Origin of the sequence: Micromonospora noduli (genome assembly GCF_003264475.1) — a bacterium.
Classification (GTDB): Bacteria; Actinomycetota; Actinomycetes; order Mycobacteriales; family Micromonosporaceae; genus Micromonospora; species Micromonospora noduli.
The window spans coordinates 455,555-512,291 of record NZ_PYAC01000042.1; the positions used below are offsets into that span (position 1 = coordinate 455,555).

Annotated in this window: 53 protein-coding genes (2 of these 53 cut by a window edge); 28 read left to right on the forward strand and 25 right to left on the reverse strand. The window is 70.7% G+C overall.

Features of this window, described 5'->3' with window-relative positions:
- Positions 1–281, forward strand: partial view of a VOC family protein gene (locus tag MED15_RS31110; RefSeq protein WP_112737641.1) — the 3' portion only. It extends 94 nt beyond the left edge of the window; 281 of the gene's 375 nt are visible here — the last part of the coding sequence; the start codon falls outside the window, past its left edge; its stop codon occupies positions 279–281.
- Between the two features lie 59 nt (positions 282–340).
- The gene (locus MED15_RS31115; RefSeq protein WP_112737643.1) at positions 341–1,147 is read left to right on the forward strand and encodes a nucleotidyltransferase family protein; all 807 of its coding nucleotides are present in this window, start codon (positions 341–343) and stop codon (positions 1,145–1,147) included.
- Between the two features lies 1 nt (position 1,148).
- Here the strand turns inward: MED15_RS31115 and MED15_RS31120 are convergent, their stop codons facing one another.
- Positions 1,149–1,469, reverse strand: coding sequence for an HflX-like GTP-binding protein (locus MED15_RS31120; RefSeq protein ID WP_208646753.1), 321 nt, complete (start codon positions 1,467–1,469; stop codon positions 1,149–1,151).
- A gap of 74 nt (positions 1,470–1,543) precedes the next feature.
- A complete protein-coding gene (locus MED15_RS31125; protein ID WP_112737680.1) occupies positions 1,544–2,314 on the reverse strand; it encodes a class I SAM-dependent methyltransferase in 771 nt (256 codons plus the stop codon).
- Between the two features lie 40 nt (positions 2,315–2,354).
- Here MED15_RS31125 and MED15_RS31130 point away from each other — a divergent pair, with 40 nt between their 5' ends.
- Together MED15_RS31130 and MED15_RS31135 are read left to right on the forward strand one after the other, a co-directional pair.
- Complete coding sequence (locus MED15_RS31130) at positions 2,355–2,927, forward strand: DUF3592 domain-containing protein (protein ID WP_112583747.1); 573 nt, start codon at positions 2,355–2,357, stop codon at positions 2,925–2,927.
- 20 nt (positions 2,928–2,947) lie between these two features.
- Positions 2,948–3,307 carry a hypothetical protein gene (locus MED15_RS31135; protein WP_112583748.1) on the forward strand — a complete coding sequence of 120 codons (360 nt, stop codon included), beginning with the start codon at positions 2,948–2,950 and terminating at the stop codon, positions 3,305–3,307.
- Positions 3,308–3,559: 252 nt separating this feature from the next.
- Here MED15_RS31135 and MED15_RS33705 read toward each other — a convergent pair whose 3' ends face one another.
- The 3 genes from MED15_RS33705 to ychF all read right to left on the reverse strand — a co-directional run bounded on the left by MED15_RS33705 (position 3,560) and on the right by ychF (position 6,283).
- On the reverse strand, positions 3,560–3,889 hold the full coding sequence (locus tag MED15_RS33705; protein WP_167457768.1) for a hypothetical protein: 330 nt from the start codon (positions 3,887–3,889) through the stop codon (positions 3,560–3,562).
- Positions 3,890–4,390: 501 nt separating this feature from the next.
- Complete coding sequence (locus tag MED15_RS31150) at positions 4,391–4,918, reverse strand: DUF6928 family protein (protein WP_244220638.1); 528 nt, start codon at positions 4,916–4,918, stop codon at positions 4,391–4,393.
- Between the two features lie 279 nt (positions 4,919–5,197).
- Complete coding sequence (gene ychF / locus MED15_RS31155; RefSeq protein ID WP_091406282.1) at positions 5,198–6,283, reverse strand: redox-regulated ATPase YchF; 1,086 nt, start codon at positions 6,281–6,283, stop codon at positions 5,198–5,200.
- Positions 6,284–6,426: 143 nt separating this feature from the next.
- On the opposite strand from ychF, the gene MED15_RS31160 reads away from it, so the two are divergent.
- On the forward strand, positions 6,427–6,996 hold the full coding sequence (locus MED15_RS31160) for an exonuclease (RefSeq protein ID WP_112583750.1): 570 nt from the start codon (positions 6,427–6,429) through the stop codon (positions 6,994–6,996).
- A gap of 3 nt (positions 6,997–6,999) precedes the next feature.
- Here MED15_RS31160 and MED15_RS31165 read toward each other — a convergent pair whose 3' ends face one another.
- Both MED15_RS31165 and MED15_RS31170 read right to left on the reverse strand, forming a co-directional pair.
- Positions 7,000–7,734 carry a Type 1 glutamine amidotransferase-like domain-containing protein gene (locus MED15_RS31165; RefSeq protein WP_112583751.1) on the reverse strand — a complete coding sequence of 245 codons (735 nt, stop codon included), beginning with the start codon at positions 7,732–7,734 and terminating at the stop codon, positions 7,000–7,002.
- Between the two features lie 121 nt (positions 7,735–7,855).
- Entirely contained in the window at positions 7,856–8,359 is a 504-nt protein-coding gene (locus tag MED15_RS31170) for a hypothetical protein (protein ID WP_225855414.1), read from the reverse strand.
- Between the two features lie 139 nt (positions 8,360–8,498).
- Here MED15_RS31170 and MED15_RS31175 point away from each other — a divergent pair, with 139 nt between their 5' ends.
- The 8 genes from MED15_RS31175 to valS all read left to right on the forward strand — a co-directional run bounded on the left by MED15_RS31175 (position 8,499) and on the right by valS (position 19,698).
- Positions 8,499–9,008, forward strand: a complete 510-nt coding sequence (locus MED15_RS31175) for a SigE family RNA polymerase sigma factor (protein ID WP_112583752.1) — start codon at positions 8,499–8,501, stop codon at positions 9,006–9,008.
- A complete protein-coding gene (locus MED15_RS31180) occupies positions 9,005–9,514 on the forward strand; it encodes a hypothetical protein (protein WP_112583753.1) in 510 nt (169 codons plus the stop codon). The genes MED15_RS31175 and MED15_RS31180 overlap by 4 nt, the downstream gene beginning before the upstream one ends.
- A gap of 218 nt (positions 9,515–9,732) precedes the next feature.
- A complete protein-coding gene (locus MED15_RS31185) occupies positions 9,733–11,157 on the forward strand; it encodes an FAD-binding oxidoreductase (protein WP_112605016.1) in 1,425 nt (474 codons plus the stop codon).
- A 75-nt stretch (positions 11,158–11,232) separates the two neighbouring features.
- Positions 11,233–12,711: a DNA-3-methyladenine glycosylase 2 family protein gene (locus MED15_RS31190; RefSeq protein WP_112698514.1), complete on the forward strand. Its 1,479-nt coding sequence runs from the start codon at positions 11,233–11,235 to the stop codon at positions 12,709–12,711.
- On the forward strand, positions 12,708–13,217 hold the full coding sequence (locus MED15_RS31195) for a methylated-DNA--[protein]-cysteine S-methyltransferase (RefSeq protein ID WP_112583756.1): 510 nt from the start codon (positions 12,708–12,710) through the stop codon (positions 13,215–13,217). The genes MED15_RS31190 and MED15_RS31195 overlap by 4 nt, the downstream gene beginning before the upstream one ends.
- A gap of 37 nt (positions 13,218–13,254) precedes the next feature.
- Positions 13,255–15,111 (forward strand): ABC transporter ATP-binding protein, encoded by a 1,857-nt coding sequence (locus MED15_RS31200; RefSeq protein WP_112583757.1) that lies wholly within the window; start codon positions 13,255–13,257, stop codon positions 15,109–15,111.
- A complete protein-coding gene (locus MED15_RS31205; RefSeq protein WP_112605040.1) occupies positions 15,108–16,988 on the forward strand; it encodes an ABC transporter ATP-binding protein in 1,881 nt (626 codons plus the stop codon). Before MED15_RS31200 ends, MED15_RS31205 begins: the two co-directional genes overlap by 4 nt.
- Before the next feature lie 91 nt (positions 16,989–17,079).
- Positions 17,080–19,698 (forward strand): valine--tRNA ligase, encoded by a 2,619-nt coding sequence (valS, locus tag MED15_RS31210; RefSeq protein ID WP_112737682.1) that lies wholly within the window; start codon positions 17,080–17,082, stop codon positions 19,696–19,698.
- A 44-nt stretch (positions 19,699–19,742) separates the two neighbouring features.
- Here valS and MED15_RS31215 read toward each other — a convergent pair whose 3' ends face one another.
- From MED15_RS31215 to MED15_RS31235, 5 genes are all read right to left on the reverse strand, one after another.
- Positions 19,743–20,387 carry a hypothetical protein gene (locus MED15_RS31215; RefSeq protein ID WP_112583808.1) on the reverse strand — a complete coding sequence of 215 codons (645 nt, stop codon included), beginning with the start codon at positions 20,385–20,387 and terminating at the stop codon, positions 19,743–19,745.
- A 93-nt stretch (positions 20,388–20,480) separates the two neighbouring features.
- The gene (locus MED15_RS31220) at positions 20,481–21,191 is read right to left on the reverse strand and encodes an ABC transporter permease subunit (RefSeq protein WP_112583758.1); all 711 of its coding nucleotides are present in this window, start codon (positions 21,189–21,191) and stop codon (positions 20,481–20,483) included.
- A gap of 1 nt (position 21,192) precedes the next feature.
- Entirely contained in the window at positions 21,193–22,104 is a 912-nt protein-coding gene (locus MED15_RS31225; RefSeq protein WP_091406310.1) for an ABC transporter ATP-binding protein, read from the reverse strand.
- A complete protein-coding gene (locus MED15_RS31230; RefSeq protein WP_112583759.1) occupies positions 22,104–23,009 on the reverse strand; it encodes an ABC transporter permease in 906 nt (301 codons plus the stop codon). The genes MED15_RS31225 and MED15_RS31230 overlap by 1 nt, the downstream gene beginning before the upstream one ends.
- Positions 23,002–23,916, reverse strand: coding sequence for an ABC transporter ATP-binding protein (locus tag MED15_RS31235; RefSeq protein WP_112737647.1), 915 nt, complete (start codon positions 23,914–23,916; stop codon positions 23,002–23,004). The genes MED15_RS31230 and MED15_RS31235 overlap by 8 nt, the downstream gene beginning before the upstream one ends.
- A 240-nt stretch (positions 23,917–24,156) precedes the next feature.
- On the opposite strand from MED15_RS31235, the gene MED15_RS31240 reads away from it, so the two are divergent.
- From MED15_RS31240 to galT, 4 genes are all read left to right on the forward strand, one after another.
- Entirely contained in the window at positions 24,157–25,671 is a 1,515-nt protein-coding gene (locus tag MED15_RS31240; RefSeq protein ID WP_112737649.1) for a glycosyltransferase family 2 protein, read from the forward strand.
- An 88-nt stretch (positions 25,672–25,759) separates the two neighbouring features.
- On the forward strand, positions 25,760–27,289 hold the full coding sequence (gene cysC / locus MED15_RS31245; protein ID WP_112583809.1) for an adenylyl-sulfate kinase: 1,530 nt from the start codon (positions 25,760–25,762) through the stop codon (positions 27,287–27,289).
- A 111-nt stretch (positions 27,290–27,400) separates the two neighbouring features.
- Positions 27,401–28,207 carry a DeoR/GlpR family DNA-binding transcription regulator gene (locus MED15_RS31250; protein WP_112583761.1) on the forward strand — a complete coding sequence of 269 codons (807 nt, stop codon included), beginning with the start codon at positions 27,401–27,403 and terminating at the stop codon, positions 28,205–28,207.
- A 12-nt stretch (positions 28,208–28,219) separates the two neighbouring features.
- Positions 28,220–29,296, forward strand: coding sequence for a galactose-1-phosphate uridylyltransferase (gene galT / locus MED15_RS31255; RefSeq protein ID WP_112605027.1), 1,077 nt, complete (start codon positions 28,220–28,222; stop codon positions 29,294–29,296).
- A 324-nt stretch (positions 29,297–29,620) separates the two neighbouring features.
- On the opposite strand, the gene MED15_RS31260 is transcribed toward galT, so the two are convergent.
- The gene (locus MED15_RS31260) at positions 29,621–30,838 is read right to left on the reverse strand and encodes an NADP-dependent isocitrate dehydrogenase (RefSeq protein ID WP_091406326.1); all 1,218 of its coding nucleotides are present in this window, start codon (positions 30,836–30,838) and stop codon (positions 29,621–29,623) included.
- 137 nt (positions 30,839–30,975) lie between these two features.
- Between MED15_RS31260 and MED15_RS31265 the strand changes: the two genes are divergently transcribed.
- Positions 30,976–31,788 carry an MBL fold metallo-hydrolase gene (locus MED15_RS31265; RefSeq protein WP_112698513.1) on the forward strand — a complete coding sequence of 271 codons (813 nt, stop codon included), beginning with the start codon at positions 30,976–30,978 and terminating at the stop codon, positions 31,786–31,788.
- Between the two features lie 312 nt (positions 31,789–32,100).
- On the opposite strand, the gene MED15_RS31275 is transcribed toward MED15_RS31265, so the two are convergent.
- Positions 32,101–33,051, reverse strand: a complete 951-nt coding sequence (locus MED15_RS31275; protein ID WP_112583765.1) for a malate dehydrogenase — start codon at positions 33,049–33,051, stop codon at positions 32,101–32,103.
- A gap of 139 nt (positions 33,052–33,190) precedes the next feature.
- The gene (locus MED15_RS31280; RefSeq protein WP_088950132.1) at positions 33,191–34,051 is read right to left on the reverse strand and encodes a bifunctional methylenetetrahydrofolate dehydrogenase/methenyltetrahydrofolate cyclohydrolase; all 861 of its coding nucleotides are present in this window, start codon (positions 34,049–34,051) and stop codon (positions 33,191–33,193) included.
- 484 nt (positions 34,052–34,535) lie between these two features.
- Between MED15_RS31280 and MED15_RS31285 the strand changes: the two genes are divergently transcribed.
- The 5 genes from MED15_RS31285 (at position 34,536) to MED15_RS31305 (ending at position 40,276) form a co-directional block, all read left to right on the forward strand.
- Entirely contained in the window at positions 34,536–36,137 is a 1,602-nt protein-coding gene (locus MED15_RS31285; RefSeq protein WP_112737653.1) for a peptide ABC transporter substrate-binding protein, read from the forward strand.
- 197 nt (positions 36,138–36,334) lie between these two features.
- On the forward strand, positions 36,335–37,273 hold the full coding sequence (locus tag MED15_RS31290) for an ABC transporter permease (RefSeq protein ID WP_112583767.1): 939 nt from the start codon (positions 36,335–36,337) through the stop codon (positions 37,271–37,273).
- Positions 37,266–38,222: an ABC transporter permease gene (locus MED15_RS31295; protein WP_091406338.1), complete on the forward strand. Its 957-nt coding sequence runs from the start codon at positions 37,266–37,268 to the stop codon at positions 38,220–38,222. The genes MED15_RS31290 and MED15_RS31295 overlap by 8 nt, the downstream gene beginning before the upstream one ends.
- Positions 38,223–38,229: 7 nt before the next feature.
- Positions 38,230–39,261, forward strand: a complete 1,032-nt coding sequence (locus MED15_RS31300) for an ABC transporter ATP-binding protein (RefSeq protein ID WP_112583768.1) — start codon at positions 38,230–38,232, stop codon at positions 39,259–39,261.
- A complete protein-coding gene (locus MED15_RS31305) occupies positions 39,242–40,276 on the forward strand; it encodes an ABC transporter ATP-binding protein (protein WP_112583769.1) in 1,035 nt (344 codons plus the stop codon). The genes MED15_RS31300 and MED15_RS31305 overlap by 20 nt, the downstream gene beginning before the upstream one ends.
- Positions 40,277–40,369: 93 nt before the next feature.
- Here the strand turns inward: MED15_RS31305 and purH are convergent, their stop codons facing one another.
- Together purH and purN are read right to left on the reverse strand one after the other, a co-directional pair.
- A complete protein-coding gene (purH, locus tag MED15_RS31310; protein WP_112583770.1) occupies positions 40,370–41,941 on the reverse strand; it encodes a bifunctional phosphoribosylaminoimidazolecarboxamide formyltransferase/IMP cyclohydrolase in 1,572 nt (523 codons plus the stop codon).
- A complete protein-coding gene (gene purN / locus MED15_RS31315) occupies positions 41,938–42,558 on the reverse strand; it encodes a phosphoribosylglycinamide formyltransferase (RefSeq protein ID WP_112583771.1) in 621 nt (206 codons plus the stop codon). Before purN ends, purH begins: the two co-directional genes overlap by 4 nt.
- Before the next feature lie 289 nt (positions 42,559–42,847).
- On the opposite strand from purN, the gene MED15_RS31320 reads away from it, so the two are divergent.
- Positions 42,848–43,402, forward strand: a complete 555-nt coding sequence (locus MED15_RS31320) for a DUF4190 domain-containing protein (RefSeq protein ID WP_112583772.1) — start codon at positions 42,848–42,850, stop codon at positions 43,400–43,402.
- Between the two features lie 97 nt (positions 43,403–43,499).
- Here MED15_RS31320 and MED15_RS31325 read toward each other — a convergent pair whose 3' ends face one another.
- Entirely contained in the window at positions 43,500–44,789 is a 1,290-nt protein-coding gene (locus tag MED15_RS31325; protein ID WP_112737655.1) for a cell division protein PerM, read from the reverse strand.
- Between the two features lie 199 nt (positions 44,790–44,988).
- Between MED15_RS31325 and MED15_RS31330 the strand changes: the two genes are divergently transcribed.
- Positions 44,989–45,255 (forward strand): DUF4190 domain-containing protein, encoded by a 267-nt coding sequence (locus MED15_RS31330; RefSeq protein WP_112583774.1) that lies wholly within the window; start codon positions 44,989–44,991, stop codon positions 45,253–45,255.
- A 72-nt stretch (positions 45,256–45,327) separates the two neighbouring features.
- On the opposite strand, the gene sucD is transcribed toward MED15_RS31330, so the two are convergent.
- The 3 genes from sucD to icmB all read right to left on the reverse strand — a co-directional run bounded on the left by sucD (position 45,328) and on the right by icmB (position 48,232).
- Positions 45,328–46,215 carry a succinate--CoA ligase subunit alpha gene (gene sucD / locus MED15_RS31335; protein WP_030337831.1) on the reverse strand — a complete coding sequence of 296 codons (888 nt, stop codon included), beginning with the start codon at positions 46,213–46,215 and terminating at the stop codon, positions 45,328–45,330.
- 2 nt (positions 46,216–46,217) lie between these two features.
- Positions 46,218–47,396 (reverse strand): ADP-forming succinate--CoA ligase subunit beta, encoded by a 1,179-nt coding sequence (sucC, locus tag MED15_RS31340; protein ID WP_112583775.1) that lies wholly within the window; start codon positions 47,394–47,396, stop codon positions 46,218–46,220.
- Positions 47,397–47,827: 431 nt separating this feature from the next.
- On the reverse strand, positions 47,828–48,232 hold the full coding sequence (gene icmB, locus MED15_RS31345) for a coenzyme B12-dependent isobutyryl CoA mutase small subunit (RefSeq protein ID WP_030491849.1): 405 nt from the start codon (positions 48,230–48,232) through the stop codon (positions 47,828–47,830).
- A 486-nt stretch (positions 48,233–48,718) separates the two neighbouring features.
- Here icmB and MED15_RS31350 point away from each other — a divergent pair, with 486 nt between their 5' ends.
- Together MED15_RS31350 and MED15_RS31355 are read left to right on the forward strand one after the other, a co-directional pair.
- Positions 48,719–49,426, forward strand: coding sequence for a M23 family metallopeptidase (locus MED15_RS31350; protein WP_112583776.1), 708 nt, complete (start codon positions 48,719–48,721; stop codon positions 49,424–49,426).
- Positions 49,427–49,699: 273 nt separating this feature from the next.
- Positions 49,700–50,470, forward strand: a complete 771-nt coding sequence (locus tag MED15_RS31355) for a M23 family metallopeptidase (RefSeq protein ID WP_112737657.1) — start codon at positions 49,700–49,702, stop codon at positions 50,468–50,470.
- A gap of 95 nt (positions 50,471–50,565) precedes the next feature.
- Here MED15_RS31355 and pcrA read toward each other — a convergent pair whose 3' ends face one another.
- A complete protein-coding gene (gene pcrA / locus MED15_RS31360; RefSeq protein ID WP_112737659.1) occupies positions 50,566–52,971 on the reverse strand; it encodes a DNA helicase PcrA in 2,406 nt (801 codons plus the stop codon).
- A gap of 299 nt (positions 52,972–53,270) precedes the next feature.
- Here pcrA and MED15_RS31365 point away from each other — a divergent pair, with 299 nt between their 5' ends.
- Entirely contained in the window at positions 53,271–53,660 is a 390-nt protein-coding gene (locus MED15_RS31365) for a chorismate mutase (RefSeq protein WP_112583779.1), read from the forward strand.
- 149 nt (positions 53,661–53,809) lie between these two features.
- Here the strand turns inward: MED15_RS31365 and MED15_RS31370 are convergent, their stop codons facing one another.
- The 3 genes in view from MED15_RS31370 to MED15_RS31380 are tightly spaced (at most 26 nt apart) and all read right to left on the reverse strand, a layout consistent with a single transcriptional unit that may run on beyond the window.
- Positions 53,810–54,823, reverse strand: coding sequence for an ABC transporter ATP-binding protein (locus MED15_RS31370; RefSeq protein ID WP_112583780.1), 1,014 nt, complete (start codon positions 54,821–54,823; stop codon positions 53,810–53,812).
- Positions 54,816–55,844 (reverse strand): ABC transporter ATP-binding protein, encoded by a 1,029-nt coding sequence (locus MED15_RS31375; RefSeq protein ID WP_091406372.1) that lies wholly within the window; start codon positions 55,842–55,844, stop codon positions 54,816–54,818. Before MED15_RS31375 ends, MED15_RS31370 begins: the two co-directional genes overlap by 8 nt.
- Positions 55,845–55,870: 26 nt before the next feature.
- On the reverse strand, positions 55,871–56,737 hold the 3' portion of the coding sequence (locus MED15_RS31380; RefSeq protein ID WP_091406374.1) for an ABC transporter permease. It continues 102 nt past the right edge of the window; 867 of the gene's 969 nt are visible here — the last part of the coding sequence; its start codon lies beyond the right edge, outside the window; its stop codon occupies positions 55,871–55,873.

Sequence of the window (56,737 nt, forward strand, 5' to 3'; positions counted from 1 at the left end):
CTTTCGGTTGGCAGTTCAACGACTACGGGCCGGAGTACGCCGGCATCCGCAGCCCACACGGCGACGCCGCGCCCGAGGTCGGCGGTCTCCGTCTGGACAGTGAGGTTCGGGCGGGCGGCCCGCTCGTGCTGCTCTACTCCACCGACCTGGACCGGTCCGTGCAGGCCGTCAAGGAGGCCGGCGGCCAGGTGGTTAACGGGCCGTACGAGTTTCCCGGTGGCCGGCGGTTCCACTTCACCGACCCCAGCGGCAACGAGTTGGGCGCCTGGGCCGAGCAGTAGGGCGCCGACGTCGCACGGCCGGGGCTGAGCGTCCTCGCCAGCTCCGGCAGAGTGTCGCCATGGCCGGAACAGGACTGGACGCCGAGGGCTGGATTGCGCGCGAGGGTGCACTGAGTCGGGTCCCGGCCGCGTTCGCCGGTGTAGTCGACGCGGCACGCGCTCGGATAGCCGAATCGTTCGACGGTGGTCTGCTGCACAGCGCCTACATCTACGGCAGCATCCCGCGTGGCACCGCCATCCTCGGCGTCTCCGATCTCGACCTGCTCCTCGCCCTGCACACCGAACCAACCGAGGCCGACCGGGCGGCTGCCACCAGGATCGAGCAAGACCTCGACCGGTCCTTTTCGCAGATCGACGGCGTGGGCATCCTGTTGTTCAGTGCGCGTACGCTGCTCAGCGAGCTTGAGCGGCACGACCTCGGCTTCTTCGTCGCCTGCCTGTGCACCCCCCTGCTGGGCGACGACCTCGCCGACCAACTCCCCCGCTACCGGCCCACTCCCCTGCTCGCCCGCGAGACGAACGGCGACCTGTCCCTTGCCCTTCCGGGATGGCGCCGCCAGGCAGCCGAAGCGAACAACGACCAGCAACGGAAGGCACTCAGCCGGGTCGTCGCTCGGCGCATCGTCAGGACGGGGTTCACACTGATCATGCCGCGCTGGGGAGGCTGGACGAGCGACCTCACCGAGTCCGCCGAGGCGTTCGGGCTCCACTATCCGGAACGTGCCGGGCAGATGCGTAGAGCTGCCGCTATCGGCCGCACGCCCTCGCCGGTTCCGGGTGTGCTCCGCGAACTCATCGACGACCTCGGGCCCTGGCTCGCCGCCGAGTACGCAGTCGTCCATGGCGAGAAGGCCCTCCGTCCCTGAACTATCGGAGGTCCTCGCCAGTCAGGACGGGACAGCCGAACATGTCCGTGAGGACGGCCCTCTGGTGGTCGGTCAAGGGGTTCGCGAACACCGCGACGGCGACCCCGCGCTGCCGGCAGGCCTCGGCGACTTCGCGGGCCCTACCGGGGCTGAGCAACGTCCGCCGCGAGAACGGGTCACCCATCTTGTCCGCTCCGCCGGAAGAGACTCCCCGCCGCTGCACGTGCCGGCTCACGACCTGACCGCCGTGGGCGTCCACCAAGCTGGCCAGCAGATTGAGCTTGCTGTCGAACTCCTTGTCCTTCGCCGAGAACAGGCCCACCAGCGCCACCTCGGCGCCTGCCAGCACAGCGTTCAACGCCCCGGAGCGATGCCGATTCAACGGGCCTCCGACCGTCAGCTCCGGCGGGCGCGCAGCACGCCGGTCAGCATCGGCAGCGTGAACTCGCCGTGGGCGGTTTCGGGTCGGCTCCCGAGGAAGGAGCGGATCCGGCCGAGGGTGGCCTCTCGCTGCTCGTCCGGCATGACCAGCATCCCGGCCCGCGTCGCGAGCGTCGCGACGAGCGAGTCGGCGGTACGGCGCTGCCCGTGCGGGAACTCGACCTGCTCCGCCGACCCGAACAGGGCGATCAGGCCGGCGCTCGGAACGAGCATGTCCGCCGTCGCGGCGCGCCAACTGCTCAACGTGTCACGCGGGCCGATGGCCGCACTCCCGCTGACCCGTTCGAGCCCGGCAACCCAGTCGATCCGGTCGTCCATGATGTTCCACAGACCGGCCAGGACACCGCCGGGTGCGAGGACCCGGGCGATCTCCGCCCCCGCGACAGTCATGTCGAACCAGTGCAGGGCGTTGCCGGCGAGCACGGCATCGACGGACCCGTCCGGCAACGGGATGGCCTCGGCGCTACCCGGCAGGGCACTGACGGTCGGCAGTGCACGGCGTAGCTCGGCGAGCATCGCCGGGTCGGGTTCGACCGCCACGACGTCTGCGCCGACCGCGACCAGCGTCGCGGACAGCTTGCCAGTGCCGGCGCCCAGGTCGAGCACGCGCAGGCCGGGCGCGGGCTCCAGCGCCCACCGCACCGCGGCCTGCGCGTAATCCGGGCGGTGCTCGGCGTACGCGGTCGCCGCCGCGCCGAACGACGATCGGAGCAGCTGTTCCGTCATCCGGTCAACGTACCGCCGCTTGTCGACATCGGCTGCGACCATGGCCACCGTGCAGATCTTGCGAAGCTGGTGGCGGGTCCGCTACCCGGTCTACATACTCGGCCTCGCGGTCGGGATGGTCATGATGTGGCTGCCCATCAAGACCTCCCAGGACAACGACGCGTGGGAGAGTCGACTGCGCGTCGACGGCGTGCCAGCCCAGGCAGTCATCGATGAATTCGTGCACAAGCGGCGGAACAGCAACACGATGCACCTGCGCTACGAGCTTGCCGGGGCCCAGCGTCAGGCCGAGGTTGGCTGTTGGGAGGTCTGCCTACCGGCTGGCAGTGCGGTACGGGTCTGGGTCAACCCCAACGACCCGGATGATTTCGTGACTGAGTTCGGGACGTTGAGCGGGAATCGGGGTCGGCTGCAAGGGGTGGTCGGGGCGGCAGGCCTCATGCTGTTCGGGGTAATGGTGTTAGCCGTGATCGCCCGGCTTTACCAGCGACGACGCGACCGCCGGCGAAACGACTGGCAGCGGCAGCAACGCGAACAGCGCCAACGACAGTTCGCAAACGCCAGGGCCGGAAGAAAACGCAAGCCGAGCCGGCGACGGCCGAACCAGGACTGACGACGCGCAACACTAGCCACATGCTCACCTACGTCCGTTGGTACTGGCCGGATGAGGACCGCTGGAACTACGACGAGCTGGACGCCGACCGGTCGGCGCTGCGCCACATCGAGCTACGCGGCTCGGACGGGGTCTTCATGGCGGCGGCGGCGCTCGCGGATGTGCTCACCGCCCGAGACTCGGGGACCCAGGGCGCGGCGACCCAGTACGAACAGCGGTACGGAATTGTGCCGGAGGCCCCGTTCCCGCTACCCGACTCGGCGTTGGAACCCACTCTGGAAAGCCTGCCCTCGGAGGAGTTCGAGCGCCTGTGGCGGGACGCTCGTCGGCAGCTGGAACAGCAGGCCGCACCTGACTCGTCGGTCCGGGACGAACAATGACAGCTCCTGCGGTTCGACGACCACAGGTGAGGGTGGGACCAGCTGACCCCACCGGCCTGATCGGTCACGCCGGCCGACAACACCCCGTCGGCTACCACTTCGCCGGCAGACGCGTGATCGTTCGGCTCGACCGCGGCCTCGTGCGGATCACCGCCCGACGGGTCCTACTGTGCAGCCTGCCCAGCCCGCTCAGCGCTACGAAGATCGCCCGTATCCACGACGCCCACCGCCGGACCACGGCCCACCCCAAGTTCAGAACCGGTACGGGTTGAACGCCGCGCCAGCTGCCAGGGATCCCTGGTCATCGCCGGCCAACGTATCCATGTTGGCCTCGTCCACTTCGGAGCAACGCTCACCGTCGAAGCCGCCGACATCACCTTCCGCGTCCACGACGGCGACCAACTCGTCACCGAGGTAGCCCGCACCAGTGTCAAACCGATCGCCCGGTTCAAGGCTCGCAAACCCGAACGCACACGAGCTGTGCACCAGCCGGCGAGCAATTGACCAGTGGATTGGTAGCCTGCCTGCTCCGAGCACGAAGGGGCCAATCATGAGCCAGCGCAAGGCGGCCGGGATCATCATTGGTTGCGTCCTAGCCGGCTCTTCGGTGGTAGGGCTCCTGTGCTGCCTTGGCGCACTTGTGCTGCTCCCGGACGGCCCAAAGCATGCGCACCGGTATCTGGATCAGGTGCAGATGGATCCCGCGTACCGGCAAGTGGGTCAGGGCGGTCAGGGCAACTGCAACTGCAACCTGGAGTACTTCTACATCGGCCCCGGCCACACGGATCCAGCACGGGTCTTTTCAGGCCCTGCGCTTACCCTTCAACCCACGGATGGATCCGTCGCAGTTTGGGACCGACTCCTTGAGGGTGAAGGAGCCAGCAAGGCGAGCGGTAACTGCCGGGTGGTGGTGTACCGGTACCAACGTGACCGCGAACCGTTTGATAACTGGAAGCTGTCCACCGACGAGCGAGCTCTCGTGGCATCCGGCCGTCTAGCGGTTCTCTCTCTGTACGCATCGTGCGAACGAGACTACGGCTAGCACTTGATGGGTGACACTCTGCCGGCCGAGGGACAGGCGAATCAGGAGCTTTCGAGGCTGACCTCGTGCATCGCCCCGTCCGGTCCCAACCGGAACCTCCGCGGCGAACTCATGGCCCGCCGTGCCTGCGCGTATGCGGCTTCACGCGCGGCCTGTTCCTCGCCGGACGGGTCGGTCACGCGGAAGCCGTGCAGGTGAACAGCTTCGGCGTCGATGTCGTCCGACTCGGGGTGCCCCTCGACGACGAAGCCGAACAGCGCGCGCAATGCCTGCTCGCCCAGCGCGAGGGGATGGAACGGCAATGGGTACGGTGCTTGGTTGGGCCACCCCGGTACGGGCTCAACAGGATGCTCGCCTGCCCAGTAGGGCAGCTCGAAGTCGTACGGCTTGCCGATGTTCTCCCGGATGCCGCCGTCGGGCGACAGGCTCAGCGACCTGATGAGCAGGCCGTCTTCCCAGACCGCGAAACTGAGCCAGTCCACGACCGAGTGCATCCCGTGCATGATGATCCGCCTGCCCGCCCCCGCTTCGCGCAGGTGCTCCGGCAGCTCCGACGGACGGTCGAGCACCAGTCGCCGGTCGCAGTACAGCTCGGCCCCGGATGGATCTGACGTACCAGCGTTTCGGTCTCGGACAGCTCCGATCGCGTCGCGCCGTACAACGCGGGACGCAGATCTCCATCGGCGAATGCCAGCAGGGCTGTCTTCGCGCCCACGTCGCTCCTCCAGGTCTTCGGCCGCGCACAAACGCACGCACCCTACCTGCCGGCGAACGTCCGAGTCGGTCGGCCTCGCGCGACCGACTCGCCGATCTCCCCCAACCGCCTGACCCGCGACTACAGGAGAGGTTCAGACGTTGAAGCGGAACTCCACCACGTCGCCGTCCTGCATGACGTACTCCTTGCCCTCGATGCGGACCTTGCCCGCAGCCTTGGCCGCCGCCATCGAACCGTGCTCGACCAGGTCGTGGTACGAGACCACCTCGGCCTTGATGAAGCCGCGCTGGAAGTCACTGTGGATGACACCCGCGGCCTCCGGCGCGGTGGCGCCGACCGGGACGGTCCAGGCGCGCGCTTCCTTGGGGCCGGCCGTAAGGTACGTCTGGAGGCCGAGGGTGCGGAAGCCGACCCGGACGAGCTGGTTGAGGCCGGGCTCGTTCTGCCCGATCGACTCCAGCAGCTCGCGGGCCTCCTCCTCGGGCAGGTCCACCAGCTCAGACTCAATCTTGGCGTCCATGAAGATGGCCTCGGCGGGGGCGACCAGGGCGCGCAGCTCGTCGAGGAACGTCTCGTTGGCCAGTTCGGCCTCGTCGACGTTGAAGACGTACAGGAAGGGCTTGGTGGTGAGCAGGTGCAGCTCGCGCAGGTGCTCCAGCTCGATCTTGGCGGCGGCGGCCCCGGAGTAGAGGGTGGTGCCACCGTCGAGCACCTCGATCGCGGCCTTCGCGGCGGCGACGGCGGCGGCCCGGTCCTTGCGGAGCTTGGCCTCCTTCTCCAACCGGGGCAGCGCCTTGTCCAGGGTCTGCAGGTCAGCGAGGATCAGCTCGGTGTTGATCGTCTCGATGTCGTCGGCCGGGGAGATCTTGCCGTCGACGTGCACCACGTTCGGGTCGGAGAAGGCCCGGACGACCTGGCAGATCGCCGAGGCGTCCCGGATGTTGGCCAGGAAGGCGTTGCCCCGGCCCTGCCCCTTTGACGCGCCGCGGACCAGGCCGGCGATGTCGACGAACGACACCGGGGCCGGCAGCACCTTCTGCGAGGAGAAGATCTCGGCCAGCTTGCCCAGCCGCTCGTCGGGCAGCCCGACCACGCCGACGTTGGGCTCGATGGTGGCGAACGGGTAGTTCGCCGCCAGCACGTCGTTCTTGGTCAACGCGTTGAAAAGCGTGCTCTTGCCGACGTTGGGCAGGCCGACGATGCCGATGGTGAGACTCACGACGGGCCAGCTTACGCCGGTCCCGGCCGGGCCGGTCCAGGCGGCTCCGATTCGGCACTGCGCAGGTGGTCGATCGTCGCTCCCCCCGCACGGCGGCAGGCGTTGCTAATCTCCCGGTTCGATGTTCCGCTGCTGGAGGTGAGATGACCTCGACATTGCCTGAGCTGTACATCGCCGTCGATGTGGAGGCGGACGGGCCGATCCCCGGGCCGTACAGCATGATCTCGCTGGGCATGGCCGTGGCCGGCCGCCCGGACCTCACCTTCTACACCGAGCTGCGTCCCATCTCCGACGAGTTCGTCCCGGCGGCGCTGGCCGTCTCGGGCCTGGACCGGGACCGGCTGCTGCGGGAGGCGCCCACCGCGCAGGAGGCGATGTCCGCCGCGGCGGCCTGGGTCAACGGGCTGCGCCGGGTCGGCCGTCCGGTCTTCCTCGCCGCCCCGGCCGTCTGGGACGGCATGTTCGTGCACTGGTACTTCGTCCGCTTCGTCGGGCACAGCCCGTTCGGTGCGACCGGCTCCGGTGTTGATCTCCGCAGCTACTGGATGGGGTTGACCGGCAGCGAGTGGGTCCGGACCCGCAAGGGCACCATCAAGCAGGAGCTGGGCCTGCACGACCTGCCGCACACGCACCACGCCGGGGAGGACGCCGCCGAGCTGGCGCAGGTCTTCGACGCGGTGCTCCGCCGCCGACAGGCCGTCGACGAGGCGTGACGCTCAGCCGAGCAGGCGGGGGGCGATGACAGCCTCCCGGACGCTGCCGTCCGCGCCGCGGCTGACCTCGTACGCCGAGACGCCCTCGCGGTCTGCGATCGCCTCGACCAGCCGGGTGCCCCGGTAGACCAGGCCGACGCCGTCGTCGGTGCAGTGGCTGGTGGGGAGCGTGCCGTCACCGACCAGCTCGTGCATGAGCGGGCGGCGCTGGCCCTCGCTGTCGTAGTGCACCCCGTTGCCGTACGGCAGCCAGGCCAGGCCCTCGGTGAAGCCGCGCAGCCGGGGGCCGAAGCTGTCGGTGGCACCGCCGACATGCCAGCAGATCGAGCCGGCGGAGACGCCGGCCAGCACCACGCCGGCCTGCCAGCACTCGTGCAGGATCTCGTCGAGCCCGTGCACCCGCCACACCGCGACCAGGTTGGCCACGCTGCCGCCGCCGACCCAGATCACGTCCTGGGCGAGCAGGTGGGCGCGGACGTCCTCGACGTTCGGCATCGGGAACAGGGCGAGGTGTGACAGCCGGAACCGGGTGTCGGCGAACGCGCCGTAGACGGCGGTCAGCGAGGTGGGCTGGTCGCCGACGGCCTGCCCGAGGTAGCAGACCCGCGGCTGCGGACCGGCCTCGGCCAACTCGGCGGCCAGCTCGAAGACCGGGCTGGGGCGCAGGTCGTAGGGCCCGCGGTCGCCCCGGAAGAAGCCCATGCTGGTGGCGATGATGGTCGGTTCGCTGGCGGGCATCGAAGCGTCCTTCCGTCGGGGGCGGTGCGGCGTCCATCCTGCCGTAGCCGGTCTCCGGTTTGCTCGGTGCGGGGCCCGACCGCCACGCGCAGGTGGTGGTCGGGCCGCGCCAGCCTCATGATCAACCAGCCTGGTCGGGCCGCCGTTGGCGGGGCACCTCGACCTCGGGCCAACGGCCCAGGGCTCGACGGTCGGCCGGCGTCAGTTGCCCGGCGGCGGCGCGGGGCAGGGTGAACCGGTCGGCGGCGGCCGGGCCGGCCGAGACCGACTCGCGCAGCATCCAGCGCACCTCGTCGGCCGTCCAACCCAGCCCCGGCCGCGCGGCGATCTCGCGGATCAACCGCCGGCCGACCCTCGTGTCGTCGTCGTAGAAGCGCATGCACCAGTGGTGCGTCCACATCCCGAGCGCCCGCAGGCCCGCGTCGTCAAGGGAGCCGGCCAACCGGCCGCAGGCCGTGTCGGGGAAGCTCTGCTCGGGGTCGCCCGCCCGGTCCCGTTCGATGGCGCCCACGGCGGCCGGCGCGACAGCCCGCATCCGGCGGTAGAAGGACTGCGCCACCGCGCGGGGCAGCGGCGGGAACGCACCCGCTGTCGACGCCGCCGCCCAACCCGCCACGCTCGTCATCCGCCGCACCCCTTCTTCAGTTGGTGGCCGGACGCTACCCGGCACGACCGACACTTTCGGGCCGAAAAACCCCACCGATCGTGGATAGCGACGATGACCTGGGACGTCTGTATCTGTGACAACGAAACGGGGGTGGTGGGTGGACGAGGACGAGCGCGCGCGGCTGGCCGAGTTCGTCGGCAGCCGGACTCCGGCGCTGATGCGGGTCGCGTACCTGTTGACCGGGGACCGCAACGCCGCCGAGGACCTGTTCCAGTCGGCGTTGGCGCGGACCATCCCGAAGTGGGGCACCATCCGGCACGCCGATCCCGAGGGCTACCTGCGGGTGGTGATGTACCGCGAGCAGATCAGCTGGTGGCGGCGACTTCGCCGGTGGCGGGAGACACCGCTCAACCCGGCGGACGAACCGGTCGGCGGCGACCCGAGCGGCGGCTCCGACGTGCGGTTGGCGATGCGGGCCGCGCTGCGCCACCTGCCACCGACGCAGCGGGCGGTGGTGGTCCTCCGCTACTACGAGGACCTGCCCGAAGCCCGGGTGGCCGAGTTGCTGGGCTGCTCGGTGGGCACCGTGCGCAGCCGTACCCATCGAGCGGTGAAGCGACTACGCGACCTGCTGCCGGACGTCGACATGCTGGAGGTACGGCGATGACCGAACCCTTCGAGCACCTCATCCGCTCCACCCTCACCGACCTGGCCGAGGAGGCACCGATCGTGCATGACCAGTTGAGCCGAGCGGAACGGCGGGTGCGCAACAGACGTCGCGCCACGGTGGCGGTGGGGGCGGTGAGCACCCTGGCGGCGATCCTGATCGCCACCCCGCTCGCCCTGGCCGCGACCGGCTCGGACGGACCTCCCCCGGCCGTGCCCAGCCCGGCCGGTCCGGCGGCAGTGCCCAGCCCACCCGAACCCACCCCGTCCGCGCCCACCGCGGTGCCGACGGTCGAGCCGAGCCCCGGAGGCGCGCCCGGGGACCCGTCGATCACGCCGGGCCCGCCCGGCGTCCCGGGCCGGCCGACTGTCACGCCGAGCCCGGCGACTCCGCCGGGCCCGCCCGGTGTACCGGGCCGACCGACTGTCTCACCAACCCCGACGACTCCGCTGGGCCCGCCCGGTGTGCCGGGACGGCCGATTGTCACGCCGAGCCCGTCACGTTGAGCATCACCGGTCAGGTCGGTGGTTCTTCCGCCCCGGCCTGACCGGTCAACCCAGGAGATTCCGGTCACCTTCGCGCGACGCTCCCCGTACCGGCGAGCGTCGCGCGCTGCGGCGACCGGCGGGCATTGGTCCACCGAATTTGTCGAGGCCGGCATGCCCGCTCATTCTTGGGCCATGACCGATCCCGGACACCCGCGGTGCGAGCTGCGGGGGCAACGATGAGCACCGCCATGGCCCGGGTGCCCGACTCCCTCCGGGGGCAGATCGTCACGCCCGGCGACCGCCGGTACGCGAACCTGCGCTCGACGTACACCAGGTCGGCGTCGCCGGCTGCCGTGCTGCTGCCGAAGACCACCGCGCAGGTGGTCGACGCGCTCCGCTACGCGCGGGAGCAGCGGCTGCCCATCGCGGTCCGCAGCGGCGGGCACGGCTTCTCCGGGGCCTCCTCCAACAACGGTGGGGTGGTCATCGACCTCTCCATGCTCAACCGGGTTCAGGTGATCGACGAGCGGGCCGGGCTGGTCCGGGTCGAGGCCGGGGCCCGCTGGGCGAACGTCGCGAAGGCGCTGGCCCCGTACGGCCTGGTGATCAGCTCGGGTGACTACGGCGGTGTCGGCGTCGGCGGCCTGGCCACCGGCGGTGGTGTCGGCTGGCTGGTCCGCGCCCACGGCCTCACCATCGACAGGGTCCGCGCCGTCGAGGTGGTGCTGGCGGACGGGACGCTGGTACGCGCTGACGCCGACCACGAGCCGGAGCTGTTCTGGCTGATCCGCGGGGCCGGGGCCGGGGCGGGGATCGTGGTGGCCTTCGAGATCGAGGCTGCCGAGCAGCGCAACGTCGGTGTCGCGCAGTTGGTCGTCGAGGCGCATCCGGACGGTCGCACCGTCCGGGAGTGGACGAGCTACCTCGCGCAGGCCCCACGGGAGCTGTCAGCGGCCGCCGTGGTGTACGCCGAGGGTCGGTCGGTCCTCATGTCCATCACCGCCGTGGTGGCCGCCGAGAGCCTGCGCCGGGCCCGGCCGGCGGTGGAGCCGCTGCTCGCCATCGGCAAGGTGCTCGAACACCGGACCGACCTGCTGCCCTACCCGACGCTGGTGCCGACCGCGCACCTCAACCCCAACGTCGGGCAGCAGCGTGGCACGACCACCAACGGTCTGTTCACCGCGCTGGACGACGCCGGGGCGCGGGCCGTGACGCGAGCGGTGACCGGGCCGGGGCGGGCGGTGATCCAGCTCCGCTCGTTGGGTGGGGCGGTCAACGACGTCGCTTCCGACGCGACCGCGTACCCGCATCGTCACCAGGACACGCTGATCGTGGCCTCGGTGTTTCCGCCGCAGGCCGACGCCGCGCTGAACGCCGCCTGGCGGGCCGCCGGGGCACGCGCCGACGGCGCGTACGTCAACTTCGAGAGCCGGCCGGACCCGGCCGCGTTCGCCCGGATCTACCCGGGCGAGACCGGGGCCCGGGTCCGGCGGCTGTGGAAGCGGTACGACCCGGACGGCGTGTTCCGATCGGCCCTGCTGACCGGCCAGGCCAACCGCGCCGGCCAGGGCAACCGGTCGGGCCGCGCCGGCCAGGCCGACCGAACCAGTCAGGGCTCCCGCGCCGGCCGGTCCGGTCAGCCGCACCGACGCCGCCGCTGACCGCAGGCTCGGCGCGCACACCCAGGTCCGATTCCCGCCAGCCGATGACCGGTCGAGCGGGGCATCATCGGTGACATGGAGATGGACTTCGAGCGGTGTTACCGGGCTGTGGACAGCCGTGACCAGCGGTTCGACGGCTGGTTCTACACCGGTGTGACGTCCACCGGGATCTACTGCCGGCCGTCCTGCCCGGCGATCACACCGAAGCGGCAGAACGTCCGATTCTTCCCGTCCGCCGCCGCCGCGCAGGGCGCCGGGCTGCGCGCCTGCCGTCGCTGCCGGCCGGACGCCGCGCCCGGCTCCCCGCTCTGGGACGTCCGCGCGGACGTGGTCGGTCGGGCGATGCGGCTCATCGCCGACGGGGTTGTCGACCGGGACGGCGTACCGGGGTTGGCCTCCCGGCTGGGCTACACCGAGCGGCACCTGCACCGGATGCTGAGCGCCGAGATGGGCGCCGGGCCGCTCGCGCTGGCCCGCGCCCAGCGCGCCCAGACCGCCCGGATCCTGATCGAGACGACCGACCTGGCGATGGCCGAGATCGCGTTCGCCGCCGGCTTCGGCAGCGTGCGGCAGTTCAACGACACGCTTCGCGAGGTGTACGCGAGCGCCCCGTCGGACCTGCGCACGGCCCGTGGCCGCCAGCAGGCGCCGGCCGGGGCGGGGACCATCGCGCTCCGGCTGGCGTACCGCCCGCCGCTGCACGCCCGGGCGCTGCTGGACTTCCTCGCGGTGCGGGCGTTGCCCGGTGTGGAGGCCGTCCGCGACGGGGCGTACCACCGGGGTCTGCGGTTGCCGCACGGCACCGGCCAGGTGGCGCTGACCCCGGCGGACGGGCACGTGGCGGCGACGTTGCGGCTCGCCGACCTGCGCGACCTGGCGCCTGCGGTGGCCCGCTGCCGCCGGTTGCTCGACCTGGACGCGGACCCGGCGGCCATCGACGCAACGCTGGCCGCCGACCCGGCGCTGGCCCCGGTGGTCGCCGCCGAACCCGGCATCCGCGTCCCCCGCGCCGTCGACGGTTTCGAGCAGGCCGTCCGCGCCATCATCGGCCAACAGGTCTCGGTGACCTCCGCAAGAACAACCCTCACCCGCCTCCTCTCCCACCGCGTCGATCATGAGGTTGACCCGGCCGATGAAGATCGAACCCCAGGTCAACCTCATGATCAACGGGGTGAGCTGCGGGGGTTTTTGAGCGCGGAGGACCTTTTGGGCCTGCCGGACTCGGGGTTCGGGATGCCTGTGGGGCGGCGGGAGGCATTGCGGGGGTTGGCTCGGGCCGTGGTGGACGGGTCTGTCGACCTCGCCGCTGGAACGGACCGGGGGGAGGTCGTTCGGGGGCTGCTCGCGCTCCCCGGCATCGGCCCGTGGACCGCCAACTACCTGGCCATGCGCGCCTTCGGCGACCCGGACGTCCTCCTCAGCTCCGACCTCGCGGTCCGGCGCGGCGCCGCCGCACTCGGCCTGCCCGACACCCAACCAACCCTCGACAGGTACGCCGAGCGTTGGCGTCCCTGGCGGTCCTACGCCACGATCAGACTCTGGAGAGCGGCATGAACATCGACAGCACCGTACTGAGCACACCGGCCGGCCCACTGAGCATCCTCGCCGGCCCCGACGGTGACGTACGGGCCGCCGGCTTCACCCCGGACCCGGCGGCGCTGCTGCCCCTGGTCCACCCGGCCCTGCGGGCACCGCTACGCGAGCGGGCCGACCTCGGCCCGGTCAGTGCGGCGGTCCACTCCTACCTGGACGGTGACCTCGCCGCCATCGACGCGGTGCCGGTGCGTCAACGCACCGGTGGAGAGTTCATGGCGCATGCCTGGCAGGTGCTGCGCGAGGTGCCGCCGGGCACCCCGGTCACCTACACCGGGTACGCCGCGCTGGCCGGTCGACCACCGGCGGTGCGGGCCGCCGCGGCCGCCTGCGCCCGGAACGCGGCAGCCCTCTTCGTGCCCTGCCACCGGGTACTTCGCACCGACGGCACGCTCGGTGGCTACCGCTGGGGGCTGGACGTGAAGAAGTGGCTTCTCGGTCATGAGCGACGCTTGACAACAAGCTGACAGGAGCATCGACACTCATTGACGCTACCGTCGGGTAGTGCCTGTGGAGAGCGACGGCGACCCGGCCGCCCGGGCCGCCGCGGGCACCCACCCCGTGCACAACCTCTGGCGGCTGCGCCCCTACCTGCGCCCGTACGCCGCCGAGTTCGCCTGGCTGCTCGTCGCGGGCCTCGCCGGCACCGCGGCCGGGATCGCCGTACCACTGGTCGTGCAGCGGGTCGTGGACGGGCCGGTGGCCCGACACGAACCGGCCGGGCTGCTCCAGCTCGGCGGTCTGGCGCTGCTGCTCGGCGTCGTCGAGGCGGTGCTCATCTTCATCCGCCGGTGGGTGCAGTCGTCCTCGGCGGTGGGCATGGAGGCGGCGCTGCGCGCCGACGTCTACGCCCACCTGCAACGGCTGCCGACCAGCTTCCACGACCGCTGGCAGTCCGGCCAGTTGCTCTCCCGGATCACCAGCGACCTGTCGGTGATCCGCCGGTTTCTCTCCTTCGGCGTCTTCTTCCTGGTGCTCAACCTGACCACGTACGTGGTCGTGGTGGTGCTGCTGATCAACCTGCACCCGGCGCTCGGGGTGCTGGTCGCGGCCAGCGCGGTGCCACTGCTGCTGATCAGTCGCCGGTTCGGCCGGCACTACCACGCCGCGTCCCGCCGGATGCAGGATCAGCAGGGCGACGTGGCGACGCTGGTCGAGGAGACCGCGCAGGGCCTGCGCACCATGAAGGCTTACGGGCGGGGGCCCGAACTGGCCGCTCGCTTCGCCGGTGCGGCCCGCCGCCTGCACGACACGGGCGTCGGCAAGGGGCGGCTGCTGGCGAACACCTCGGCGCTGCTCGACCTGGTACCCAACGTGACCCTTGGCGTGGTGCTGGCGGCCGGGGCGGCCGCCGCCGCGCAGGGCGCGCTCACCATCGGCGAGCTGGTCGCGTTCGTCAGTCTCCAACTGATGCTCATCTGGCCGGTGCAGTCGCTGGGTTGGATCATCGCCAACGGTCAGGAGGCGGCCACCGCCGCCGACCGGATCCAGGAGGTGCTGGACACTCCACCGGAGATCGTGGATTCTGCCGGCGCTGTCGCGTTGCCGCGCAACGCGGTGCACGGTCGGCTGCGCTTCGAGCGGGTCGCGTTCAGCTATCCGGGTGCCACCACGGGGGTGCTGCGCGAGATCGACCTGACCATCGAGCCGGGCGAGACGCTGGCCCTGGTCGGCGCCACCGGCTCCGGCAAGAGCACCCTGCTCTCCCTGGTGCCCCGGCTGCACGACGTGACCAGCGGCCGGATCACCCTGGACGGGCACGATCTGCGCGAGCTGCGGCTGGCCTCGCTGCGCCGGCTGGTCGGCGTGGCGTTCGAGGAGCCCACCCTCTTCTCCATGTCGGTGCGGGAGAACCTCACCCTGGGTCGCCCGGACGCCGGTGACGACGAGATCCATGCGGCCCTCGCGCTGGCCCAGGCCGACTTCGCGTACGACCTGCCCTGGGGGTTGGCGACCCGGGTGGGCGAGCAGGGGTTGTCCCTCTCCGGCGGGCAACGGCAACGGCTCGCGTTGGCACGGGCCGTGCTCGGCCGACCGGCGGTGCTGGTGCTGGACGATCCGCTCTCCGCCCTCGACGTGCACACCGAGGCCCTGGTCGAGGCGGCGCTACGGCGGGTCCTGCGCGACAGCACCGCGCTGCTGGTGGTGCACCGGCCGTCGACGATCGCGCTGGCCGACCGGGTCGCCCTGCTGGAGGACGGGCGGATCACAGCGACCGGTCGGCACTCCGACCTGCTGGCCACCGTTCCGGCGTACCGGGCACTGCTCGCCGCCGAGCCGCCCGCGGGGCGCCCACCGCCGGCTGGGGCCAGTGGCCCGAGTTCGTCCCCTTCGGACGGGTGGGGGCTGGTGCGTTCGTGAGCGTGCCGGAGCAGGCCGACCCACCTCCCGAGGAGGAGCCCGAGCTCACCCGCTGGCGCGGAACCGCCACCGACCCTGAGGCTGACCGCAGTCGAGCCGAGGACACCAGCCCCGAGGCCGTGGCCCGGCTGCGCCGGCTCAGCCGCACCCTGCTGGGCGGTCTGCTCCGGCCGCATCGGAGGCGTCTCGCCGCGGCGGTCGCGCTGCTGCTGGCCCAGAACGCCGCCGCGATGGCCGGCCCGTACCTGGTCATGATCGGCATCGACCGGGCCATCCCGCCGTTGCGCGCCGGCGACGCCGGCCCGCTGGTCACCGTTGCCGGGGCGTTCGCGGTGGCCGCGGTGACCGAGTACGCGGCCCGCCGCGGCTTCCTCACCCTCTCCGCCCGGATCGGCCAGGCCGTCCTGCTCGACCTGCGGCAGCGGGTGTTCGGGCACTTCCTGCGGCTCTCGGTGGGCTTCCACGAGCGGTACACGTCCGGCCGGATGGTCTCCCGGCTCACCAGTGACCTGGACTCGATCGCCGAGCTGGTCGACGGTGGGATCGACAGCCTGGTGCTGGCCGGGCTCTCGATCCTGTCGGTGGCCGCCATCCTGCTCTGGCTGGACCTGCCGCTGGCGGCCGTGACGCTGTTCGCCTTCCCTTTCCTGTTCTGGCTCTCCCGCTGGTTCGCCCGGTCGTCGGCCAGCGCGTACCGACGGACCCGGGACGCGGTCGCGCTGGTCATCGTGCACTTCGTCGAGTCGATGCGGGGCATCCGGGCGGTGCAGGCGTTCCGCCGGGAGCCTCGCAACCAACGGATCTTCGTGGCGCTCGGCGACGACTACCGGCGGAGCAGCCTGCACGCGTTCCGGCTGATCGCCACGTATTCGCCCGCGATCAAGCTGATCGGCAACGTAACCGTGGCGGTGGTGCTCTGCTACGGCGGTTGGCGGGTGCTCGGCGGGCAGACCGAGATCGGTGTGCTCGCGGCGTTCCTGCTCTACCTGCGCCGCTTCTTCGAGCCGATGCAGGAGCTGAGCCAGTTCTACAACTCGTTGCAGTCGGCCACCGCCGCGCTGGAGAAGCTGGCCGGGGTGCTCGACGAACGACCGGCCGTCGCCGAACCGGCCCGGCCCACACCGCTGCCGACCGGTCCCGGCCGCGGTGAGTTGATCTTCCGTTCGGTCGGCTTCGGCTACCGGGCCGACACCCCGATTCTCTGCCGGCTGGAGTTGACAGTGCCGGCCGGGCAGACCGTGGCGCTGATCGGCCCCACCGGGGCGGGCAAGTCGACGATCGCGAAGCTTGTCGCCCGGTTCCACGACCCCGACACCGGCACGGTCCGGCTGGACGGGGTCGACCTGCGCGACGTACGCGACGCCGACCTGCGCCGCGCTGTGGTGCTGGTGACGCAGGAGAACCACCTCTTCAGCGGAACCGTCGCGGAGAACATCCGGTTCGGTCGCCCGGGGGCCGACGACGACGCCGTCCAGGCCGCCGCGCGGGCGATCGGCGCGCACGACTTCATCGCCGCACTACCCGAGGGGTACGCCACTCAGGTGCACCGGCGCGGCGGCCGGCTCTCCGCCGGGCAGCGGCAGCTGGTGGCGTTCGCCCGCGCGTTCCTGGCCGACCCGACAGTGCTCATCCTGGACGAGGCGACGTCGTCGCTGGACGTGCCGACGGAACGTCTGGTGCAGCGGGCACTCGGAACCATCCTGCGCGACCGCACCGCACTGGTGATCGCACATCGCCTCTCCACAGTGGAGACTGCCGACCGGGTGCTCGTCCTCGACGGCGGAAGGGTCGTCGAGGACGGCCCACCCGCCGTGCTCGCCGAGGCCGACGGCCGGTACGCCGCCCTGCACCGCCAGTGGCGTGACTCGCTGATCTAGCCGGGCCGGCCGGTCGCGGCCACAACCGCCAGCCGGTGTGTTCGGCCGCAACTACGTCGCCCCGCACCCGCTACGTGCCTACGATCGCAGGATGACCGATACGGCGAGGACGGCCCGCGCCGGCGTTCCCGAGCGTCCGACCCTGGACGGGCTCGAGGAGAGCTGGGCACGCCGCTGGCAGGAGGAAGGCACGTACGCGTTCGACCGCTCGAAGCAGCGGAGCGACGTGTTCTCGATCGACACCCCGCCGCCGACCGTATCGGGCGAGTTGCATATGGGGCACGTCTTCTCGTACACCCACACCGACACCACGGCGCGGTACCAGCGGATGCGTGGCAAGGCCGTCTTCTACCCGATGGGCTGGGACGACAACGGGCTGCCCACCGAGCGTCGGGCGCAGAACGTGTACGGGGTGCGCTGTGATCCAGCACTGCCGTACGACCCGGTGTGGCGGCCACCGGCGGGTCCGGTCGACGACGCGGCCCGCCGCAACCCCACCCCGATCTCCCGGCGAAACTTCATCGAGCTGTGCGAACGGCTGACGGTCACCGACGAGCAGGCCTTCGAGGCGCTGTGGCGGCGGCTCGGGCTCTCGGTGGACTGGTCCCTGACGTACACGACCATCGGCCGGATCGCCCGGACCACCAGCCAACGGGCGTTCGTCCGCAACCTGCGCCGCGGCGAGGCGTACCAGTCGGAGGCGCCGACCCTCTGGGATGTCGGCTTCGCCACCGCTGTCGCCCAGGCGGAGTTGGAGGACCGGGAGCGCCCCGGCGCGTACCACCGTCTGCGGTTCACCGCGGCCGACGGGCGTGAGGTGCTCATCGACACCACCCGGCCAGAGCTGCTACCGGCCTGTGTGGCGCTGGTCTGCCACCCCGACGACGAGCGGTACGCCGACCTGGTGGGCGGCACCGTGCGCAGCCCGCTGTTCGACGTCGAGGTGCCCGTGTACGCCCATCCCCTCGCCGAGCCCGGCAAGGGCACCGGCGTCGCGATGGTCTGCACCTTCGGTGACCTGACCGACGTGACCTGGTGGCGTGAGCTGGGACTGGACACCCGAGTGGTGATCGGCCGGGACGGTCGGTTGCTCCCCGAGCCGCCGCACGGGGTGCCGGCCCAGCCGTACGCGGCGCTGGCCGGGCAGACCGTCAACGGCGCCCGCCGGGAGATCGTCGGGATGCTGGCCGACGCCGGTGACCTGATCGGCGAGCCGCGCCCGATCACCCACCCGGTCAAGTTCTACGAACGCGGCGACCGGCCACTGGAGATCGTCTCGACTCGACAGTGGTATCTGCGCAACGGCGGCCGGGACGAGGCTCTGCGAGCCACGCTGCTGGGCAGGGGCGAGCAGCTGCACTGGGTGCCGGCGCACATGAAACACCGCTACGACAACTGGGTCGGCGGCCTCAACGGGGACTGGCTGGTCAGCCGCCAACGCTTCTTCGGGGTGCCGGTGCCGGTGTGGTACCGGCTCGACGACACTGGCGAGCCGGACTGGTCCCACCCTCTCACGCCGGACGAGTCCGCGCTGCCGGTCGATCCATCCAGCGATCCGGCGCCCGGTTACGACGAGTCGCAACGCGGGCGACCGGGCGGCTTCATCGGCGACCCGGACGTGCTGGACACCTGGGCCACGTCCTCGGTGACCCCGCAGATCGTCGGTGGCTGGGAGACCGACCCGGACCTGTTCGCCCGGGTCTTCCCGATGGACCTCCGCCCGCAGGGGCAGGAGATCATCCGAACCTGGCTCTTCGACAGCGTGGTCCGCTCGCACTTCGAGCACGGGGTGCTGCCCTGGCGGGACACAGTGCTCTCGGGCTGGATCCTCGACCCGGACCACAAGAAGATGGCCAAGTCCAAGGGGAACGTGGTCACCCCGCTGGCCCTGTTGGAGCAGCACGGCTCGGACGCGGTGCGCTACTGGGCGGCCAGCGGTAAGCCCGGCATGGACCTGGCCTTCGACCCGGCGCAGATCAAGGTCGGCCGGCGACTGGCCACCAAACTGCTCAACGCGTCCAAGTTCGCGCTCGGGCTGGGCGCTGCGGACGCGTTGCGCGCCCCGTACGACAACTCCAGCTCGGCGCGTCTGACGCCACGCCGCGACCTGGAGCTGTCGGCCACCACCCCACTGGACCGGGCCATGCTCGCCGAGCTGGCCACCGTGGTCACCGCCGCGGGCGCCGCCTTCGACTCGTACGACCACACGGCGGCCCTGCAGGTCACCGAGGCGTTCTTCTGGCGGTTCTGCGACGACTACATCGAGCTGGTCAAGGAGCGGGCCTACGGCACCGGCGCGGCGGCCGACTCCGCGCGGGCGGCGCTGGCCTCGGCGCTGTCGGTGCAGCTGCGGTTGTTCGCCCCGGTGCTGCCGTACGTGACCGAGGAGGTCTGGTCGTGGTGGCGGTACGGCTCGGTGCACCAGGCGCCGTGGCCCACCACCCACGAGGTGGCCCGGACGATCGAGGGCTCGGGTGACCCGGCGCTGCTGCGGCTCGCCGGTGACGCGTTGAGCCAGGTGCGACGGGCCAAGTCGGAGCGGAAGCTGTCGATGAAGGCGGAGGTGCCGTTGGCGGAGGCGCTCGGCCCGGCGGCGCTGCTGGAGCAGCTCACGCTGGTCGCCGACGACCTACGGGCGGCGGGCCGGATCGGCAAACTCGACCTGCTCCCGGACCGTACCCCGGAATTGGTCATCGCCTGCGCCTTCTGACAGGGGTCCGCCGCCGCCCGCTCGGGCGGCGGCGGACCGGCGGGTCACCAGCCGCGCAGGAAGCGCAGCCCGAGCAGGAACGCGATCACGGCGGGCCCGACCAGCAGGGTGATCGCCTGGAGGCGGTACGGCATCCGGTGCCGGGTCAACTCCCCCGCGTTGCCCAGCACGATGGCCCCGGCCAGCATCAGGAACGCACCCCACCAACCGGTCTCCAGGTGGATCAGCTCCACCCGGATCAGTTGCAGGGTCAGACCGAGCAGTGCTCCGGTCAGCGCGAGCAGGGCCACCGCCCGGTGCAGGCCCCGGGCCAGCGGGTGGGCCGCGCGCCAGCCGTAGGTGCCGGCCACCGCCAGGCAGGGCAGCACCACCATGAGCGGCCAACCCCGCCCCATCACGCCGAACATCAGCAGCGCGCCGACCGCGAAGACCATCGTGCCGACGCAGGCGAGCATGTACCCGGCGAAGGCCCGGCCGCCACCGCGAGCCAGCAACGGCCCACCGCTGGCCGCGATCAACGCGGCCGGGATCAGGATGAACACCGCCCACCAGTGGAACTGGCCGCTGCCCTGAGCCGCCGTGGCGACCGTGGCACAGGCCAGCCCGGCGACGGCCAGGCTGGTCAGCCACGGCCGGCTGCTCCGGGAGTATGGCTCAGCCAACGACGTCCGCTCCGCTTCGACGCTCACGTCCACCAGCCTGGCCCGAGGTGGCCCGACCGGTCCATCCGGCCAGCCCTACCGCTGCGCGGGGGCTGGCCGGAACAGCGTCTCGCACCGCCGTCAGCTCGTCTCGCCGGCCACGCTGAACGAGCGCAGGCGGTCGATGGCGAGCACTGTGAAGCCGACGCTGACCAGCGCGGTCATCACCGACGCCACCGGCACCGACACGCTGGTCTCCAGCAGCCCGGTGGGGGCGATCCGGTCGGCGAGGGCGATCACGTACTGCTGGATGGAGAGCACCTTGGTGCCGCTGACGAAGTTGCCCAGCAGCCCCTCCCAGATCAGCACGTAGACCAGCCCGAGCAGCACCGGCCGCCTGGTGACCAGGCTGAGCGCGAGGAACAACGCCGAGTACGCCAGCGCGCCGAGCGCCGCCGCGACCGCCAGCGCCAGTCCGAGGCGTACCGAGTCGGCGAGCACGCCCGCGACGTAGAGCGGCACCGCCACGGTGACCGCGGTGACCCCGGCGGCCACCGCGAGCTTCGGCAGCACGATCTGCCAGCGCGGCAGCGGCTTGGTCAGGATGTGCACCACGGTGCCGTCGTCGATCTCGGCGCCCAGCACGCCCGTTCCGATGATCAGCGCAACCACCGGCAGCACCACGGCCAGCCCGAGGCCGACCAGCACCGGCGGCCCCCACTGGCCCGGGTCCACTCCCAGCGACCGGCAGAGCACGGCCAGCCCGAGCAGCACCAACGGCAGCGGTAGCAGCAGCAGGAACCGACGTCGACCGAACAACCCGCGCGCGGTGATCCAGGTAACTGTCGACATGTCAGGCCTCCACCAGGTAGGAGAAGACACTCTCCAGGGACTCGTCGGACGGCACCAGCTGGCGCACCCGGATGCCTTTGTTCAGCGCGATCCGGGGCAGCGCCCGGGTGAACGCGCCGTAGTCACCGGCCCGCACGGTCAAGCCGGTCGGGTCCAACTCGACCCCACTCACCGACGCCTCCGCGATCAGCGCGACGGCCAACGCCCGGTCATCGGTGGAGCGCACCGCGAAGACGTGCGGGCGGTTGGTCATCAAGCGGCGGATGGTCCGGAAGTCGCCGGAGGCGGCCAACCGGCCGGCCACCATCACCTGCACCGTTCCGGAGACCTGCTCGACCTCCTCCAGGATGTGCGAGCTGAACAGGATCGTCCGGCCAGCGTCACCCAGGGTGTGCAGCAGCTGCATCATGTGCAGCCGCTGGCGCGGGTCCATGCCGTTGAACGGCTCGTCGAGCAGCAGCACCTGCGGGTCGTGCACCAGCGCGGCGGCCACCCGGGCACGCTGGCGCATGCCCTTGGAGTACGTGCCGATCCGGCGGTCCTGCGCCGACTCCAGCTCCACCAGATCAATCGCCCGTCGGGCCGCGGCCGCCGGATCGGGCAACCGGTGCAGCTTCGCGCTGGCCAGCACGAACTCGTACGCGGTGAGGAAACCCTGCACCGCCTCCCGCTCGCTGACCAGCCCCAGCCGCCGGTAGACGTCGGGGTTGCGCCAGGTCGGCTCGTCGTCGAGGGTGACGGTGCCGCGCGACGGGGCGAGGAACCCGGCCATCATGTGCAGCAGCGTGGTCTTGCCGGCGCCGTTCGGGCCGAGCAGCCCGGTCACGCCCGGCCCCAGGGCCATGCTGATGTCGTTGACCGCGACCACGTTGCCGTACCACCGGGACACCCCGGTCAGGCTCAGCGTGCTCATCAGGAGGCGACCTTCCGGTAGCGGGCCAGCAGGAGGGCGGTCGCGCCGGCGACCAGCAGCACCGCTGCCAGGGCGTAGACCGGGCCGAACCCGCCGATCATCATCTCGCCCGGATCGCCCTCGACCAGCAGGTCACCCAGCGACCAGATGCCCACTCCCTGCACCAGCGTGGAGGGGGAGGCGAGCCCGGCCAGCTCGTTAGCGGCGCGCGACGGCAGGATGCTCAGCACGCCCACGATCGGGGTGGTCATCAGGAAGACCGCGACCACGCCGCCGGCGGCGAAGGCGCGCTTGCCGGTCAGCGACGCGACCAGCAGGCCGACCGAGGCGAAGACCACCGCCCACAGCCCGGCGTAGAGCAGCCCGGGCAGCAGGTCGAGCAGCTCGTTCCACACCCCGCGCATGCCCTGCTTGGTGGTGAACGCGGCGCCCAGGAACATCAGCAGCTGCGGCCCGCCGAGCAGCAGCCAGAGTGCGGTGACCAGCGCCAGCAGCTTGGCCAACGCGTAGTCGGAACGCGGCAGCGGCCGGGAGAAGTACAGCGGCAGCACGCCGCTGCGCAGATCCCGGGAGACCAGCTCCGGAGCGACGACCGCGACGAAGAAGATGACCAGCCAGCTCATCGCGTCGGCGAACTGGGCGTACGTGGCGACCGGCTCGCCGATCTGGCTGCGTACCGCGGCCAGGGCCACGGCGACCAGGGTGACGATGCCGACCACCAGCCACGGGAAGATCTTGGCCTTGGCGCTGCGACCGAAACCGAACGCGGTACGCAGACCGTGCAGGTAGAGCGCGCCGAAGACCTGCCGGCGGCCGAGCCTCGGGCCCTCGTAGCGTTGATAGCCGATGTCGTGAATGACGCCGGTCGGCGTGGGGCGCACGGCGGCGGTGGACGGCTCAGGCATGAGTGAGCTCCCTCGTGGCGAAGAGTTCGGCCACCCGGTGCCGGCGCTGGTCCAGTCGGTGCAGTGGCAGGTCCAGTTCGGCGACCGCACCGAGGATCAGGTCGTAGGTGCCGTCGTCGGCGAGCGGCACGAGGAGCAGTCGCCCGTCCCGGGCGACAGGCAGTTTCAGCTCGGCGAGCCGGGCGGCGAGCTCCTCGGTGCCCTCGCTGACCTCCACGGCGAGCACGTCGGTGGCCGAGGTCATCGCGGAGATGTTGTCAGCGCGCAGCAACCGACCGCCGTCGATGGCGATCAGCGTGTCGCAGATCCGCTCCACCTCGCCGAGCAGGTGCGAACAGACCAGCACGGAGATGCCGAACTCGGTGCCGATCCGGTGCACCAGGGCCAGCATGGCGTCGCGCCCGGCCGGGTCCAGGCCGTTGGTCGGTTCGTCCAGCAACAGCAGGTCGGGGTCGTGCACCAGCGCCTGGGCCAGCTTGACGCGCTGCTTCATGCCGGTCGAGTAGCCACCGACCGGACGATAGCGCTCCTCGTAGAGCCCCACGTGCCGCAGCGCCTCCGAGGCTCGCTCGCGAGCCGCGGTGCGGGGAAGGCCGCTCATTCGACCAAGGTGGGTGACCAGTTCGGCGGCGGACAGGTCCGGTGGGAGGCAGTCGTGTTCCGGCATGTAGCCGACCCGGTTGCGGACAGCCGCCGGGTCTGCGGTCGGGTCGATGCCGAGCACCGAGACCTGACCGCCGGTTGGTGCGATCAGGCCGAGCAGGATCTTGATCAAGGTGGATTTTCCGGCGCCGTTCGCGCCCACCAGGCCGATGATCCCGGGCTCGACGGCGACGGTGAGGTCGGCCAGCGCGGTGACCCGACCTCCGTACGTCTTGGTGAGCGACTGGGTCGCGATCAGTGTCACGCGCCCAGCGTAGGGAGTCGATGCCCAGCAGGGACACCGGCACGCCCCCGGCCCTCCCCTGATCCTTTCCCCGCCGGACCCCTAAGGTCCCTCGCTGAGGGCTCCCGGGACGTTTCCGCCGGTCCCGCGTTCGACCTGACCCCGCCTTGGGAAAGACCCGTCCAGGGTGACACCATTCACCTCCCGTTCACCAGGCGTCGACCCGCCCGGTGATCGACCGACGACGCGGGAGGGATCCTGATGGCCGAGGTGGGCGTCCCCAAGGTGAGCGTCGTGGTGCCGGCGTACAACTGCGGCCCACACATCGAGAAGCTCGCTGCCTCGCTGCTGCGGCAGTCGCTGCCCGCCGACGAGTTCGAAGCCATCTTCGTCGACGACGGCTCGACCGACGACACCGCGAAGCGGCTGGACCGGCTGGCCGCCGAGCACCCGCACATCAAGGTGCTGCACGTCGAGAACTCCGGTTGGCCGTCGCGTCCGCGCAACCTCGGAGTCGACCACGCCCGCGGCGAGTACGTCTTCTTCGCCGACGACGACGACTGGTTCGCCGACGAGGCACTGGAGCGGCTCTATGCCTGCGCGAAGGCGAACGACGCCGACATCGTGGTGGGGAAGATGGCCGGGTACGGACGTCCCGTGCCCCGGGAGCTGTTCCGCAAGAACCGCTTCGACGCCACCCTCGGCAACTCCCCACTGGTCGACAGCCTGACCTGTCACAAGTTGTTCCGGCGGTCGTTCCTCAACGAGCATGGTCTGCGGTTCCCGGAGGGCGGCAAGCGTCGGCTGGAGGACCACTCACTGGTCATCCGGGCCTACTTCCTGTCCCGGCGCACCTCAGTGCTGTCCGACTACGTCTGCTACCACCACGTCCAGCGGGGCGACGCGCGCAACGTCACCGCGAGCGAGCTGGACCCGGCGAGCTACTTCGCCAGCGTGCGGGAGGCGCTGGACGTCGTGGACGCCAACACCGAGCCGGGTCCGCTGCGGGACCGGCTGCACCGGCGCTGGCTGCGCAACGAGATGCTCAGCCGGCTGCGCGGCAAGCGGCTGCTGAACGCCCGCGAGGCGTGGCTGGAGCAGGTCGCGCTGGAGATCCAGAAGATCATCCAGGACCGTTTCGCCCCGGGCGTCGCCGGTGGTCTGCCACCCCTGCTCCGAGCCGTGGCGTACCTGGCGGAGCAGGGGCGCGTCGCGGACCTGCGCAGGCTTGCCCGCTGGGAGGCAGGCATCGCCGCGCACGGCACGGTCAACGAATTCCAACGTGTCGACCACGCCGTCACGGTGACCGTCGCCGCCGAGCTGCGCGCCGCGGACCAGCCTGTCGGGTTCCGCGCCGACGATGGCCGCGACGTGCTGATGCTGCCGATGGAGGAGGTCACCCCCGAGGTCCTCGACGCCACCGCGCAGGTGCGCAAGGCCCGCCTGGACCTGGTGGCCCGCCACCGGGAGACCGGTGCCGAGATCTTTATTCCGAACACCTTCCAGACCGAGCGGATCACCGGTACGACCGGAGCGGACACCGTCCACCTGGTGCACCGGGCCACCGCCACGATCGACTTCGCCGCCCTCAACGGCGGCCGGACCAGGGGCAGCTGGCAGCTCAAGGCCCGGATCACCAACGTGGGCTGGACCGAGGACGCCCGACTGCCGCTGGTGTTCATCTGCCGGGCCGACGGCTCTCGACCCCGGATCCGCGACGAGCGGAAGGTGTGGAACCGGGTGCGGTCGGCGGTAGGCCGGCGGATCAAGCGCTGATCCGCCCGCGGGGGTCTTGGAGTGGCGCCCTCGACCGATGGGCGGTCGGCTGCGAAACTGTGTGCCGGTCAGCGAGTGGGGGGTGTGGATGAGCAACGGCTGGGTGCTGCCCGACGAGGTGCTACGGGACGCACCGGCGTACACGCCACGTCCCGGTGAGCTCGCGGATCTGGAGCTGCTGCTGACCGGCGCGTACGCCCCTCTGACCGGTTTCATGACCCGCGCCGACCTGGTCTCGGTCAGCCGACGCGGCCGACTGGCCGACGGCACACCGTGGCAGGTCGCGGTAGTTCTGCAGGTGCCGGCCGCCCTGGCCCAGAGCTTTGATCCGCGCGACCCGGCCCGCCGGGCGCTCGTGCTGACCGATGGGGAGGGCGCCCCGGTGGCCGCCCTGGACGTGGCCGACGTCTGGCCGGTCCGCGAGGGCGTGGCGGGAGTGGGCGGCCAGGTTCGGCGGCTGGGCGACGGTGGGCACGGTCCGTTCCAGCGACTGCGGCGTAACCCGGAGGAGGTTCGTGCGCTGCTGCCCCCGGGCCGGGTGCTCGGGGTGATTGCCGATCGGCCGCTGCATCGTCCACAGCTCGCCCAGATCGCCCACGCCGCCCGCACCCTGGCCGCTCATCTGCTCGTGATGATCCCGGTGGGCGAGGGCGGCGCAGACGGGCTCCCGCCGGAGGCGCTGGTCCGTACGATCTTCGCCGCACGGGACCGGATGCCACCCGCCACCCTGGTCGCGGTGCCGCTGTCGCATCGACGCGAGGAGATCAGCGACGCGCTGCTGCGCGCCCGGGTCTCGGCCGCGTACGGGGTCACCCACCTGCTCTCCACCGGGGAGATGCTCTCCGGCGCCGGGCTGCGGGTGCTGGTGCCGCGCGAACTCGCCTACGACAACCGGGACGGGCAGTGGCGTTGGCGGGAGGACATCCCACCGCGCAACCGCCGGCTCGCGCTGACCCAGCCGGAGATCGACGACCTGCTCGACCGGGGCTTCCCGCTACCGGAGTGGCACACCCCGCCCGCTGTGGCACGGGAGTTGGCCCGGGCCCGGCCGCCGCGTCGGCAGCGAGGGCTGGTGGTCTTCCTGACCGGTCTCTCCGGCTCCGGCAAGTCGACGATCGCCCGAGGGCTGGCGGACGCGTTACGGGAGAGCGGCGACCGCACGGTGACCCTGCTCGACGGGGACGTGGTACGCCGGGAACTCTCCGCCGGGCTGGGCTTCAGCAAGACCGACCGGGATCTCAACGTCCGGCGGATCGGCTGGGTGGCCGCCGAGATCGCCCGGCACCGTGGGGTGGGCATCTGCTGTCCGATCGCCCCGTACGCGGCGGCCCGGGCCACCGCCCGGGAGATGGCCCTCGCCGCCGGATCGGGTTTCGTGCTGGTGCACGTGGCTACTCCGCTGGAGGTGTGCGAGCGGCGGGACCGCAAGGGCCTGTACGCGCGAGCGCGAGCCGGCCTGCTCACCGGGATGACCGGCATCGACGACCCGTACGAGGAGCCGACCGACGCCGATCTGGTGCTCGACACCACCGACCTGAGCGTGGCGGACGCGGTGCAGGCCGTGCTGCACCATCTGACCGAGACCGGTTGGGTGGAGCTGAAGATCGCCACCGCCTGAGGCGTCGCCGTACCCGTTCCTTCCACCGCTGAGCGGCACGCGCTAGTGTTCATCTTTGTTGGAACACGTTTGACCGCGTGAGGTACGTGGACGTCCGGGGAGGCACGGCTGATGCTCGCTCAGCAGCGGCAGGCGGCCATCCTGGAGCGGGTCCGCTCGACCGGCGGCGTCCGGGTCAGCGAGTTGGCAGGCGAGTTCGGCGTGTCCGACATGACCATCCGGCGTGACCTGGACGCGCTGCACGAGCGTGGCCTGCTGGCCAAGGTGCACGGCGGTGCCACCACGACCGGGCCGAGCTCGACCGACGAGCCGGGTTTCCACGCCAAGTCGGTCCGCCAACTGCCCGAGAAGGCGGCCATCGCCGACCGGGCGGCCCAGTTGGTCCGGCCGGGAGCGGCGATCGCGCTCTCCGCCGGCACCACCACCGCCGAGCTGGCCCGCCGGCTTGTGGACGTGCCCGAGCTGACCGTCGTCACCAACTCGCTGCCGGTCGCCGAGATCATGCACGCCGGCGGCCGCCCGGACCAGACGGTGGTGCTCACCGGCGGCGTACGCACACCGTCGGACGCGCTGGTCGGTCCACTCGCGGTCGGGGCCGTCCGGTCACTGCACCTTGATCTGCTCTTCCTGGGTGTCCACGGCATCACCGAGCGGGCCGGCTTCACCACCCCGAACCTGATGGAGGCGGAGACCGATCGGGCACTCGTGGCCGCGGCGGACCAACTGGTGGTGCTCGCCGACCACACCAAGTGGGGCACGGTGGGCATCTCCTCGATCGTCGCGTTGGCGGCGGCCCACGTACTGGTCAGCGACGACCGGTTGCCTCCACCCGCACGACGGGTACTCGGCGAACAGGTGGGCGAATTGATCATGGTGAAGGCGAGGGGCGGGCCGCGTGATGCGCACGCCGACAACTGAGGGGACGGCGCCGTGAAGCGCACCGCGATCGACCTGGCCGACGGCCGGGAGCTGATCTACTTCGACGAGCGCGACGACGCGGTCCGCGACCAGCCGGACCGCCGGGACCTGCCGCCGCCTCCCCCCGCGTCGCAGCTGCGCTACGACCCGTTGACCGACGAGTGGGTGGCGGTCGCCGTGCACCGGCAGACCCGCATCTTCCTCCCGCCGGCGAACGAGTGCCCTCTCGACCCGTCGGTGGGCGACCGGCTGACCGAGATCCCCGCACCCGACTACGACGTGGTGGTCTTCGAGAACCGGTTTCCGTCGCTGAGCGGTCGGGTGGCCGAGGAGCCCGGGGAGATCACCCCGTTCACACCGGTCCGGCCGGGCCTCGGCCGGTGCGAGGTGGTCTGCTTCACGTCGGATCACAACGCCTCCTTCGCCAGCCTGCCGCCGCGCCGGGTCCGCACCGTGCTGGACGCCCTCGCCGACCGCACCGAGGTGCTCGGCGCGCTGCCCGGCGTCGAGCAGATCTTCTGCTTCGAGAACCGGGGCGTTGAAATCGGTGTCACGCTGCACCATCCGCACGGCCAGATCTACGCGTACCCCTTCGTGACGCCGCGCACCCGCGCGCTGCTGGCCGCGGCGCGCCGGCACGCCGAGCGGACCGGCGGCGGCAACCTGTACGCGGACGTGCTAGCTGCCGAGCGTGCTACCGGTGACCGGGTGGTCGCGGAGAACGAACACTGGACGGCGTTCGTCCCGGCGGCCGCCCGCTGGCCGTTCGAGGTGCACGTCGCGCCGCACCGCGTGGTGCCGGACATCCCGGCGCTCAGTGACAGCGAGCGGGACGCCTTCGGGCCGCTCTACCTGGATCTGCTGCGCCGCTTCGACGGCCTGTTCGACATGCCGATGCCGTACATCTCGGCCTGGCACCAGGCGCCCGTGCGGGTCGACCGCGAGCTGGGCCACCTGCACCTTCAGCTGTTCAGCATCCGGCGGGCCCAGGACAAGCTGAAGTACCTGGCCGGCTCCGAGTCCGGGATGGGCGTCTTCATCAATGACATCGCCCCGGAGCGGGCCGCCGAGTTGCTTCGCGCCGCCTGAGCGGCCCCTGCGGTGCGCTGGTCCTGAGTTTGCGCGGTGCGGCATGAGCTTGGCGGGAAACAGGGCGCGGGGGGCCCGGGACAGGGCCCCCCGCAGGGAAGGGACGGCTGGCTGTGCACGGCACAGCCGGGAAGGCTGGCTGATCGGCGCACGGGTGCCGCGGGTCGACCGTGGTCAACCTTCCTTGGACGCGACTGGCATCTCGTCCATCCTGGTCAACGAGGCGCGCCGGCCGCAGTGACGCCGATCGGCGCGGCGGTGTCGGACACGCCGAAGCCCGCCGGCAGTGGTGCCGGCGGGCTTCGTTGACGCGGTACGCCTGGATCAGGCAGCGATCTTGCGGGCCAGGTTCTCGTCGAGCGCGTTCATGAACTCGTCGGTGGTCAGCCACGGGGCGTCGCGCGAGATGAGCAGCGAGAGGTCCTTGGTCATCTGGCCGCCCTCGACGGTGTCGACGATGACCTGCTCCAGGGTGTTGGCGAACTCGGTGACCGCCGGCGTGCCGTCCAGCTTGCCCCGGTGGGCGAGGCCCCGGGTCCAGGCGTAGATCGACGCGATCGGGTTGGTCGAGGTCTTCTCGCCCTTCTGGTACTGCCGGTAGTGCCGGGTGACAGTGCCGTGCGCGGCCTCGGCCTCGACGGTCCGGCCGTCCGGGGAGAGCAGGACGGAGGTCATCAGACCCAGCGAGCCGAAGCCCTGCGCGACGGTGTCGGACTGCACGTCACCGTCGTAGTTCTTGCAGGCCCAGACGTAGCCGCCCTCCCACTTGAGCGCGGCGGCGACCATGTCGTCGATGAGCCGGTGCTCGTAGGTGATGCCGGCGGCGTCGAACTCGGCCTTGAACTCGGCTTCGAACACCTCGGCGAAGAGGTCCTTGAACCGACCGTCGTACGCCTTGAGGATGGTGTTCTTGGTGGACAGGTAGACCGGGTAGTTGCGGTCCAGTCCGTACCGGAACGACGCCCGGGCGAAGTCCCGGATCGACTCGTCGTAGTTGTACATGCCCATGGCGATGCCGCCGCCGGGGAAGTTGGCGACCTCCATCTCCATCGGCGCGCCGCCGTCGGCCGGGGTGTAGGTGATGGTCACCGTGCCCGGGCCGGGGACGACGAAGTCGGTGGCCTTGTACTGGTCACCGTGGGCGTGCCGGCCGATGATGATCGGCTTGGTCCAGCCGGGGACCAGCCGCGGCACGTTGGACATGATGATCGGCTCACGGAAGACGACGCCGCCGAGGATGTTGCGGATGGTGCCGTTTGGCGACCGCCACATCTTCTTCAGGCCGAACTCCTCGACCCGGGCCTCGTCCGGGGTGATGGTCGCGCACTTGACGCCGACGCCGTGCTCCTTGATGGCGTTGGCGGCGTCGATCGTGACCTGGTCGTCGGTCTCGTCGCGGTGCTGGATCGACAGGTCGTAGTAGTGCAGGTCGACGTCGAGGTAGGGCAGGATCAGCTGCTCCCGGATCTGCTTCCAGATGATCCGGGTCATCTCGTCGCCGTCGAGTTCTACGACCGGGTTGTTTACCTTGATCTTCGCCATCGGCCGGCGCTCCTCTCGGGGGACACGTGCTCAAGCAGTACGAGCGTACTGCAATTGGGCCGGCAGCCCCCAGCCGGCCTCGACCGGCCGGCGGAACCGGGCTGCGCGGAACAGGAATGCCCTGGAATCATCGTCCGATGCCACTGAACCGCACCCTCGGGTCTATCACGGTCACCGCACTCACCGACGGCGAGGGTGCCTTCTTCCAGCCCCGCACGGAGGCGTTTCCGCAGGCCACAGCGGGGCACTGGGCGGAGGCCGACCGGCGCGACCCCGGCTCGGTGACCGCCGACGGGCAGTGGTGGCTGCCGTTCCGCAGCTTCGCGATCCGCGTCGGCGACGGGCCGGTCACGCTGGTCGACGCCGGGATCGGCCCGGTCGACGCACCCGCCGCGAGCTGGGCACCCGTGCCGGGGCGGCTGCCCGCCGAGTTGGCCGCCGCGGGCATCGACCCCGCAGATGTCGACACTGTCGTCCTGACCCACCTGCACAGCGATCACATCGGCTGGGCGGTCACCGGCACGCCGGGGCTGCCGTACTTCCCGAACGCGAGCTACCTGCTGCAGCGCGCCGAACTCGACGCGGCGGAGACGCTCAACCCCGGGCTGCCGGCCGGCCTCATCGCACCCTTGCGCGCCGCCGGCCAGCTCCGGGTGGTCGACGGCGAAACCGCCCTCACCCCAGCGGTACGTCTGCTGCCCACCCCGGGCCACACGCCCGGTCACCAGTCGGTGCTCCTGACCTCGGCCGACGAACGGATGCTGCTCACCGGGGACCTACTGGTGCACATGGTGCAACTCGTCAACCCCGACCTGGCGTACGCCCACGAGGAAGACCCGGACCTGGCTCGCACCTCCCGGCTGACCGCCCTACGCACCCACTCCCCCACCGTCCTGGCCACCCCCCACCTCGGCACCCCCTTCACCCCCCACCAGCCCACCCAGGCCTGAAGCGATCCCAATCGAAATCCCCCACCCCCACCCCACCCCCACCCCCAACTGGTTGATCAAGAGGTTTGCGTCACCGCAGGCGCGATTTTTGACGCAAACCTCTTGATCAACCGGGGCGGGGAAGGCGGAGCCGGGGTCGGCGGGGAGGGCGGAGCCGGGGTCGGCGGGGAGGGCGGAGCCGGGGTCGGCGGGGAGGGCGGAGCCGGGGTCGGCGGGGAGGGCGGAGCCGGGGTCGGCGGGGTTGGGGCTGGACGGCGAAGGGCGCGCCGGGTTTGCCGGCGCGCCCTTCGCTGGTGCTGTGGTTCGGGGCAACTACATGCTGGAGATGTCGCCCTGCTTGGCGCGGACGGCTTCCGCAGCCTCCAGGAGGCTGGCACGCTCGTCGGCGTCCAGGTCGGTCTCGACGACCCGCTTGACGCCCTCGGCGCCGATCTCGGCCTCGACACCCAGGTAGACACCGGAGATGCCGTACTCGCCGTCAACCCAGGCGCAGACCGGCATGACCTCGCCGGAGTCCTCCGCGACGGCCTTCGCCATCCGAGCCGCAGCGGCGGACGGGGCGTAGTAGGCAGAACCGGTCTTGAGCAGCGCGACCACCTCGGCGCCACCGTTGCGGGTCTTGACGACCAACTCCTCGATCTGCTCGGCCGGCATGGCGTCGCGCAACGGCTTGCCGTTGACGGTGCTCTTCGACGGCACCGGGACCATGGTGTCGCCGTGCGAGCCCAGGGTCAGCGTGCGTACCGAGGCCACCGGCACGTTCAGCGCCTCGGCGACGAAGTTGCTGAACCGGGCGGTGTCGAGCATGCCGGCCTGGCCGAGCACCCGGTTCTTCGGGAACTGGGTGGCGAGCTGGGCCAGCGCGGTCATCTCGTCCAGCGGGTTGGAGACCACGATGACGACGGCGTTCGGGGCGTACTTGGCGACGTTCTCGGCGACCTGGCGGACGATCTTGGCGTTGGTCTCCAGCAGGTCCATCCGGCTCATGCCGGGCTTGCGCGGCAGACCAGCGGTGATCACGACGACGTCGGAGCCCTCGATGCTCTCGTAGCCCTCACCGTTGGGGCCGGTGGTCACGCCGACCACCTTGGTCTCGAAGCCCTCGATGGCCCGGGACTGGTTGAGGTCGAGCGCGAGGCCCGCGGGCTTGCCCTCCACGATGTCGGTGATCACTACGGTGTCGAAGACGTCGTACTCGGCCAGGCGCTGTGCGGTGGTGGAGCCGTAGAAGCCAGCCCCGACGACAGTGACCTTCTTACCCATGGTCGTCCCACTCCCTGATACCAGTCGGTTTTCCGGACCGTATCAGTCATCCTGGCACCGATCAGGCCAGGGGCGGCGGCCATCGCCGGGATGGGGTGAACGTCACCGCCGTCCTGGTTCGACGCTACCGAGGTGCGGGTCAGCCGCGCTCGGCACGCTCGACGACGTTGGTGAGCAGCATGGCCCGGGTCATCGGGCCCACACCGCCGGGCATGGGGACCAGCGCGCCGGCCGTCTCAGCCACCTCCGGGTCGACGTCGCCGGTGTAGCGACCCTTGCCGTCCGCTCCGATCACGCGGGTGATGCCGACGTCCACCACCACCGCGCCGGGGTTGATCATGTCGGCGGTGAGCAGACCCGGTACGCCGGCCGCGACGATGACGATGTCGGCGGCCCGGGTGTGCGAGGCGAGGTCGAGGGTGCCGGTGTGGCAGAGGGTGACAGTGGCGTTCTCGCTGCGCCTGGTGAGCAGCAGGCCGAGAGGTCGGCCGACGGTGTTGCCACGACCGACCACCGCGACGGTGGCCCCGCGCAGCGCCACGTCGTGCCGGCGGAGCAGCTCGACGATGCCGCGCGGGGTGCACGGCAGCGGACCGTCGTAGCCCAGCACGAGCCGACCCAGGTTGACCGGGTGCAGGCCGTCGGCGTCCTTGTCCGGGTCGATCAACTCAAGCACCCGCTGGGTGTCGAGGTGGGCCGGCAGCGGCAGTTGAACGATGTAGCCGTGGCACGCCGGGTCGGCGTTCAGCTCGGCCAGTACGTCGTCGACCTGCTGTTGGGTGGCGTCGGCCGGCAGTTCGCGGCGGATCGATGCGATGCCCACCTCGGCGCAGTCGCGGTGCTTGCCGTTGACGTACGCCTGACTGCCCGGGTCCGCACCGACCAGGACCGTGCCGAGCCCGGGGGTGATGCCGCGTTCCGCGAGTGCCTTCACCCGGATGCGCAGCTCGTCCTTGATCTCCGCTGCGGTTGCCTTGCCGTCCAGAAGCGTCGCCGTCACGACCAGATCGTCTCACGGCCGCCGCTCGCGGATCAGACGACCTCGCTCCAGGCCGTCCGCCGACCCTCGGCGGTGGGGCGGCCCACCGGACGGGCCGGGCCAGGGTGGGTGATCGCTACTGAAGTCACCGTGCGTGAGGTGTCGCTAGTCACTTTCGGTGACAATTTGTGGGTTCGATCACGCTCGAACCAGACAGCAGAGACCAGCTCGACGGAGACCGGACGGCCGCCCCAGGCGGCGCCCGGACGGTCGAGCAGGGGCAAACACGTCGCCAACCATCGCGATTTCCGCAGGCCAACGTCGATAAACCCGGTTTGGGGTAGCAGATTCACTCGCCCTCGACAAGAGAGGCAACCCCGGACCGTTACCCACCCGCAACCGCGTCGTTGTCGAAGGCCCGTCGCCGACCTACCGTTACCGCTTGTTGCGCAGCGTAACCCAGCGTCGGGCCTGACTGCGCAGCGTGAGGAGATGAGGAGGCTCAATGCGAGTTCGTAGACTCGCCGCCTGGACCGCCCTCCCGCTCGCGGTGACGCTGGGCCTCGCGGCCTGCGGCAGCGGCGGAGACGGTGGATCCGGTGGCAGCGACAGTTCGGTGGTCAGCATCCAGATCGCCGAGCCGAAGCACCTGGTTCCCACCAACACCACCGAGACGTCCGGGTCGCAGGTGCTCGCCGGCCTGTTCAGCCCGCTCGTCGACTACGACGCCCAGAACAAGCCGTACGAGGTCGCCGCGCAGTCGATCACCTCGTCCGACAACAAGGTCTGGACGATCAAGCTCAAGGACGGCTTCACCTTCCACAACGGTGAGAAGGTCACGTCCGAGGACTACATCAACGCGTGGAACTACGGCGCGTACGCCCCGAACGGCCAGGACAGCAACTTCTTCTTCGAGAAGATCGCTGGTTACGCCGACCTGCAGGGCAAGGCGCCGAAGGCCAAGGAGATGTCCGGTCTGAAGAAGGTCGACGACCTCACCTTCACCGCGACGCTCTCCGAGCCGTACATCGACTTCAAGACGACGCTGGGCTACAACGCGTTCTACCCGATGCCGGACGCCGCGTTCTCGGCTCCGGGCGTGCTCAAGGACTCCTACGAGCAGGCGCCGATCGGGCAAGGCCCGTTCAAGATGAAGGGCGCCTGGCAGCACGACAGCAAGATCGACGTCGAGCGCTACGACGCGTACCCGGGCGACAAGCCCAAGGTCAAGAACATCGAGTTCCGGATCTACCAGCAGCTCACCGCGGCCTACGCGGACGTCCTGGCGGACAACCTGGACGTGCTGCCCACGATCCCGACCGAGAGCCTGAGCACCGCGCCGAGCGACCTGGGCGACCGGTACAGGACCAGCCCGATGTCGTCGTTCCAGTTCCTCGCGTTCCCGACGTTCGACAAGGACTACAGCAGCCCGGACGTGCGCAAGGCCATCTCGATGGCGATCGACCGTGACGAGATCACCAAGTCGGTCTTCAAGGGTTCGCAGACGTCGGCTCGTTCCTTCGTCTCGCCGGTCCTGCCGGGCTACCGGGAGAACACCGCGGGCAAGGCAGGCGAGTTCAACCCGACCGAGGCCAAGAAGCTCTACCAGGCCGCCGGCGGTCCGTCGAAGATCGTCATCTCGTACAACGGCGACGGCGGGCACAAGGACTGGGTCGACGCCACTGTCAACCAGCTCAAGGCCAACCTGGGCGTCGACGCGGTCGGCTCGGCCGAGCCGAAGTTCGCCGACCTGCTGACCAAGGTCGAGAAGAAGACGCCGGTGGGTGCGTTCCGGATGGGTTGGGTCATGGACTACCCGACCATGGAGGACTACCTCGGCCCGCTGTACAGCACGAACGGCTCGTCGAACTACTACGGCTACAGCAACCCGGAGTTCGACAAGCTGGTCAAGGAGGGTTCCGCCGCCAAGACGCAGGACGAGGCGATCGCCAAGTACCAGCAGGCGGAGGACATCCTGGCCAAGGACATGCCGGTGATCCCGCTCCGCTTCGGCGAGAACGTGTTCGGCCACTCGTCCAAGGTCAAGAACGTGGAGATGGACCTGTTCCAGCGGGTCAACCTCGTCAAGATCGAAGCAGCCAGCTGAGCTGACCATGGTGCGGGCCACCCGGGCGACGATGCCCGGGTGGCCCCGACCGCGCCACCGGGGCCGGGCCGCAGCAGCGGACCCGGCGTCGGTGGCGCCGGCTCCCCCGGGCCGGACGGCACGTCTCGGATATTTCGGGTACGACCAGAGATGCCGTCCTGCGACCCTTTCGCACATTTCCGGAGAGACTGCTAAGCATGTTCCGCTACATCCTGCGGCGCCTACTGCAGATGGTCCTGGCGTTCTTCGGGACCACCCTGATCGTCTACGCGCTGACATTCGCCGGGCAGGGCGACCCGATCCAGGCGCTCGCCGGCGAACGGCCGGTGACGCCAGCGCAGCGGGCCTACCTCACCGAGAAGTACAACCTGGATCAGACGGGCGTCGGCGGCTTCTTCTACCGCTACTTCGACTACGTGAAGGACCTGCTCCAGGGCAACCTGGGCGAGTCGCTCACCGGTCGGAGCATCGGTGACATCCTCCAGCAGGCCTGGCCGGTCACCGTTCGGCTCGCGCTCATCGCGCTCGCCGTGGCGATCATCTTCGGTGTCACCGCCGGGGTCCTCGCCGGCATCCGCCGGGCCAGCATCTTCGACAACTCGACGCTGGTGCTGACCCTGCTGGTGCTGGGCATCCCGACGATCGTGCTGGCGCCACTGGCGCAGTACTTCCTGGGCGTCAAGTGGCAGCTCTTCCCACCCACCGCCGGCTCCGACCCGACGTTCTACGCGCTCCTGCTGCCGGGCATCGTGCTCGGCTCGCTGTCGCTGGCCACCGCCCTACGACTCACCCGGGCCTCGGTGGCGGAGAACCTGCGCGCGGACTACGTCCGGACCGCCCGGTCCAAGGGCCTGGTCAAGCGGCGCATCGTCATCGTCCACGTGCTGCGCAACTCACTGATCCCGGTGGTCACCTTCCTCGGTGTGGAACTGGGCAACCTGATGAGCGGCGCGATCATCACCGAGGGCGTCTTCAACATCCCCGGCGTGGGCTTCAACCTCTTCCGCGGCATCCGCACCGAGGACGGCCCCCTGGTGGTGGGCATCGTCAGCGTGCTCGTCGTGGTCTACCTGGTCTCGAACCTGGTGGTGGACGTCCTGTACGCCGTACTCGACCCGAGGATCCGCTATGAGTGATTTTGAAACTGTGGCGGCCACCGAGAACCAGGCCGCGCGACGTGGCCCCTCGGGGGAGCCGGGCACGCCCAACCAGGTCGGCGCCGCGAACAAGCCCCGCAGCCTGGCCGGGGACGCCTGGCGCGACCTGCGCCGCAACCCGATCTTCTGGATCTCGCTGGCGCTCGTCGTCATCTTCACCCTGATGGCGCTGCTCCCCGGGGTCTTCACCGCCAACAGCCCGAACGACTGCCTGCTCTCCCGGCAGCACGCCGGGCCGTCCGGCGGGGCCATCTTCGGGTACGACTTCCAGGGCTGCGACACGTACTCCCGGGCGGTCTACGGCACCCGGGCATCGCTGCTGGTCGGTGCGCTCGCCGCGCTCGGCACTGGCATCATCGCGCTGGTGATCGGCATGTTGGCCGGTTACTTCGGCCGCTGGGTCGACGCGGTGCTCTCCCGGGTGATCGACGTGGTGCTCGGCATTCCGCTGCTGCTGGCCGCGATCGTGCTGCTCAAGCGGGTGTCCAGTGACAGCCAGTGGGCTCGGATCGGCGCGGTCGTCTTCGTGTTGGCCCTCCTCGGTTGGACCACCGCCGCCCGCGTGGTCCGGTCCTCGGTGATCACCGCGAAGGAGCAGGACTACGTCGCGGCGGCCCGGATGCTCGGCGCCGGCAACAGCCGGATCATGTGGCGGCACATTCTGCCGAACTCGCTGGCCCCGGCGATCGTCGTGCTGACCATCGCGCTCGGCTCGTTCATCGCGGCCGAGGCGACGCTCTCCTTCCTCGGCATCGGCCTGAAGGCGCCCACCATCTCGTGGGGGCAGGACATCGACACCGGCCGGATCCACATGCGGGAGGCGGCCACTCCGTTGATCGTCCCGTCGGCCTTCCTGGCGCTGACCGTGCTGGCGTTCATCATGCTCGGCGACGCGATCCGTGACGCCTTCGACCCGAAGCTGCGGTGAGAACACCATGACCGTCAATCCAACTCCCGCCTCTGCCACCCCCGAGGGCGGCCACCTGCTGGAGCTGCGGGACCTGCACGTCGAGTTCCGCACCAACGAGGGCGTCGCCCGGGTGATCAACGGTGTGTCGTACCACCTGGACGCCGGCGAGACCCTTGCCGTGCTCGGCGAATCCGGCTCGGGTAAGTCGGTCACCGCCCAGGCGATCATGGGCATCCTGGACACCCCGCCCGCGTTCGTCCGCTCCGGCCAGATCCTCTACCAGGGTGAGGACCTGCTCACCCGCTCCGAGGAGCAGCGCCGGCAGGTACGCGGCAAGGAGATCGCGATGATCTTCCAGGACGCGCTCTCCGCCCTCAACCCGGTCTTCCCGGTCGGCTGGCAGATCGGTGAGACGCTGCGCCAGCGCGCCGGCATGTCCCGAGCCGACGCTCGACGTCGTGCCGTCGAACTGATGGATCTGGTCAAGATCCCCGGTGCCGCCAAGCGGATCGGCGACTACCCGCACCAGTTCTCCGGCGGCATGCGGCAGCGCGTCATGATCGCCATGGCGTTGGCGCTGGACCCGAAGGTGCTGATCGCCGACGAGCCCACCACGGCCCTCGACGTGACAGTGCAGGCCCAGATCATGGACCTGCTGGCCGACCTGCGCCGGGAACTCAACATGGCGATGATCCTGATCACCCACGACCTGGGTGTGGTCGCCGGTGTCGCGGACCGGATCGCGGTCATGTACGCCGGCCGGATCGTCGAGCACGCCGACGTCCGCTCGCTCTACAAGGCGCCCGCCCACCCGTACACCAAGGGGTTGTTGGAGTCGATCCCGCGCCTGGACGTTCGCGGCCAGGAACTGTCGACGATCAAGGGGTTGCCGCCGAACCTGATGCGCATCCCGTCCGGCTGCCCGTTCCACCCCCGGTGCCCCTACGTCCAGCAGGTCTGTGTGGACGAGGTGCCGCACGACCTGGTCCTCGGCGACGGCCGGACCAGCGCTTGCCACTTCGCGCAGGAGGTCCGTGATGACAGCGTCGCCCGCTAACCCCACCAAGGTCCGCGGCGAGACCATCCTCTCCGTCGACAACCTGGTGAAGCACTTCCCGATCACTCAGGGCGTGCTGTTCCAGCGGCAGATCGGAGCGGTGAAGGCCGTCGACGGTGTGAGCTTCGAGCTGCGTCGGGGCGAGACGCTCGGCGTGGTCGGCGAGTCCGGCTGCGGCAAGTCCACCCTCGCCCGGTTGCTGATGCGGTTGGAGACGCCCACCTCCGGACGCGCCACCCTGGAGGGCAAGGACCTGTTCAAGGCCTCCGGCGGTGAGCTGCGCCGGCTGCGCCGCAACATGCAGATGGTGATGCAGGACCCGTACACCTCGCTGAACCCGCGGATGACCGTCGGCGACATCATCGGCGAGCCGTTCGAGATCCACCCGGATGCCGCGCCGAAGGGCAGCAAGGCCAAGCGGGTCCAGGAGCTGTTGGACCTGGTCGGGCTCAACCCGGAGCACATCAACCGGTACCCGCACCAGTTCTCCGGCGGTCAGCGTCAGCGCATCGGCATCGCCCGCGCCCTCGCGCTGAAGCCCGAGGTGATCGTCTGCGACGAGCCGGTGTCGGCGCTCGACGTCTCCATCCAGGCCCAGGTGATCAACCTGCTCAAGCAGCTACAGGGCGAGCTGGGGCTCTCGTACATCTTCATCGCGCACGACCTGTCCGTGGTGCGGCACATCGCCGACCGCGTCGCGGTGATGTACCTCGGTCGGATCGTCGAGATCGGCACCGAGGACGAGATCTACGAGCGGGCCACCCACCCGTACACCCAGGCTCTGCTCTCTGCCGTGCCGGTGCCGGACCCGGAAGCCCGCGACCAGCGCAACATGATCCGGCTGGTCGGCGACGTGCCCAGCCCGGCCGACCCGCCGAGCGGGTGCCATTTCCGGACCCGCTGCTGGAAGGCCCAGGAAGTCTGCGCCGTCGAAGACCCGGCAACGGTCCCGAGAGCGGCGGACCCCCACCCCTCGGCCTGCCACTTCGCCGAACTGCGCCCCACCCCGGCCTGACCGGCCCTGCCGTTGATCATGAAGTTATTGCCCTGACACGCCGACGTGCAGGGCAATAACTTCATGATCGACGGGGTCTGGCCCCGGTGGGGGTTAGTGGAAGAAGTGGCGGGTGCCGGTCAGGTACATCGTCACGTTGGCCTTCTTGGCCGCTTCGATGACTTCTTCGTCGCGGATGGAGCCGCCGGGCTGCACGATGGCGCGGACGCCGGCGTCGATGAGGATCTGCGGGCCGTCGGCGAACGGGAAGAACGCGTCCGAGGCGGCGACCGAGCCACGGGCCCGGTCGGCGCCGGCGCGGGTGACCGCGAGCTGCGCCGAGTCGACCCGGTTGACCTGACCCATGCCCACGCCGACGGTGGCGCCGTCCTTGGCGAGCAGGATCGCGTTGCTCTTCACCGCGCGGACCGCCCGCCAGGCGAACGCGAGGTCCCGCAGCAACTCCTCATCGGCGGCCTCGCCGGTCGCCAACTGCCAACTCGCCGGGTCGTCGCCGGGGGCGTTCACCCGGTCGGCGACCTGGGCCAGCACGCCACCGGTCACCGGCCGCAACTCCACCAGCGCCGGCGTCCAGGCCGGTGCCCGCAGCAGCCGGATGTTCTTCTTGCCCTGCAACACCTCGACCGCGCCCTCGTCGAAGCCGGGGGCGACCACCACCTCGGTGAAGATCTCGGCGACCTGCCGGGCCAGCTCGACCGAGACCGACCGGTTGACCGCGATGACACCGCCGAACGCCGACACCGGGTCGCACGCGTGCGCCCTGCGGTGCGCCTCGGCGACGTCCGCGCCGACCGCGATGCCGCACGGGTTGGCGTGCTTGATGATCGCCACCGCCGGCTGGTCGGCGAAGTCGTTCGCGGCCCGCCAGGCGGCGTCGGCGTCGACGTAGTTGTTGTACGACATCTCCTTGCCGTGCAGCTGCTCGGCCTGGGCCAGCCCCGCCGGGGCGTCCGGGTCGGTGTAGAGCGCGGCGGGCTGGTGCGGGTTTTCCCCGTACCGCAACGCCGTCGACTTGCGCAGCGCCAGCCCCGCGAACGCCGGCCAGGAGTCGTCGGCCGGGGCCAGCTCCCGGGCGCACCACTGGGCCACCGCGACGTCGTACTCGGCGATGTCGGCGAACGCCCGGGCGGCCAGCGCACGACGCTGGGCCATTGTGAAGCCACCCTCGCTGAGCGCGCCGAGCAGCGCCGGGTAACCGGCCGGGTCGGTGAGCACGGCGACCGAGGCGTGGTTCTTGGCGGCGGCCCGCACCATGGCCGGGCCACCGATGTCGATCTGCTCCACGCACTCCTCGACGTCGGCGCCGGAGGCGACGGTCGCCTGGAAGGGGTAGAGGTTCGAGACCAGCAGGTCGAACGCCGCCACGCCCAGCTCGTCCAGCTGCGCCACGTGCGTGTCCTTGCGCAGGTCCGCGAGGAGACCCGCGTGCACCTTCGGGTGCAGGGTCTTCACCCGGCCGTCGAGCACCTCGGGGAACCCGGTCACCGTCTCCACCGGCGTGACCGGCACCCCGGCGGCGGCGATGGTGCCCGCCGTGCTGCCGGTGGACACGATCTCCACGCCGGCCGCGTGCAGGGCCTGAGCCAGCTCGACCAGCCCGGTCTTGTCGTAGACGCTGACCAGCGCCCGCCTGATCGGGCGGCGCCCGTCCTGAGTGGGACTCACGGAACCGTGACCTTCCTTCCGGTGATGGTCCAGCCTTCGCGGACCAGCCGACCGACCTGCTCGACGAGCTGGCGTCGCTCGGCTTCCTTGATGCGCTCGGTGAGCGTGTCGACGTCGTCGTCGTCCAGCACCGGCACCGCTACCTGCGCGACGATCGGCCCGGTGTCCATGCCGGCGTCGACGAAGAAGAGGGTGGCCCCGGTGAGCTTCACGCCGTAGGCGAGTGCGTCACGCGGGCCGTGGATGCCGGGAAACGCCGGCAGCAGGGTGTTGTGCGTGTTCAGGTAGCGGTCGCCGAAGGCGGCGAGGAAGTGCGGACCGACCAGCTTGAGGAAACCGGCGGAGATGACCAGGTCGGGTTGGTGCTTCGCGACGTGCGCGGTGAGCGCGCGGTCCCAGTCCTCCCGGGTGTCGTGGTCGCGGACCCGTTCGACGAAGGTCGGCACCCCCGCCGCCTCGGCCCGGTCCAGGCCCGCGATGCCGTCGCGGTCCGCGCCGACCGCGACGACCTGTGCGCCGTACGCGGGGTCGGCGGCGGCATCCAGCAGCGACTGAAGGTTGCTCCCGGAGCCGGAGATGAGGACGACGATGCGGGCGACAGGCGCGGGCTCGGTCACCGGGCCACCCTATCGGGCAGGTCAGGGACGCCCTCCGGCTGGGCGGCGCGCCGATCTTCGACGGTGCCGACGTGCGTCGACCCGGTACGCTGCCGCTCGCTCGGGCCGAACGCCGCACCGGCCCACACACCGCCCCTGATCCGGCACACGAAGCGGTCGACAAGGGCCCGTTTGCCTGCTTTGGGAGACATGTCGTCCTGTTGCTGTACTGGGCTTTGGGAGGACTGACCGCGATCATGGATGGAAACAAGAGCACCAACTGACGGAACCAGTCCAAGGAGCTTCTCGAATGCAGCCCGGTAACCCCGGTCAGGACCCGTACGGCCAGCAGCCCAACCAGGACCCGACCGCTCCCCAGCCGCCGGCCGCCCCGTACGGCCAGCAGCCCACCTCCGGCCAGCCGTACGGTCAGCAGCCGCAGGACCCGTACGCCGCGCCGCAGGCCCCGTACGGTCAGCAGCCCACCTCGGGGCAGCCGTACGGTCAGCAGCCGCCGTACCAGGACCCGTACGCACAGCAGCAGCCCCCGTACGGCGCCGGCCCGACCTACCCGAACGCCGGGTACCCGCAGGCACAGGGGCAGAACAACACCCTCGGCCTGGTGTCGATGATCCTCGGTATCGCGTCGATCCCGCTGGTCTGCTGCCTGTACCTGGGCATCCCGGTCGGCATCGCGGGCATCGTGACCGGCTACCTCGCCAAGCAGAAGGTGGCCCAGGGGCAGGCAAACAACGCCGGCCAGGCCAAGGCCGGTCTGATCTGCGGCGCGGTCGGCGTCGGGCTGGGCATCCTGCTGCTCATCCTGAGCGTCGTGGCGCAGGTCAACCTGCCCACCCAGCCCTGACGGGCTCGGATTCGACGGGGCGCTCCGGGTTCGCCCGGGGCGCCCCGCGCTCGTCTACCGCGCGGGTCGCCAGGTCAGCGCCCGCGTGGCTGGGGCTCTACTGTGCGGGCCCGCGGGTCAGCGCCCGGGTGGCGGCGGCGCCGAGCAGCGCGCCGACCGCGATGACACCGGCCGCCACCGCCCCGACCTGCCAGCCCACCGGCCCGACCTGGGACAGCCGACCGGCGCCGAGCGGCCCGCCGGAGACCGCCGCGGCCGCACCGAGCACCACCCCGGCCACCGGCCCGGCCAGCACCGCCGGCGCCAGCAACTCGGCCCAGCGCTGCGCAGCCCGCTCCGGCACGGCGAGTCGGGCCACCCGCCGGGCGAGCAGCCAACCGGCGACCATCCCGGCCAGCACCGGCACCGCGAGCAGCAGGGCGCCGAAGCCGTCCACCGGGCCGCGCGGCAGGCCAGCGAGCAGCGGAACGGCCGGCAGCGCGCCGACCGACACCTCGCTGGTACGGACCGCGGTGTCGGTCCCGACCGCGAACCCCGGCCCGAGCAGGTAACTGGTCGACCAGACCGCCGCGTTGGGCGCGTACGCGACGCTGACCAGCGTGATGCCGGCCTGCCCGGCGACCCCGGTCCGGTACGCCCCGATCATGTCGGCAGCGTCGCCGCCGCCGGTGGCCACCGCCAGGCCGGCCGCGCCCGCGCCCGCGCCGAGCAGCAGCAGCCCGGCCACCAGGCCGGTGCGAACGCCGTCACGCACCGGGCCCGGAAGCCGGGTGACGAGCAGCCGGGTCACGGCGGTGATCCGGACCGCGCCGACCAGCGCGGCGAGTGTGCCGACCGCCGCGAACGTGGCACCCGCCCGGATCAGCGACACATTCGGCCCACCCGTGCCGACCAGCACCGCCGCGAGCGCGCCGAGCAGCGCGTACGCCACACCGACCGCGACCGCGGCGAGCAGTGCCCGGCGCGGTGAGCGGGTGTCGCGAGCACCGATCGCGCGGCTGACGTGCACGCCGGCGCGGGTCAGCCGCCAGAGCGCGAGCACTGTCAGCGCCAGCGGGGCGAGCCCGAGCGGCCCGGTCTCGGTGTGCAACGGCACGCCGTGCCCGAGCAGCCAGCCGGCCAGCGCGGTGCGCAGGGCACCGGTCACCGTGGTGCCATCCGCGCCGAGCTGCACCAGGCCGAGCACGATGGCGACCGGCAGGTACGAGGTGAGGCCGGCCCAGCAGGCGGCCACCCCGGCAGCGACGGGCAACGGCGCCCGCCCGCGCGGCGACCCGCCCGCGCGAGGCGCGGGCACCCGCCGGGCCGGTGCGGCACGGTCGACCGGCCGGTCGTCGGCGCTCACACCGCCGGGACGGCTGGGACGGTCAGGGGTGACGGGGGACATCCGCTCTACTCTGGCACGTCGCGCGGGCGGTGGCAGTCCGTTAACCCCTCCTAAGGTCGGCGAGTTCACCGAACCGACGTCCTGCCCACCCGGGCCGGTCTAGCCTCGGCCCTGAGGGGGCGCGAGTCCCGCCACCCCGGACGGGCCCGCCGGTCGCGGTCCGGGCCGGCACGTCGCCCATGACCGCTCGGAGGACGCTGTGACGACGCCATACCCGCCTCCCCCACCACCACCGGCCCAGGGACGCGACCGAACCACCCTCTGGGGCGTGCTGGGCATCGTGCTGGGGCTGATCTGCTGCGGCATCTTCGGCATCGTCTTCGGCTACCTGTCCATCCGCGACGCCCGGCGGTACGGGCAGTCGCCGCTGCTCGGTTACCTCGCCATCGCGCTCGGCGTGATCAACATCATCGGCGGGGCGATCCTGCGCTCGACCGGCAACTACCCGTTCTGGAACAACGACTGACCAGCGCGGAGCGCGCGTACGCCGAAGGGGGTCGACCGTGACGGTCGACCCCCTTCGTGTTGCCTGACCGGCTCAGCTGCCGGACATGATCTCCCGCATCAGCTTCGCGGTCTCGGTCGGCGTCTTGCCGACCTTGACGCCGACTGCCTCCAGCGCCGCCTGCTTCGCCTCGGCGGTGCCGGCCGAGCCGGAGATGATCGCCCCGGCGTGACCCATGGTCTTGCCCGGCGGAGCGGTGAAGCCGGCGATGTAGCCGACCACCGGCTTGGTGACGTTGGCCTTGATGAACTCGGCGGCCCGCTCCTCGGCGTCGCCACCGATCTCACCGATCATGACGATGGCGTCGGTCTCCGGGTCGGCCTCGAACGCCGCGAGGGCGTCGATGTGGGTGGTCCCGATGATCGGGTCACCGCCGATGCCGACGCAGGTGGAGAAGCCGATGTCGCGCAGCTCGTACATCATCTGGTAGGTCAGCGTGCCGCTCTTGCTGACCAGGCCGATCCGGCCGGAGCCGGTGATGTCGGCCGGGATGATGCCGGCGTTGGACGCGCCCGGCGAGGCGATGCCCGGGCAGTTCGGCCCGATGATCCGGGTCCGCTCGCCCTGCGCCACGTTGTACGCCCAGAACGACGCGGTGTCGTGCACCGGAACGCCCTCGGTGATCACCACGGCCAGCGGGATCGCGGCGTCGATCGCCTCGACCACGGCGGCCTTGGTGAACTGCGGCGGCACGAAGATGACTGTGACGTCGGCCCCGGTCTCGGCCATCGCGTCCGCGACGGACGCGAAGACCGGCAGCTCGGTGCCGTCGAAGTCGACAGTCTGGCCCGCCTTGCGCGGGTTGACGCCACCGACCACGTTGGTGCCGGCGGCCAGCATCCGCCGGGTGTGCTTGGAACCCTCGGAACCGGTCATCCCCTGGACGATGACCTTCGAGTCCTTGGTCAGCCAGATAGCCATGATCAGACCCCCGCAGCTGCCAGCTCGGCGGCCCGCTCGGCCGCACCGTCCATGGTGTCCACCCGCTGCACGAGCGGGTTGTTCGCGCTGTCCAGGATCGCCCGGCCAGCCTCGGCGTTGTTGCCGTCGAGACGGACGACGAGCGGCTTGGTGACCTGCTCGCCGCGCTGCTCCAGCAGGGCCAGCGCCTGGATGATGCCGTTGGCGACCTCGTCGCAGGCGGTGATGCCGCCGAAGACGTTGACGAAGACGCTCTTCACGGCCGGGTCGGAGAGCACGATCTCCAGCCCGTTCGCCATCACCGCGGCGCTCGCGCCGCCGCCGATGTCGAGGAAGTTGGCCGGCTTGACGTTGCCGTGCCGCTCACCGGCGTACGCGACCACGTCGAGGGTCGACATGACCAGACCCGCGCCGTTGCCGATGATGCCGACCTCACCGTCGAGCTTGACGTAGTTGAGGTCCTTGGCCTTGGCGGCCTGCTCCAGCGGGTCCACGGCGGCCTGGTCGACAAGCGCCTCGTGGTCCGGGTGCCGGAACGCGGCGTTCTCGTCCAGGCTGATCTTGGCGTCGAGCAGGAGCATCCGGCCGTCGCCGTTCTTGGCGAGCGGGTTGACCTCGACCAGGGTCGCGTCCTCGGCGACGAACGCCTGCCACAGGCCGACGGCGATCTCGACCACCTGGTCGGCAACCGCAGCCGGGAAGCCGGCGGCGGTCACGATCTCGCGGGCCTTGGCCTCGTCCACGCCCTTCACGGCGTCGATCGGGGCCTTCACGACCTTGTCGGGGGTCTCGGCGGCGACCTGCTCGATGTCCATGCCGCCGGCGACGCTGGCGATGCAGAGGAAGGTGCGGTTCGCCCGGTCGAGCAGGTACGAGAAGTAGTACTCCTCGGCCACGTCCGCGGTCACTGTGATCATGACCTTGTGGACGGTGTGACCCTTGATGTCCATGCCGAGGATGTCGGTGGCACGGGCCACCGCCTCATCCGGGCCCTCGGCCAGCTTGACGCCGCCGGCCTTACCTCGGCCGCCGACCTTTACCTGCGCCTTGACGACCACACGGCCGCCAAGACGTTCGGCGATCGCGCGGGCCTCTTCCGGGGTAGTGGCGACGCCGCCGGCCAGCACGGGCAAGCCGTGCCGCTCGAACAGGTCCCGCCCCTGGTACTCGTACAGGTCCACGATTGCGCGTCCCGTCCCGTCTCCGCGGCGCGCCGTCGCGCCGCCACCAGCGTTCAGAAAACAGTTTGACGCCTGTCATCAGTTGAAACAGGCCATTGGCGGCAGCCTAGCGAGGTCGGCACCACCGGCAACCGAGCGGGTGCACGGTGTGCGGTAATGCACAACCGGACACCAGGTGTGGCCGGTTTCCGGTCATGACTCGGGTGGCATCCACCGTCCGGGCGATGTTGTCCGGCTTGCGTAACCCTGCCGTGGGGGCGTCGTTGAGTCAGATGTCGGAGCGCTGAACAGCGCAATGACGGGATACGGCCGATGCCCTGTCGGTCGAGGGGTGGCGGCGGGGCATCGTGCATAGAGGGGCCGGACGTGTGAGGGGTGCGTCCGGCCCCTCCCCCGTGCCCAAAATTCGGTGACGCAGCGATCGGCGTGCCTCAGGAAACCGGCTGGGCCACGTTCTGTCGGACCCACTCGACAATTGCCTGGGTGGTGGCGCCCGGCGTGAAGATCTTCGCGACGCCCAGCTTCTCCAACTCGGGAATGTCGCCGTTCGGAATGATGCCGCCACCGAACACGACGATGTCGCGGGCGTCCCGCTCACCGAGCAGTTCCAGCACCCGCCGGAAGAGCGTCATGTGCGCGCCGGAGAGCACGGACAGGCCGACCGCGTCGGCGTCCTCCTGGATGGCGGTCTCCACGATCTGCTCGGGGGTCTGGTGCAGGCCGGTGTAGACGACCTCCATGCCGGCATCCCGCAGGGCGCGCGCGACGACCTTCGCGCCCCGGTCGTGGCCGTCCAGGCCAGGCTTCGCGACGACGACCCGAATCCGAGAGCTCATCAGCGCACACCTTTCACCGGCTTGACCGCCTTCACCTTAACGAACGGTAACCCGGCGGGCCCGGCCCGGGAAATCCGGGCTCTGCCACCGGCCGTTACCCGGCGTGTCCACCGCGCAACCCGGAAGAGGTGCGGCCGCGCGCAATCCGGGCTTCGGAGTCGCTGCACCGCTGGCAGGACTGTGGACACATCCCGGCGCCGTTCGGAGTCAAGCCGGACGACTCCGCCGGAACGGTCACGCTCGGCGACGAACGGGCAGCGACGGGGGCACCGTTCGGCGTCGCGATGCATGACAATCAGGGACGCAAACGGACAGATCGACACGCCAATTTTTCGGTCTAGCTTGTGACTCGCCTGGCGGTTGGCTAACGTGTCCACGGTTGTCATCAGGTCCATGGACGGGTGACGACGCGGTCAGCGGACGTTTCACTGGAGCTTCAGGGGACGCCCACCGGCCGCTTCGGAACCCCGACAACGGAGGGTGTGCGTGCGCCAGCGCCTGTCGTCTGAGCCCGATCGATATCGCGGTCGCCGCCGCGTACCCACCCCACCCCGCAGCCGTTACGCCGCTGTCGTCACCACCGCGTTCGTCGGTGCCGGCATCGTGGCCCTCGGCGCGAGCGCCCTGCCGGACGCCAAGGACGTCAGCCCGACGGTCCTCGACGAGCTCAAGCAGGCGTCGGTCACCAGCCAGGACGCCGCGGCCCGTGCGGACAACGCCGACCGCGCCTCCCGGGACAGCCGCAGCAAGGACAGCGCCGAGCGCGAGGTCTGGCTGCTGCCGCTGCAGGGCTACGACTTCAACTCCCCGTACGGGCTCCGCTGGGGCAAGATGCACACCGGCGTCGACCTGGTCGCCGGCGAGGGCACTCCCTACGTGGCGATCCACGACGGGTTGGTCACCAAGGCCGGCTGGTTCGGCGGGTACGGCAACGCGGTGATCGTCCAGCACGCCGACGGCAGCGAGGCCATCTACGGCCACTCCTCCGCGGTGAGCGTCAAGGAAGGCCAGCAGATCAAGGCGGGCGACCAGCTCGGCCTGGTGGGTCAGACCGGCCACGCGTACGGCACCCACCTGCACCTGGAGATCCATGTCAAGGGGCAGCCGATCGACCCGGTGCCGTTCCTCCAGGAGCGTGGAGTGGACATCAAGCTGCAAATCGAGGCAATCTACAGCGAGGTAGCCGCCGGCTGACGTTGCGTAACGACCGTTGACCGCCCGGATCTGTCGATCCGGGCGGTTTTTCGTTGCCTCGGCCGAGCGGATGTATCCCGGGTCACATCGGCGATTGTGACGGGCAACACCACTCAGCATGATCACTTTTCTGGATAGAGCGCCGTAGAGCGGGTCATATCCGGGCAGCCATCACTTCGCCCGCCGCATGGTCACCCGGTCCCCGCGCCCACCCCGGCTCGAACCGACACCAGTATTTCGAGGTCAAGTGCCCCTCGACTGTGAAGGTCCGCCGTGCAGGAAGACAGCCCCGTCCAGAACGAGAACACCCCCGACGCCCCCCACACCGAGCAGCCGCAGCGCGCTCCCCGGCGGAACCGCCTCATCGTGCTCGGCGCCGCCGTCCTGGTGGCCCTCGGCCTCGGCGGCGTCGCGGTCGCCACCACCGGCGGCGACCACCCGGCACCCGCCGCCGTCTCCCTCGACACCCAGGCCCGGGCCGAGGGTGCGAGCCGGGCCGACCGCTCGGTCCGTGAGTCGAGCACCCCGGTCGCCCCCTCGCTGAGCCCGACGCCCAGCCCGTCGGCGGTCAGCACCAGCCCGGCCCCCGCGAAGACGGCCGCCGCGAAGGCCAAGCCGAAGCCGAAGAAGACCACCAGGCCCACGCCCGCCTGGGTCGACCCGATGCCGGGCGCAGCAGTCACGTCCTGCTACGGGCAGCGCTGGGGCACCCTGCACGCCGGTATCGACCTGGCGCTGCCCTCCGGAACTCCGATCCACGCAGCGGCCGCCGGCACCGTGACCCAGGCCGGCGACGCCTCCGACGGGTACGGCAACTCCGTCTTCATCGACCACGGCAACGGCTACCTGACCCACTACGCCCACCAGAGCCGCATCGCTGTCACCGTCGGCCAGAAGGTGAAGGCCGGCCAGGTCATCGGCTACGAGGGCGCCACCGGCGATGCCACCGGCCCGCACCTGCACTTCGAGGTGCACCAGGGCATGTGGAACCAGATCGATCCGGCCCCGTTCATGCGGGCCCACGGCGTCGACCTGGGCTGCTGAGGCAACATCCCCGCGCGGTCCGGGCGCAACAGCAGGGAAGGAGGGGCCTGAGGCCCCTCCTTCCCTGCTTCGGTGCGATGGTGCGGCGCGCCGGGTCAGAGCTTGTCGACCGGGGCGTGCCGGAGCACCAGCCACATGGTCTGGTCGCCGAAGTCGATCTGCGCGCGGGCACCCGGGCCGTGCCCCTCGACGGCGAGCACCCGCCCCAACCCGTACCGCTGATGGTTGACCCGGTCGCCCGCGGACACCTTCGGCCCCTGCGGCAGCTCACTGGCCGTGGTCAGCCGGCTGGCGTCCACGCCGAGCCGCTGCGCCAGCTGGGCTGCCTTCGGCGTCCCCCCGGTGAAGTTGCCACGCGCGCCGGGCGCGCGGTCCGCGCGGCCACCGACGCCGCCGCCCCCGCCAGCCCACGAGGTGTACGACCCTTCGGTGCGCTCCCAGTGCACCAACTCGGTCGGCAGCTCCTCCAGGAAGCGTGACGGCGGGTTGTAGGACGGCTGCCCCCACGCCGAGCGGGTCACCGCCCGGGACATGTAGAGCCGCTGTCGGGCACGGGTGATGCCGACGTACGCCAGCCGGCGCTCCTCCTCCAACTCGCGGGTGTCGCCCAGCGAGCGCAGGTGCGGGAAGACGCCGTCCTCCAGCCCGGTCAGGAAGACCACCGAGAATTCCAGTCCCTTGGCTGTGTGCAGCGTCATCAGGGTGACCACGCCCTGGTGGTCGGGGTCGTCGGAGGGGATCTGGTCGGCGTCGGCGACCAGCGCCACCTGCTCCAGGAAGCCGGCCAGGGTGGCCCGCTCCCCCTCCTCGCCCAGCGCCTCGATCCGCTCGGTGTACTCGCGGGCGACGCTGACCAGTTCCTGGAGGTTGTCCACCCGGCCGGCGTCCTGCGGGTCCAGGCTTTCCTCCAGCTCGGTGAGGTAGCCGGAACGGGTCAGCAGCGCCTCCAGCACCTCCTCCGGGGTGCCGGTCTCGGCCAGCTCACGGGCGCCGTCGAGCAACGCCACGAAGTCCCCGATGCCGTTGGCCGCCCGACTGGAGATGCCCGGCGCCTCGCGGGCCCGGCGCAACGCCGCGCCGAAGGAGATCCGGTCGCGGCTGGAGAGCGCCTCGACACACGCCTCGGCGCGGTCGCCGATCCCCCGGCGCGGGGTGTTGAGCACTCGCCGCAGGCTCACCGTGTCGTCGTCGTTGACCACCGAACGCAGGTACGCCAGGGCGTCGCGGACCTCCTTGCGCTCGTAGAAGCGCACCCCGCCGACCACCTTGTAGGGCAGGCCGACCCGGATGAACACCTCCTCGAAGACGCGGGACTGCGCATTGGTGCGGTAGAAGACGGCGACGTCGCCGGGGCGCGTCTCGTCGGCGTCGACCAGCCGGTCGATCTCCCGGGCCACCCAGTCGGCCTCGGCGTGCTCGGTGTCGGCCACGTAGCCGACGATCTGCTCGCCGGCGCCGGCCTCGCTCCACAGCCGCTTGGGTTTCCGGGAGGTGTTGCGGTCGATCACCGCGTTGGCCGCGTTGAGGATGGTCTGGGTGGAGCGGTAGTTCTGCTCCAGCAGGATCGTCCGCGCGTCGGTGAAGTCCCGTTCGAACTCCAGGATGTTGCGGATCGTCGCACCCCGGAACGCGTAGATCGACTGGTCGGCGTCGCCGACCACGCACAGCTCGGCGGGCTCCAGCCCGTCGGTGCCGGAGACCAGCTCCTTGATCAGGACGTACTGGGCGTGGTTGGTGTCCTGGTACTCGTCGACCAGCACGTGCCGGAACCGTCGGCGGTAGCTCTCCGCGACGTGCGGGTGGGACTGGAGCAGGTGCACCGTGGTCATGATCAGGTCGTCGAAGTCCAGGGCGTGTGCCTCACGCAGCCGACGCTGGTAGAGCGTGTACGCCTCGGCCAGCGCCCGCTCGTTGGGCCCGGTGGCCCGCGCCGCGAACTGCTCCGGATCGACCAGCTCGTTCTTGAGGTTGGAGACCTGGGCGGCGAGCCCACGCGCCGGGTAGCGCTTCGGGTCGAGATCCAGCTCGCGGGTCACCAACTGCATCAGCCGGCGGGAGTCGTCCGCGTCATAGATGGAGAACGTCGACTTGAGCCCGGCGTGCTCGTGCTCGGCACGCAGGATCCGCACGCAGGCCGAGTGGAACGTCGACACCCACATCAGGCGGGCCCGGGGGCCCACCAGCGCGGCGACGCGCTCTTTCATCTCGCCGGCGGCCTTGTTGGTGAAGGTGATCGCGATGATCTCACCGGGGTGCACGTCCCGAGCGGCGAGCAGGTAGGCGATCCGGTGCGTGAGCACCCGGGTCTTGCCGGACCCGGCGCCGGCCACGATCAGCAGCGGCGAGCCGGCATGGCTGACGGCGTCGCGCTGCGGCCCGTTCAGCCCGGCGAGCAGCTGCTGCGGATCGAGACGCGCGGCAGCCGCCCCGGGTCGGTGCGGGCGGGCCGGCGCGGACTCCGGCGCAGGCGGGGACGCGGGGATGTCGAAGAGAGGATGCATCGCCCGACAAGTCTATGCCGCCGGCCCGACACTTCCCGACGGCGCGCACCACCACCCGACACGCCCACCGGCGGCAAACGCCCTTCGCGACGCGGATTGCTTGCGCACCCGGCAACGACGTGGGCATACTCGACGGCGTGATCGCTGCGCGCTTCTACTTTTACTATGGCACCGGGAGTCCGGCTGCCGTAGGTCGCGCCTGATCGATTCAGACCTGCTAAAGCCCCGGGCTCCTGGAGTCCGGGGCTTTTTCCGTCCCAGGTTCCGGGCACCGGGCACCACACTGCGAGAGGTACCCGATGATGACAAACGTGATGGAGCAGAGCGGCAGCCCGATCCGACCGGGGCAGCCGGCAGCGCAGGGGGCTGAGCCGGCGGTGGCCACACCAGCGACGGGTGCGGACGCCGAGCCGGCCGAGCAGCAGACCGGCACCGAGGAGCCGTCCGCCTCGGCGCGGATCGTGCAGATCAGGGAACGGATCGACGAGATCGACCACGCGTTGATCACGCTCTGGCAGGAGCGGGCCGCGTTGTCCCAGGAGGTCGGGGTGACCCGGATGGCGTCCGGTGGGACCCGCCTGGTGCTCTCCCGGGAACGGGAGATCCTGGAGCGTTTCCGTGTCGCGCTCGGTGCCGACGGCACCCAGCTGGCCCTGCTGCTGCTCCGCGCGGGCCGCGGCCCGCTGTGAGCCACCTCAGCCCGCGCTGAACCGGGCCACGGCTTCCCTGTGCTTGCAGACGCCTCCTGGGCGGCCAGGCGCCGCGCGGCCGATCCGGTCACTGACAGACGAAACCGCCTGCCGTCGTCGTGGTGACGGCGGCAGGCGGTTTCGGTGACTCACACCTCGTGGGTGGCGACGATCTCGCGCTTCTCCGCGAAGTGGCAGGCGCTCGGGTGGTCCGAGTCCCGTCGGATCTCCAGCAGCGGGACCTGCTCGGCGCAGACGTCCTGCGCCTTCCAGCAGCGGGTCCGGAACCGGCAGCCCGAGGGCGGGCTGATCGGCGACGGCACGTCACCCGTGAGCCGGATGATCGTCTTGTTGTGCCGCTGCGTCGGGTCCGGCACCGGCACGGCAGAGAGCAGAGCCTGGGTGTACGGGTGGGTCGGTCGCTCGTAGATCTCGTCCTCGGTGCCGATCTCGACGATCTTGCCGAGGTACATCACCGCGACCCGGTCCGACAGGTGGCGGACCACCGACAGGTCGTGCGCGATGAAGACGTACGAGAGGCCGAACTCGCCCTGCAACTGCTCCAGCAGGTTCATGACCTGAGCCTGGATGGAGACGTCCAGCGCCGACACCGGCTCGTCACAGACGATGATCTCGGGCCGCAGCGCGAGCGCGCGGGCAATGCCGATGCGCTGACGCTGACCGCCGGAGAACTGGTGCGGGTACCGGTTGATGTGCTCCGGGTTGAGCCCGACCAGGTCGAGCAGCTCGCGGACCTTGGCCCGGCGGCTGCCCTTCGGCGCCACCTCCGGGTGGATCTCGAACGGCTCACCGAGCAGGTCGCCGACGGTCATCCGCGGGTTCAGCGAGGTGTACGGGTCCTGCATGACCAGCTGGATCTGCCGGCGCAGACGCCGCAGCGCCCCACCGGACAGCTTCGAGATGTCCTGGCCCTTGTAGACCACGTTGCCGGCGGTCGGCTTCTCCAGGTTCATCAGCACCCGGGCGAGCGTCGACTTGCCGCAGCCGGACTCGCCGACCACACCGAGCGTCTCACCGGCGCGCAGACCGAACGAGACCCCGTCGACCGCCTTGACCTGACCGACGGTCTTCTTGAACACCACGCCCTGGGTGACGGGGTAGTGCTTGACCAGGTCATTGACCTCGAGGATGTTCTCAGACACGGTTCACCAGCTCCTCGGCGAAGTGGCAGGCGCTGGCCCGGGCGGGGCCGACCTGCAGCAGCGGCGGGACCTTCTCCCGGCACACCGGCTGAGCCATCGGGCACCGCGGGTTGAACGGGCAGCCCGGCGGGATGTTCATCAGGTTCGGCGGGAGGCCCTTGATCGTCCGGAGCTGCTGCCCCTTCTCGTCGAGGCGCGGGATCGAGTCGATCAGACCCAGCGTGTACGGGTGCGCCGGCTTGGCGTACAGCTCGTACACGTCTGCTTCCTCGACGATCCGGCCCGCGTACATGACCGCGATCCGGTCCGCGACGTCGGCGACCACACCGAGGTCGTGGGTGATCAGGATCATGCCCATCTGCCGCTCGCGCTGAAGCTCGGCCAGCAGGTCCATGATCTGGGCCTGCACTGTCACGTCGAGAGCGGTGGTCGGCTCGTCCGCGATCAGCACCTCGGGGTCGAGCGCCAGCGACATCGCGATCATCGCGCGCTGCCGCATACCGCCGGAGAACTGGTGCGGGTAGTTGTTGAACCGACCCTTGGCGTTCGGGATCTTGACCTGGTCGAGCATGTCGATCGCGCGCTTCTTGGCCTCCGCGCGGCCCATGCCCCGCCGGACCCGGAACTGCTCGGCGATCTGGAACCCGACGGTGAAGACGGGGTTCAGCGCGGAGAGCGCGTCCTGGAAGATCATCGCGATGCCCTCGCCGCGGATGCGGCGCCGCTCCTCGTCGGACATGCGGAGCATGTCCTTGCCGTGGAAGCGGACCTGCCCACCGGTGACGAAGCCGGGCGGCGTGTCGAGGATGCCCATGATGGTCTGCGCGGTGACGCTCTTACCGGAGCCGGACTCGCCGAGCACGGCGAGGGTCTCCCCCGCGTCGACGTGGTACGTGACCCCGTTGATGACCTTTGCGACGCCGTCCCGGGTACGGAACTCCACCCGCAGGTCGTCGACCTCGAGCAGGCGGCCGGAGGGACGCCCGGACCCGCCGGGTCCCGGCGCTGACTGCTCGGACACGAGAATGTCGGACAACTGGATCTCCCCTAGCGGAGTTTCGGATCGAGGGCCTCGCGGACCGACTCACCGAGCATCACGAAGCTCAGCACTGCGGTGACGAGGAACGCGGCGGGGAAGAACACCAGCCCCGGCGCGACCCGGACGAACTGCTGCCCATCACTGATCATGATGCCCCAGGACACCACCGGCGACTTCAGACCGACGCCCAGGAACGACAGGGTGGCCTCGGCGCCGATGAACGAGCCGACCATGATCGTGCCGTAGACCAGCAGCGGGGCCAGGCAGTTCGGCAGCAGGTGCTTGAGGATGATCCGGCCGGTGCCGGCACCCAACGCGCGGGCCGCCACGATGTAGTCGGCCTCCTTGGTGGCGAGCACCGAGGAGCGCATCAGCCGCATCACGACCGGCCAGCTCAGCACGATCAGTGACGCGATCACCAGGCCCATGATCTGGGCCTTGCTGTTGCCGGCGCCCGACCCGTTGAAGGTCGTCAGGATGACGATCGCGCCGAGCACGAAGGGCAGACCGAAGAAGACGTCGGCGATCCGGCTGAGCAGCGCGTCCACCCAGCCACCGCGGTAACCGGAGATGATGCCCATGGTTCCGCCGATGAGCAGGGTGCCCATCACGGAGAGCACGGCGACCACGATGGAGGCCCGTGCGCCGTAGATGACCCGGGCGTAGACGTCGCGGCCCTGCACGTCGTAGCCGAACCAGCCATTGGCGGACGGCTTGTCGAGGCTGCGGGACAGCGAGCCGTTGACCGCGTCGCCCGGGGCGAACAGCGCCGGGAAGGCCGCCATCAACAGGAAGATCACGATCAGCGTGGCCGAGATCCAGAACAGCGGCTTGCGCCGCAGATCCCGCCAGGCGTCGGCGAGCAGGCCGCGCGG

Excerpts from the sequence above, each read along its gene's own strand:
- MED15_RS31115 (WP_112737643.1), top strand. The coding sequence starts at position 341 with ATGGCCGGAACAGGACTGGACGCCGAGGGCTGGATTGCGCGCGAGGGT.
- MED15_RS31125 (WP_112737680.1), bottom strand. The coding sequence starts at position 2,314 with ATGACGGAACAGCTGCTCCGATCGTCGTTCGGCGCGGCGGCGACCGCG.
- MED15_RS31130 (WP_112583747.1), top strand. The coding sequence starts at position 2,355 with ATGGCCACCGTGCAGATCTTGCGAAGCTGGTGGCGGGTCCGCTACCCG.
- MED15_RS31135 (WP_112583748.1), top strand. The coding sequence starts at position 2,948 with ATGCTCACCTACGTCCGTTGGTACTGGCCGGATGAGGACCGCTGGAAC.
- MED15_RS33705 (WP_167457768.1), bottom strand. The coding sequence starts at position 3,889 with ATGATGATCCCGGCCGCCTTGCGCTGGCTCATGATTGGCCCCTTCGTG.
- MED15_RS31160 (WP_112583750.1), top strand. The coding sequence starts at position 6,427 with ATGACCTCGACATTGCCTGAGCTGTACATCGCCGTCGATGTGGAGGCG.
- MED15_RS31165 (WP_112583751.1), bottom strand. The coding sequence starts at position 7,734 with ATGCCCGCCAGCGAACCGACCATCATCGCCACCAGCATGGGCTTCTTC.
- MED15_RS31170 (WP_225855414.1), bottom strand. The coding sequence starts at position 8,359 with ATGACGAGCGTGGCGGGTTGGGCGGCGGCGTCGACAGCGGGTGCGTTC.
- MED15_RS31180 (WP_112583753.1), top strand. The coding sequence starts at position 9,005 with ATGACCGAACCCTTCGAGCACCTCATCCGCTCCACCCTCACCGACCTG.
- MED15_RS31185 (WP_112605016.1), top strand. The coding sequence starts at position 9,733 with ATGAGCACCGCCATGGCCCGGGTGCCCGACTCCCTCCGGGGGCAGATC.
- MED15_RS31190 (WP_112698514.1), top strand. The coding sequence starts at position 11,233 with ATGGAGATGGACTTCGAGCGGTGTTACCGGGCTGTGGACAGCCGTGAC.
- MED15_RS31195 (WP_112583756.1), top strand. The coding sequence starts at position 12,708 with ATGAACATCGACAGCACCGTACTGAGCACACCGGCCGGCCCACTGAGC.
- valS (WP_112737682.1), top strand. The coding sequence starts at position 17,080 with ATGACCGATACGGCGAGGACGGCCCGCGCCGGCGTTCCCGAGCGTCCG.
- MED15_RS31220 (WP_112583758.1), bottom strand. The coding sequence starts at position 21,191 with ATGTCGACAGTTACCTGGATCACCGCGCGCGGGTTGTTCGGTCGACGT.
- MED15_RS31225 (WP_091406310.1), bottom strand. The coding sequence starts at position 22,104 with ATGAGCACGCTGAGCCTGACCGGGGTGTCCCGGTGGTACGGCAACGTG.
- MED15_RS31230 (WP_112583759.1), bottom strand. The coding sequence starts at position 23,009 with ATGCCTGAGCCGTCCACCGCCGCCGTGCGCCCCACGCCGACCGGCGTC.
- MED15_RS31240 (WP_112737649.1), top strand. The coding sequence starts at position 24,157 with ATGGCCGAGGTGGGCGTCCCCAAGGTGAGCGTCGTGGTGCCGGCGTAC.
- cysC (WP_112583809.1), top strand. The coding sequence starts at position 25,760 with ATGAGCAACGGCTGGGTGCTGCCCGACGAGGTGCTACGGGACGCACCG.
- MED15_RS31250 (WP_112583761.1), top strand. The coding sequence starts at position 27,401 with ATGCTCGCTCAGCAGCGGCAGGCGGCCATCCTGGAGCGGGTCCGCTCG.
- MED15_RS31260 (WP_091406326.1), bottom strand. The coding sequence starts at position 30,838 with ATGGCGAAGATCAAGGTAAACAACCCGGTCGTAGAACTCGACGGCGAC.
- MED15_RS31265 (WP_112698513.1), top strand. The coding sequence starts at position 30,976 with ATGCCACTGAACCGCACCCTCGGGTCTATCACGGTCACCGCACTCACC.
- MED15_RS31275 (WP_112583765.1), bottom strand. The coding sequence starts at position 33,051 with ATGGGTAAGAAGGTCACTGTCGTCGGGGCTGGCTTCTACGGCTCCACC.
- MED15_RS31285 (WP_112737653.1), top strand. The coding sequence starts at position 34,536 with ATGCGAGTTCGTAGACTCGCCGCCTGGACCGCCCTCCCGCTCGCGGTG.
- MED15_RS31290 (WP_112583767.1), top strand. The coding sequence starts at position 36,335 with ATGTTCCGCTACATCCTGCGGCGCCTACTGCAGATGGTCCTGGCGTTC.
- MED15_RS31295 (WP_091406338.1), top strand. The coding sequence starts at position 37,266 with ATGAGTGATTTTGAAACTGTGGCGGCCACCGAGAACCAGGCCGCGCGA.
- MED15_RS31300 (WP_112583768.1), top strand. The coding sequence starts at position 38,230 with ATGACCGTCAATCCAACTCCCGCCTCTGCCACCCCCGAGGGCGGCCAC.
- MED15_RS31305 (WP_112583769.1), top strand. The coding sequence starts at position 39,242 with ATGACAGCGTCGCCCGCTAACCCCACCAAGGTCCGCGGCGAGACCATC.
- MED15_RS31320 (WP_112583772.1), top strand. The coding sequence starts at position 42,848 with ATGCAGCCCGGTAACCCCGGTCAGGACCCGTACGGCCAGCAGCCCAAC.
- MED15_RS31325 (WP_112737655.1), bottom strand. The coding sequence starts at position 44,789 with ATGTCCCCCGTCACCCCTGACCGTCCCAGCCGTCCCGGCGGTGTGAGC.
- sucD (WP_030337831.1), bottom strand. The coding sequence starts at position 46,215 with ATGGCTATCTGGCTGACCAAGGACTCGAAGGTCATCGTCCAGGGGATG.
- icmB (WP_030491849.1), bottom strand. The coding sequence starts at position 48,232 with ATGAGCTCTCGGATTCGGGTCGTCGTCGCGAAGCCTGGCCTGGACGGC.
- pcrA (WP_112737659.1), bottom strand. The coding sequence starts at position 52,971 with ATGCATCCTCTCTTCGACATCCCCGCGTCCCCGCCTGCGCCGGAGTCC.
- MED15_RS31365 (WP_112583779.1), top strand. The coding sequence starts at position 53,271 with ATGATGACAAACGTGATGGAGCAGAGCGGCAGCCCGATCCGACCGGGG.